The organism is Aromatoleum toluvorans (assembly GCF_012910905.1).
GTDB classification, from domain to species: Bacteria; Pseudomonadota; Gammaproteobacteria; order Burkholderiales; family Rhodocyclaceae; genus Aromatoleum; species Aromatoleum toluvorans.
In genome coordinates, this window is record NZ_WTVN01000009.1 from 56,023 (window position 1) to 111,617 (window position 55,595).

Annotated in this window: 58 protein-coding genes (2 of these 58 only partly in view); 21 read left to right on the forward strand and 37 right to left on the reverse strand. The window is 67.2% G+C overall.

What is annotated here, in order from left to right; translation table 11 throughout:
* Positions 1-989 carry the 5' portion of a hypothetical protein gene (locus tag GPA22_RS08040; protein WP_169255576.1) on the reverse strand. It extends 538 nt beyond the left edge of the window, so only the first 989 of its 1,527 coding nucleotides appear in the window; its start codon is at positions 987-989; the stop codon falls past the left edge of the window.
* A 196-nt stretch (positions 990-1,185) separates the two neighbouring features.
* On the opposite strand from GPA22_RS08040, the gene rpsP reads away from it, so the two are divergent.
* The 4 genes from rpsP to rplS all read left to right on the forward strand — a co-directional run bounded on the left by rpsP (position 1,186) and on the right by rplS (position 3,222).
* On the forward strand, positions 1,186-1,437 hold the full coding sequence (rpsP, locus tag GPA22_RS08045) for a 30S ribosomal protein S16 (RefSeq protein ID WP_018988869.1): 252 nt from the start codon (positions 1,186-1,188) through the stop codon (positions 1,435-1,437).
* 22 nt (positions 1,438-1,459) lie between these two features.
* Positions 1,460-1,966 (forward strand): ribosome maturation factor RimM, encoded by a 507-nt coding sequence (rimM, locus tag GPA22_RS08050; RefSeq protein ID WP_169255577.1) that lies wholly within the window; start codon positions 1,460-1,462, stop codon positions 1,964-1,966.
* Positions 1,967-1,973: 7 nt separating this feature from the next.
* Positions 1,974-2,762: a tRNA (guanosine(37)-N1)-methyltransferase TrmD gene (gene trmD / locus GPA22_RS08055; protein WP_169255578.1), complete on the forward strand. Its 789-nt coding sequence runs from the start codon at positions 1,974-1,976 to the stop codon at positions 2,760-2,762.
* An 82-nt stretch (positions 2,763-2,844) separates the two neighbouring features.
* Positions 2,845-3,222: a 50S ribosomal protein L19 gene (gene rplS / locus GPA22_RS08060; RefSeq protein WP_169255579.1), complete on the forward strand. Its 378-nt coding sequence runs from the start codon at positions 2,845-2,847 to the stop codon at positions 3,220-3,222.
* 124 nt (positions 3,223-3,346) lie between these two features.
* Here rplS and GPA22_RS08065 read toward each other — a convergent pair whose 3' ends face one another.
* The 11 genes from GPA22_RS08065 to GPA22_RS08115 all read right to left on the reverse strand — a co-directional run bounded on the left by GPA22_RS08065 (position 3,347) and on the right by GPA22_RS08115 (position 11,884).
* Entirely contained in the window at positions 3,347-3,529 is a 183-nt protein-coding gene (locus GPA22_RS08065; protein WP_169255640.1) for an NF038104 family lipoprotein, read from the reverse strand.
* Positions 3,530-3,753: 224 nt separating this feature from the next.
* Positions 3,754-4,413: an ABC-type transport auxiliary lipoprotein family protein gene (locus tag GPA22_RS08070; protein WP_169255580.1), complete on the reverse strand. Its 660-nt coding sequence runs from the start codon at positions 4,411-4,413 to the stop codon at positions 3,754-3,756.
* Positions 4,410-5,348, reverse strand: coding sequence for an MlaD family protein (locus GPA22_RS08075; RefSeq protein ID WP_169255581.1), 939 nt, complete (start codon positions 5,346-5,348; stop codon positions 4,410-4,412). The genes GPA22_RS08070 and GPA22_RS08075 overlap by 4 nt, the downstream gene beginning before the upstream one ends.
* Positions 5,349-6,158: an ATP-binding cassette domain-containing protein gene (locus GPA22_RS08080; protein ID WP_169255582.1), complete on the reverse strand. Its 810-nt coding sequence runs from the start codon at positions 6,156-6,158 to the stop codon at positions 5,349-5,351.
* A complete protein-coding gene (locus GPA22_RS08085; RefSeq protein ID WP_169255583.1) occupies positions 6,155-7,297 on the reverse strand; it encodes an MlaE family lipid ABC transporter permease subunit in 1,143 nt (380 codons plus the stop codon). Before GPA22_RS08085 ends, GPA22_RS08080 begins: the two co-directional genes overlap by 4 nt.
* Before the next feature lie 42 nt (positions 7,298-7,339).
* On the reverse strand, positions 7,340-7,825 hold the full coding sequence (locus tag GPA22_RS08090) for a YajQ family cyclic di-GMP-binding protein (RefSeq protein ID WP_169255584.1): 486 nt from the start codon (positions 7,823-7,825) through the stop codon (positions 7,340-7,342).
* 21 nt (positions 7,826-7,846) lie between these two features.
* Complete coding sequence (ppnP, locus tag GPA22_RS08095; protein WP_169255585.1) at positions 7,847-8,170, reverse strand: pyrimidine/purine nucleoside phosphorylase; 324 nt, start codon at positions 8,168-8,170, stop codon at positions 7,847-7,849.
* A 14-nt stretch (positions 8,171-8,184) separates the two neighbouring features.
* Positions 8,185-8,415 (reverse strand): DUF2788 domain-containing protein, encoded by a 231-nt coding sequence (locus GPA22_RS08100; RefSeq protein ID WP_169255586.1) that lies wholly within the window; start codon positions 8,413-8,415, stop codon positions 8,185-8,187.
* Positions 8,416-8,427: 12 nt separating this feature from the next.
* Positions 8,428-9,657 carry an argininosuccinate synthase gene (locus GPA22_RS08105; protein ID WP_169255587.1) on the reverse strand — a complete coding sequence of 410 codons (1,230 nt, stop codon included), beginning with the start codon at positions 9,655-9,657 and terminating at the stop codon, positions 8,428-8,430.
* Positions 9,658-9,777: 120 nt separating this feature from the next.
* On the reverse strand, positions 9,778-10,701 hold the full coding sequence (gene argF, locus GPA22_RS08110; protein WP_169255588.1) for an ornithine carbamoyltransferase: 924 nt from the start codon (positions 10,699-10,701) through the stop codon (positions 9,778-9,780).
* 10 nt (positions 10,702-10,711) lie between these two features.
* Positions 10,712-11,884: an aspartate aminotransferase family protein gene (locus GPA22_RS08115; protein WP_169255589.1), complete on the reverse strand. Its 1,173-nt coding sequence runs from the start codon at positions 11,882-11,884 to the stop codon at positions 10,712-10,714.
* 314 nt (positions 11,885-12,198) lie between these two features.
* Between GPA22_RS08115 and GPA22_RS08120 the strand changes: the two genes are divergently transcribed.
* Entirely contained in the window at positions 12,199-12,495 is a 297-nt protein-coding gene (locus tag GPA22_RS08120; RefSeq protein ID WP_169255590.1) for a DUF3579 domain-containing protein, read from the forward strand.
* 88 nt (positions 12,496-12,583) lie between these two features.
* Here GPA22_RS08120 and rpsT read toward each other — a convergent pair whose 3' ends face one another.
* Positions 12,584-12,850, reverse strand: a complete 267-nt coding sequence (rpsT, locus tag GPA22_RS08125; protein ID WP_169206293.1) for a 30S ribosomal protein S20 — start codon at positions 12,848-12,850, stop codon at positions 12,584-12,586.
* 126 nt (positions 12,851-12,976) lie between these two features.
* Between rpsT and murJ the strand changes: the two genes are divergently transcribed.
* Together murJ and GPA22_RS08135 are read left to right on the forward strand one after the other, a co-directional pair.
* Positions 12,977-14,515 (forward strand): murein biosynthesis integral membrane protein MurJ, encoded by a 1,539-nt coding sequence (murJ, locus tag GPA22_RS08130; RefSeq protein ID WP_169255591.1) that lies wholly within the window; start codon positions 12,977-12,979, stop codon positions 14,513-14,515.
* A 68-nt stretch (positions 14,516-14,583) separates the two neighbouring features.
* Positions 14,584-15,213, forward strand: a complete 630-nt coding sequence (locus GPA22_RS08135) for a YbhB/YbcL family Raf kinase inhibitor-like protein (protein WP_169255592.1) — start codon at positions 14,584-14,586, stop codon at positions 15,211-15,213.
* 25 nt (positions 15,214-15,238) lie between these two features.
* Here GPA22_RS08135 and ggt read toward each other — a convergent pair whose 3' ends face one another.
* From ggt to GPA22_RS08175, 8 genes are all read right to left on the reverse strand, one after another.
* On the reverse strand, positions 15,239-16,984 hold the full coding sequence (gene ggt / locus GPA22_RS08140) for a gamma-glutamyltransferase (protein WP_169255593.1): 1,746 nt from the start codon (positions 16,982-16,984) through the stop codon (positions 15,239-15,241).
* A gap of 105 nt (positions 16,985-17,089) precedes the next feature.
* A complete protein-coding gene (locus tag GPA22_RS08145) occupies positions 17,090-18,346 on the reverse strand; it encodes a 6-phosphofructokinase (RefSeq protein WP_169255594.1) in 1,257 nt (418 codons plus the stop codon).
* Positions 18,347-18,429: 83 nt separating this feature from the next.
* Positions 18,430-19,083 carry an adenylate kinase gene (gene adk, locus GPA22_RS08150; protein ID WP_169255595.1) on the reverse strand — a complete coding sequence of 218 codons (654 nt, stop codon included), beginning with the start codon at positions 19,081-19,083 and terminating at the stop codon, positions 18,430-18,432.
* A gap of 70 nt (positions 19,084-19,153) precedes the next feature.
* A complete protein-coding gene (kdsB, locus tag GPA22_RS08155) occupies positions 19,154-19,930 on the reverse strand; it encodes a 3-deoxy-manno-octulosonate cytidylyltransferase (protein WP_169255596.1) in 777 nt (258 codons plus the stop codon).
* Between the two features lie 2 nt (positions 19,931-19,932).
* The gene (locus tag GPA22_RS08160; protein WP_169255597.1) at positions 19,933-20,124 is read right to left on the reverse strand and encodes a Trm112 family protein; all 192 of its coding nucleotides are present in this window, start codon (positions 20,122-20,124) and stop codon (positions 19,933-19,935) included.
* Positions 20,105-21,118: a tetraacyldisaccharide 4'-kinase gene (lpxK, locus tag GPA22_RS08165; protein WP_169255598.1), complete on the reverse strand. Its 1,014-nt coding sequence runs from the start codon at positions 21,116-21,118 to the stop codon at positions 20,105-20,107. The genes GPA22_RS08160 and lpxK overlap by 20 nt, the downstream gene beginning before the upstream one ends.
* Before the next feature lie 50 nt (positions 21,119-21,168).
* Positions 21,169-21,588 (reverse strand): ExbD/TolR family protein, encoded by a 420-nt coding sequence (locus GPA22_RS08170; RefSeq protein WP_169255599.1) that lies wholly within the window; start codon positions 21,586-21,588, stop codon positions 21,169-21,171.
* 15 nt (positions 21,589-21,603) lie between these two features.
* On the reverse strand, positions 21,604-22,212 hold the full coding sequence (locus GPA22_RS08175) for a MotA/TolQ/ExbB proton channel family protein (protein WP_169255600.1): 609 nt from the start codon (positions 22,210-22,212) through the stop codon (positions 21,604-21,606).
* A 303-nt stretch (positions 22,213-22,515) separates the two neighbouring features.
* Between GPA22_RS08175 and xseA the strand changes: the two genes are divergently transcribed.
* From xseA to tal, 12 genes are all read left to right on the forward strand, one after another.
* Complete coding sequence (gene xseA, locus GPA22_RS08180) at positions 22,516-23,892, forward strand: exodeoxyribonuclease VII large subunit (protein ID WP_169255601.1); 1,377 nt, start codon at positions 22,516-22,518, stop codon at positions 23,890-23,892.
* 140 nt (positions 23,893-24,032) lie between these two features.
* Positions 24,033-24,620: a superoxide dismutase gene (locus GPA22_RS08185; RefSeq protein WP_169255602.1), complete on the forward strand. Its 588-nt coding sequence runs from the start codon at positions 24,033-24,035 to the stop codon at positions 24,618-24,620.
* Between the two features lie 175 nt (positions 24,621-24,795).
* Positions 24,796-25,806, forward strand: coding sequence for a sulfate ABC transporter substrate-binding protein (locus GPA22_RS08190; protein WP_169255603.1), 1,011 nt, complete (start codon positions 24,796-24,798; stop codon positions 25,804-25,806).
* A 33-nt stretch (positions 25,807-25,839) separates the two neighbouring features.
* A complete protein-coding gene (locus GPA22_RS08195; RefSeq protein WP_169255604.1) occupies positions 25,840-26,523 on the forward strand; it encodes an RBBP9/YdeN family alpha/beta hydrolase in 684 nt (227 codons plus the stop codon).
* A gap of 136 nt (positions 26,524-26,659) precedes the next feature.
* Positions 26,660-27,889: an MFS transporter gene (locus GPA22_RS08200; protein WP_169255605.1), complete on the forward strand. Its 1,230-nt coding sequence runs from the start codon at positions 26,660-26,662 to the stop codon at positions 27,887-27,889.
* Positions 27,890-27,998: 109 nt separating this feature from the next.
* Positions 27,999-28,847, forward strand: a complete 849-nt coding sequence (gene cysT / locus GPA22_RS08205; protein ID WP_169255606.1) for a sulfate ABC transporter permease subunit CysT — start codon at positions 27,999-28,001, stop codon at positions 28,845-28,847.
* Positions 28,847-29,767, forward strand: a complete 921-nt coding sequence (cysW, locus tag GPA22_RS08210; protein WP_169255607.1) for a sulfate ABC transporter permease subunit CysW — start codon at positions 28,847-28,849, stop codon at positions 29,765-29,767. Before cysT ends, cysW begins: the two co-directional genes overlap by 1 nt.
* Positions 29,764-30,873 (forward strand): sulfate/molybdate ABC transporter ATP-binding protein, encoded by a 1,110-nt coding sequence (locus GPA22_RS08215; protein WP_169255608.1) that lies wholly within the window; start codon positions 29,764-29,766, stop codon positions 30,871-30,873. Before cysW ends, GPA22_RS08215 begins: the two co-directional genes overlap by 4 nt.
* Complete coding sequence (locus tag GPA22_RS08220) at positions 30,870-31,814, forward strand: CysB family HTH-type transcriptional regulator (RefSeq protein WP_169255609.1); 945 nt, start codon at positions 30,870-30,872, stop codon at positions 31,812-31,814. The genes GPA22_RS08215 and GPA22_RS08220 overlap by 4 nt, the downstream gene beginning before the upstream one ends.
* A 62-nt stretch (positions 31,815-31,876) precedes the next feature.
* The gene (cysK, locus tag GPA22_RS08225) at positions 31,877-32,854 is read left to right on the forward strand and encodes a cysteine synthase A (RefSeq protein WP_169255610.1); all 978 of its coding nucleotides are present in this window, start codon (positions 31,877-31,879) and stop codon (positions 32,852-32,854) included.
* A gap of 98 nt (positions 32,855-32,952) precedes the next feature.
* Positions 32,953-33,645 (forward strand): pseudouridine synthase, encoded by a 693-nt coding sequence (locus GPA22_RS08230; protein ID WP_425483957.1) that lies wholly within the window; start codon positions 32,953-32,955, stop codon positions 33,643-33,645.
* Positions 33,646-33,757: 112 nt separating this feature from the next.
* Entirely contained in the window at positions 33,758-34,834 is a 1,077-nt protein-coding gene (gene tal / locus GPA22_RS08235) for a transaldolase (protein ID WP_169255611.1), read from the forward strand.
* Positions 34,835-34,912: 78 nt separating this feature from the next.
* Here tal and GPA22_RS08240 read toward each other — a convergent pair whose 3' ends face one another.
* The 12 genes from GPA22_RS08240 to GPA22_RS08295 form a co-directional block, all read right to left on the reverse strand.
* Positions 34,913-36,820, reverse strand: coding sequence for a chemotaxis protein CheA (locus GPA22_RS08240; protein ID WP_211169008.1), 1,908 nt, complete (start codon positions 36,818-36,820; stop codon positions 34,913-34,915).
* A 58-nt stretch (positions 36,821-36,878) separates the two neighbouring features.
* Entirely contained in the window at positions 36,879-37,763 is an 885-nt protein-coding gene (gene cheZ, locus GPA22_RS08245; protein ID WP_169255612.1) for a protein phosphatase CheZ, read from the reverse strand.
* Positions 37,764-37,798: 35 nt separating this feature from the next.
* Positions 37,799-38,200: a chemotaxis response regulator CheY gene (gene cheY, locus GPA22_RS08250; protein ID WP_169255613.1), complete on the reverse strand. Its 402-nt coding sequence runs from the start codon at positions 38,198-38,200 to the stop codon at positions 37,799-37,801.
* 30 nt (positions 38,201-38,230) lie between these two features.
* Positions 38,231-39,187: a chemotaxis protein gene (locus GPA22_RS08255; protein ID WP_169255614.1), complete on the reverse strand. Its 957-nt coding sequence runs from the start codon at positions 39,185-39,187 to the stop codon at positions 38,231-38,233.
* Between the two features lie 12 nt (positions 39,188-39,199).
* On the reverse strand, positions 39,200-40,168 hold the full coding sequence (locus tag GPA22_RS08260) for a chemotaxis protein (RefSeq protein ID WP_169255615.1): 969 nt from the start codon (positions 40,166-40,168) through the stop codon (positions 39,200-39,202).
* 144 nt (positions 40,169-40,312) lie between these two features.
* Positions 40,313-40,948, reverse strand: coding sequence for a chemotaxis protein CheB (locus GPA22_RS08265; protein ID WP_169255616.1), 636 nt, complete (start codon positions 40,946-40,948; stop codon positions 40,313-40,315).
* A complete protein-coding gene (locus GPA22_RS08270) occupies positions 40,932-41,795 on the reverse strand; it encodes a CheR family methyltransferase (protein WP_169255643.1) in 864 nt (287 codons plus the stop codon). The genes GPA22_RS08265 and GPA22_RS08270 overlap by 17 nt, the downstream gene beginning before the upstream one ends.
* Positions 41,796-41,903: 108 nt before the next feature.
* A complete protein-coding gene (gene motB, locus GPA22_RS08275; RefSeq protein WP_169255617.1) occupies positions 41,904-42,944 on the reverse strand; it encodes a flagellar motor protein MotB in 1,041 nt (346 codons plus the stop codon).
* A 66-nt stretch (positions 42,945-43,010) separates the two neighbouring features.
* On the reverse strand, positions 43,011-43,865 hold the full coding sequence (gene motA / locus GPA22_RS08280; protein ID WP_169255618.1) for a flagellar motor stator protein MotA: 855 nt from the start codon (positions 43,863-43,865) through the stop codon (positions 43,011-43,013).
* Between the two features lie 153 nt (positions 43,866-44,018).
* Positions 44,019-44,618, reverse strand: a complete 600-nt coding sequence (gene flhC, locus GPA22_RS08285) for a flagellar transcriptional regulator FlhC (protein WP_169255619.1) — start codon at positions 44,616-44,618, stop codon at positions 44,019-44,021.
* 109 nt (positions 44,619-44,727) lie between these two features.
* Positions 44,728-45,042: a flagellar transcriptional regulator FlhD gene (gene flhD / locus GPA22_RS08290; RefSeq protein ID WP_169255620.1), complete on the reverse strand. Its 315-nt coding sequence runs from the start codon at positions 45,040-45,042 to the stop codon at positions 44,728-44,730.
* Between the two features lie 190 nt (positions 45,043-45,232).
* Positions 45,233-47,260, reverse strand: coding sequence for a GGDEF domain-containing response regulator (locus tag GPA22_RS08295; protein ID WP_169255621.1), 2,028 nt, complete (start codon positions 47,258-47,260; stop codon positions 45,233-45,235).
* Positions 47,261-47,441: 181 nt separating this feature from the next.
* Here GPA22_RS08295 and GPA22_RS08300 point away from each other — a divergent pair, with 181 nt between their 5' ends.
* Positions 47,442-47,993, forward strand: a complete 552-nt coding sequence (locus tag GPA22_RS08300; protein ID WP_169255622.1) for an NUDIX hydrolase — start codon at positions 47,442-47,444, stop codon at positions 47,991-47,993.
* Between the two features lie 10 nt (positions 47,994-48,003).
* On the forward strand, positions 48,004-49,296 hold the full coding sequence (gene guaD / locus GPA22_RS08305; protein WP_169255623.1) for a guanine deaminase: 1,293 nt from the start codon (positions 48,004-48,006) through the stop codon (positions 49,294-49,296).
* Between the two features lie 104 nt (positions 49,297-49,400).
* Here guaD and GPA22_RS08310 read toward each other — a convergent pair whose 3' ends face one another.
* From GPA22_RS08310 to GPA22_RS08325, 4 genes are all read right to left on the reverse strand, one after another.
* Positions 49,401-51,389, reverse strand: coding sequence for an acetoacetate--CoA ligase (locus tag GPA22_RS08310; RefSeq protein ID WP_169255624.1), 1,989 nt, complete (start codon positions 51,387-51,389; stop codon positions 49,401-49,403).
* 19 nt (positions 51,390-51,408) lie between these two features.
* Positions 51,409-52,083 carry a glutathione S-transferase family protein gene (locus GPA22_RS08315; RefSeq protein ID WP_169255625.1) on the reverse strand — a complete coding sequence of 225 codons (675 nt, stop codon included), beginning with the start codon at positions 52,081-52,083 and terminating at the stop codon, positions 51,409-51,411.
* Positions 52,084-52,098: 15 nt separating this feature from the next.
* Positions 52,099-53,787, reverse strand: a complete 1,689-nt coding sequence (locus GPA22_RS08320; RefSeq protein WP_169255626.1) for an AMP-binding protein — start codon at positions 53,785-53,787, stop codon at positions 52,099-52,101.
* A gap of 188 nt (positions 53,788-53,975) precedes the next feature.
* Positions 53,976-55,595 carry the 3' portion of an acetyl/propionyl/methylcrotonyl-CoA carboxylase subunit alpha gene (locus tag GPA22_RS08325; protein ID WP_169255627.1) on the reverse strand. 387 nt of this gene lie beyond the right edge of the window, so only the last 1,620 of its 2,007 coding nucleotides appear in the window; the start codon falls outside the window, past its right edge; the stop codon is at positions 53,976-53,978.

Below are 55,595 nucleotides of genomic sequence, written 5' to 3' on the forward strand. Positions count from 1 at the left end.
GCGCGGCGCGCCTGCCCGCGATTCGGCGGCAAGGCCCAGCGGTCACGCATGCGCTTCAGCAGCGAAACCGCCTCCACCGACGTCAAGCCCACCGGCAGCCCGGAAGCATCCGGCTCGAGCAGCTCGCCGTCGCGCTCCAGCCCCACTGCCTCGGCCTCGGCGATGCGCTCCTTGAGCCAGTCGAGCTGCCCCACCAGCGCGCGCGAGGCGCCATAGCCGGAAAAATGCACGAGGCCGGCGGTCGCGGGCGGAGCGCTGCGGATCGTCGCGATCGGCGGCACGTCCTCGGAAGGATCGATCCAGAAGGAAGAGGCCGCGGGCTGCAGCGCCTCGCGCGACAAGATCGCTTCATCCGCGATGCCTTCAAGGAAATCATTCGCCCAGGCCAGTTCCCGCGCCGTCAGGCTCTCCGGCTGCAGCACCGACAGCGCGAGCAGGCGCTTCAGGCTGTGCAGCGCATCGGACGCGGGCGTATCGGGGCGCGCCGCCATCAGCGCATCGAACCCGCCCCCCGCCTCCACGGCGCCATATGCTGCCAGCCACAGCCCGGGCGGCGTGACCGAACCGCCCATCGCCGCAACGACAAAGGCCTCGCGCACCAGACCCAGCGCGCGTGCCGACAACACCAACGGGTCTGCGCGACGCGCCGGGCGCCAGCGCTCGCGCGTCGCCTCCGCGACCTCGCGCAGCTTGTCTGCAAGCTCGAGGAGCGCCTCGACGAGTTCCCCCGCCACCGCATGCAACTCATGCGACAGCGGCAATGCCGCAGTGAGCAGCCGCGGCTTCAGGCGCCCGCACACATCGAGTACCCGCATTTCCAGTTCGTCGATGCATTGCGCAAGCGACGCCCCGCCTGCGACCGGCTCGGGCAGCCGGCCCACATGCACCCGCAGCGCGCTCAACTCGGCGTGCGGATCGTCGGCCGGTTCGCTCGCCAGCCACGCCATCACGGGGGCCAACTGCTCGGAGACCGTTTCGGGGGCTGGCATCGGGGAAACTTCCGCTAGGGTACTTGCCCCCATTCTATTCAAGATTCACCCTCTTGAGCGGAGAGTCGCGCTGCGCGGGGCTTGCGGCGGCATCCCCGCTGTCGCCATTCGCGACAAATCCGAATCAGTACTTGTCGCGAATGGGCGCTTGCCTTACAATCGCCTGCTTTTCGCATCCACTTATCAGGACACCCAAATGGTCGTCATTCGCCTTGCCCGTGGTGGCGCCAAGAAGCGCCCGTTCTACAACATCGTCGCTGCCGATTCGCGCAACCGTCGCGATGGCCGCTTCATCGAGCGCGTTGGTTTCTACAACCCGATGGCCGCCGAGTCCGAGAAGGGCCTCGTGATCAACGCCGAGCGTCTGGCCTACTGGAAGCAGAACGGCGCCCAGCTGTCGCCGACGGTCGAGCGCTTGGCCAAGCAGGCTGCGAAAGCCGCCGCCTGATCCAGCCCGACTCTTCGCGGTCATGATGGTACTGGGGCGCATTGTCGCCCCTTTTGGCGTCAAGGGCTGGGTCAAGGTGCATCCCTTCGGGGACGACCCGCTCTCCTGGCGTGAAATGCCTCAGTGGTGGCTTGCCGACACGGCCGACGCCGCCGACGAGGCATGGCAGCCGGTGAAGCTCGCCGGTTTCCGCGAGCACGGCGCGGGCCTCATCGCCTCGTTCGAAGGCGTGACGGACCGCAACGGCGCGGAAGCGCTGCAGGGACGCTACATCGCCGCGCCGCGCGAGGCGATGCCCGGCACCGAAGAAGACGAGTATTACTGGGGCGATCTCGTGGGCCTCGCGGTCGTGAATCAATCGGGCGAAGTGCTCGGCACGGTCGAAGCGATGATGTCCACGGGCGCCCACGACGTATTGCAGGTTCGCGACGGCGACGAGGAACGGCTGATACCCTTCGTCGTCGCCTACGTGCTGGACGTGGATCTGCCGACGCGGACGATCCGGGTCGACTGGCAGAAGGATTGGTGAAGACAGGGTGAACGCACCAGCCGCCGCAAGGCGCTTCGACGTCATCACCCTGTTTCCCGAGATGTTCGCGGCGCTGACCGCCAGCGGCATCACGCGGCGCGCGCTGGATCGCGGTCTCTACGACATCGCGTTCCACAGCCCGCGGGATTTCGTGGACGATCCGCACCGCACGGTGGACGACCGCCCCTACGGCGGCGGCCCCGGAATGGTGATGATGGCCGAGCCGCTCGAAAAGGCGATCGGCCGCGCAAAGGCGGCGCAGCAGGCGCTGCTGGGCGCTGCAGGACGCGTGATCTACCTGTCGCCGCAAGGCCGGCCGCTGGATCACGCGAAAGTGCTGGAACTGAAGGAGCTGCCCGCGCTCACCCTGCTGTGCGGGCGCTATGAAGGGGTCGATCAGCGGCTCATCGAACGCTGCGTCGACGAGGAAATCTCGCTCGGCGACTTCGTGCTGTCGGGCGGCGAACTGCCGGCGATGGTGCTGCTCGATGCGATCGTGCGCCAGCTGCCCGGTGCGCTGAACGACGCCGTCTCGGCGATCGAGGACTCGTTCGTGGACGGGCTGCTGGACTGCCCGCACTACACGAGGCCGGAAGTATATGAAGGGGAGCCGGTACCGGCGGTACTGCTCTCCGGCAATCACGCCGCGATCCGTCGCTGGCGGCTGAAGCAGGCGCTGGGCACGACCTGGCGCCGGCGCCCGGACTTGCTGGACGGGCGCAAGATGACGAAGGAAGAATTGTCACTGCTTGAGGAAATCAGGCAGGAGCAAGCCGGGGCCGACGGCAAAGCCTGAAGCCCGAATACAAACCGCGCGCATCAGGCATGTCCTGCTCTGCCGCAAGGCCAAGTGCCAGTGAATCGACAGGAGTCGCACAATGAACCTGATTCAGCAGCTCGAACAGGAAGAAATCGCCCGCCTGAACAAGACCATCCCCGAGTTCGCCCCCGGCGACACGGTCGTGGTGCAGGTGAAGGTCAAGGAAGGCACGCGCGAGCGTCTCCAGGCCTACGAAGGCGTGGTGATCGCGAAGCGCAACCGTGGCCTGAACTCCAACTTCATCGTGCGCAAGATCTCGTCGGGCGAAGGCGTGGAACGTACGTTCCAGACCTACTCCCCGCTGGTCGACAGCATCGAAGTCAAGCGCCGCGGTGACGTGCGTCGCGCCAAGCTGTACTACCTGCGCGAGCGCTCGGGCAAGTCCGCGCGTATCAAGGAAAAGCTCAACTACAAGGCCGCCGCGAAGCAGGACTGATCGCGCGATTCAGCCGGCAGCAAATGGAACGGGCCCCGCGGGGCCCGTTTTTTTGTTCCCGGGCCGCCGAAGCTTGCACCCCGGCGCCGCGGGACGGCCATCAGCCCGGACGGAATGTTCCCCCCTACTTTTTTCCGTCCTCGTCATCGTCGGGGATCACCGCATCGACGCCGGCACCGACCACCTTCGCGCCGACCTTGACCGTCGTCGCGACGACCGTCACCGCAGCATCGGCCACGGCAAACACCGCGCACCCGTTCAGCATCACCACCATCGCCGCAGCGAGCAACACGCTCCGCATGTTCATCGACATCCTGTTATTTCCCCATTCCGGCCGCTGACCTCGCGCCCGCAGCACATCCACCTCGATGGCGTCACGGGGCGATTATTCGCCCTGGTGCACGCATCGTCTGTATCCGCTCGTATCCTGCGCCTGCCGACCCGAACGACGCCCGCGGCAGCATACCATCCCGGCCCGCCGTCCGGCCGCGCGACAGGCAATGCGCATACTCCCTGCCCTGGCTCACCGTTTCAGTTCGACCGCCGTACCCGTCCGATTTCGTCCACCGCCCATTCGCTCACCTCGCCCGCCAGCCTGGTCGAGGCAGCACCAAACGCGGTTACCACCTGCGGCACCTCCTTTCCCGGCGCGGATTCGCGGATTTCGAACAGCCGGCTGGCGACGATGCGGCGTTCGTCACGCTGAACGAGGCGCGCATCGAGCCGGATGACCACCTCCGGCACCCCGTTGCGATACTCGCTCTGGAACGCGCGCAAGTCGCTGGCGATCTCGAAATCGGCCTGCACGCGCGTCTCGTCGTTGCTCAGCGCCGCAATCCGTCCGTCGCCACGGAGTGCGTCGAGCAGCCGATCGCGCACGAGCAGCGGCGCGGGCTCGCTCCAGCTGACCCCCTTGTACACGCTCACGAGGTTATCCTGCGGCACCACCACGATGCGCTGTCCGGCGAGATGCTGCCCGCTCGACGGCCGGAGCACCCGGAGCGACACCGGCAGCCTCGCGCCATCGGCCGCGACCTTGACAGAGACAGGCGCGGACGGCAGCAAATAGGTATCGACCGGATCGGGCCTGGGCAGGACCGAGCAGGCCGATGCGAGCAGCACCGTGACGATCATGGACGCCTGACGTGCCAGCGACCACAGGGGGCGCCAGGCGGGGCGGATGAGGCTCATGGCTTGAACTCCCTGACGGGTTCATTGCCCAGCAGATAGTCTGCGGGCCGGTTTTCGAGCTGACGGCTAACCACGCGCAGGGACGCGAGCGTGTCCTGCAGTTCGGCCAGCGTCGGACCGATCTCGGCCGCGCCGCGCATGCTGGACGCAAGCTGCCCGCGGTTCTCGTTGATCAACGTATCGACCTTCTGCATCGCGCGCTCGAAGGCCTCCATCGCCCCTTGGGCGCTTTGCAGCGTTTGTGCGCCGCGCTCGTCGATGACCCGGCTGGTCGCCTTCGCGAGCTTCGCCGCCTCGCCCAAGGCCGCATCGGCTTGCGCGCTCGCACGCGCGAGCTCCTTGAGCGCGCGCCCCATGTCCTCGCGCTGGGCTGCAAGTGCGCCGGTGGCCTCCTCCAGGTTGCGCAGCATCCGCCCGAAGCTGGCGACATTCTCAGCCGAGAACAGATCGCGCGCCTGCATCGATATCTGGTTGACGTTGAGCATCACGTCCTCGCCGTCGGCCAGCATCTTGCTGAGCGGAGACGGCGTCGCAACGATCACCGGCACCTGGCCGTCCTTGCCCTCGAGCGGGGCACTCCCCGCCTCGTCGCCGCTACTCAGGCGGATGATGGACATGCCCGTGATGCCGGCGGGCACGAGGCGCGCGCGGGTGTCGCTGCGTACCGGCGCCTGGGCGTCGACGCGCACGCGGGCGAACACCCGTCGCGGGTCCTGCGGATCGAGCCGGAGGCTCGACACGTCGCCGATCTTGATGCCGTTGAACTCGACGGTGCTGCCCTTGGACAGCCCGGTGACGGCCTCCTGGAAGACGACGTCGTAGATCCGGAACTGCTTGTCGTCGGTCTTGCCGAGCCACAGCGCGAACATCAACACCGCCCCGACCACCAGGAAGGTGAAGAAGCCGATCAGCACGTGATGCGCACGTGTTTCCATTCAGGGTTGCTCCCGTTGACCAAGGCTCCGGGGCGCGCCCGGATGCGGCGGAATTGCCTGCGCCGCGGCACGCCCGCGCGGGCCGTGGAAATATTCCCGGATCCAGCCGTCGTCGATGCCGGCCACGACGTCGAGGCGGTCATTGACGAGCACGCGCTTCTGCGCGAGCACGGCGACCCGGTCGGTAATCGTGTGGATCGTGTCGAGATCGTGCGTAACCAGGAACACGGTCAGCCCCAACGCGTCGCGCAGGGTCAGGATCAGTTGGTCGAAGGCGGCTGCACCGATCGGATCGAGTCCCGCCGTGGGCTCGTCGAGGAACAGGATGTCGGGGTCGAGCGCCAGCGCACGGGCCAGGGCGGCACGCTTGATCATGCCTCCCGACAGATCCGACGGGTACTTGTCGCCGGCGTTGGCGGGCAGGCCCGCGAGCGCGATCTTGAGCGCCGCCAGGCGCGCCGCCTCGGCGGCACCCAGGCCGGCATGCTCGCTCAGCGGCAACGCGACGTTCTCGGTCACGGTCAGCGACGAGAACAGCGCGCCTTTCTGGAAAAGCACACCGAAGCGCCGCTCGATCCGGGCGCGCCGTGCCGCGGGCAAGGCGAGCAGGTCCTCGCCGAAGACGCTCACGCTTCCGGCAGCAGGCTTGTTCAGCCCGACGATCGTGCGCAACAGGACCGACTTGCCGGTCCCCGAGCCCCCGACGACGCTCAGGATCTCGCCCTGGCGCACATCGAGATCGAGACCGTCATGCACGACCTGGGGGCCGAACTGATTGCGCACGCTGCGGACCTCGATGATGTTCGTCACCACCCCATCTCCATGCAGAACATGGCTGCCACGGCATCCACGACGATCACGATGAAGATCGACTGGACCACGGCCGAGGTCGTGTGTTCGCCGACGGACTGCGCGCTGCCGGAGACCTTGAAGCCTTCCAGGCAGCCGATCACCGCGATCAGGTAGGCAAAGATCGGCGCCTTCGCCATGCCGATGGCAAACTGTCGCACACCTACGTGGCTTTCGACGATCGACAGGAACATCGTCGGCGAGATATCGAGCGTCGCGGCGCACACCAGCATGCCGCCGGCGATGCCGGCGATCATCGCGACGAAGCTCAGCATCGGCAAGGCCAGCAGCAGCGCCGCAACGCGCGGGACCACGAGCAGTTCCACGGGATTGAGCCCGCTCACGCGGATCGCGTCGATCTCCTCGTTCGCGCGCATCGAGCCGATCTGCGCCGTGAAGGCGCTGGCCGTGCGGCCGGCAACGATGATCGCCGTGAGCAGCGGACCGAACTCGCGCAGGAAGGAAAAGGCGATCAGGTCGACCGTAAAGATGCTCGCACCGAACTCGGCCAGCACCGTTGCGCCGAGGAAGGCCACCACCGCCCCGACGAGGAAGGTGAGCAAGGCGACGATCGGAACGGCATCGAGCGCCGTGCTTTCGAGGTGCGCGGCGAGCGACGTGATGCGCCAGCGTCGGGGCCTGAGCAGCACGAAAAACGCTGTTTCCAGCGTGATGCCGATGAAACCGGCAATGTCGACGACGTGCCGGTAGAACGCGAGCATGGCGATGCCGGCATGCTCCATGATGTCGCCGAAGGCATAGCCCCGCTTGCCGGCGGCGGGCGTCACCGACGCATCGAGAATGACCGACACCGCCTTCAACAACGCCCGCCGCTCGGGCGGCAGCGGGCTCGCATCGGACGCCAGCGTGGCCAGCCGCTCGCCCCCCAGCAGATCGTGCAGCAGGCTGACCCCGGCCGTGTCGAGCGCCCCGAGGTTGTCAAGGTCGAGGTCGGTGGCGTCGCCGACCTGCCCGCGCAGGCGCGTGACGCCCGGAAGCAGGACCGTGTAGTTGGCGACGGTCCAGTCGCCGCTCAGGCGCAGCCGATTTCCGTCGAGGGTAATGGCAGCGGGTGCCGCCGCAATCGCAGGCTTGCTCACGTCGCGTCAAGTCCTGGAATCGGCGGCGGCCTCCGGGGATCTTCAGTCGCGGAAGTTGCCGAACTGCAGGGGGAAGTCGGTGATGTCCTTCTTCACCAGCGCGATCGCGTCCTGCAGGACGTCGCGCTTGGCACCGGAGACGCGCACGACGTCGCCCTGGATCGCCGCCTGGACTTTCATCTTGCTGTCCTTGAGCAGCTTGACGATCTTCTTCGCGAGATCCTGCTCCACGCCGACCCGGACCTTCACTTCCTGCTTGACCTTGTTGCCCGAGATCTTCTGCACGTCGCCGTAATCGAGGCAGCGCACGTCCACCTTCTTCTTGGTCATCTCGGGCAGCAGGATGGTCTTCATCTGGTCGAGCTGGAAATCGGTGTCGCCGAACATCGTGATCAGCTTTTCACCGAGCTCCAGATTGGCGCTGGTGCCCTTGAAGTCGTGGCGCCCGGCGATCTTGGTGTTGGCGACGTCGACGGCGTTCTTCAGCGACGGCTGATCGACCTCGGACATGATGTCGAAAGACGGCATCTACGGCTCCCTGCGCAACGATCAGCCGTAGTGGCAGATGTAGTGGTACGGCTCGCCGGCGACTTCGATGTCGAAGCTGGAGTTGCCCGGGACGTTGAAGGATTGCCCCGCCCCCCAGGTTTTCCACTCGGTCTCGCCCTTCAGGCGCACGCGGCAGCTGCCGCCCACGCCTTCCATGATTTCGGGGGCGCCGGTGTTGAAGGTCAGCGTGGCCGGCAGGATGACGCCGACCGACTTGCGGGTGCCGTCGGCAAACGTGATGGCGTGGCTGACGCACTTGCCGTCGAAATAGACACTCGCCTTGGTGCTCACGGCAACGCCGTCGATCTTCTCGGTAACGCTCATGAAATGATGTTTCCTTATTCGATACCCATGAATTTCTGGATGAAGCTCTTGGCAACGAAGCCGACGAAACCCAGTCCGAGGGCGACGAACAGCCAGATCGTGCCATAACGGCCGGCCTTGGACTGTTTCGCAAGGTTGCCGATGATGAACAGCATGTACACGATCAGCGCGGTGACGAGGATCCGGAGCGACCAGTCCTCGAATTCCGCTACCGTCAGCCCGAAAATGATCGGGTCACCCCCCATCCGTCCAGCTCCTTAACCGCGCTTGTTCCGGGCGTTCGCGGCGATGCGCATGCGCAGCGCGTTGAGGCGGATGAAACCGTGTGCGTCCTTCTGGTTGTAGGCGCCCTGGTCGTCCTCGAAGGTCGCGATCGTCGGATCGAAGAGCGAATCGGTCTTCGAGTCGCGCGCGACGACGATGACATTGCCCTTGTACAGCTTGAGGCGCACCCAGCCGTTGACGGTCTGCTGCGTGTGGTCGATCAGTGCCTGCATGGCCTGACGCTCGGGGCTCCACCAGTAGCCGTTGTAGATCAGGCTGGCGTAGCGGGCGAGCAGGTCGTCCTTGAGGTGGGCGACTTCGCGGTCGAGCGTGATCGACTCGATGGCGCGGTGCCCGCGCAGCAGGATCGTTCCGCCCGGGGTTTCGTAGCAGCCGCGCGACTTCATGCCGACGTAGCGGTTCTCCACGAGATCCAGACGGCCGATGCCGTGCTTGCCGCCGAGCTTGTTGAGTTCGGCCAGCAGTTCGTGCGCCTTCATGCGCTTGCCGTTGATCGCGACGAGGTCGCCCTTCTCGAACTCGAGGTCGACATATTCGGCGGCGTCCGGTGCCGCTTCGGGCGACACGGTCCAGCGCCACATCGACTCTTCCGCTTCGGCCGCCGGGTTCTCGAGGTGGCGCCCCTCGAAGGAGATGTGCAGCAGGTTCGCGTCCATCGAGTAGGGCGAGCCGCCCTGCTTGTGCTTCATCTCGATGGGGATGCCGTGCTTTTCCGCGTAGGCGAGGAGCTTCTCGCGCGACAGGAGATCCCACTCGCGCCACGGGGCGATGACTTTCACGCCGGGCATCAGCGCGTAGTAGCCGAGCTCGAAGCGCACCTGGTCGTTGCCCTTGCCGGTCGCGCCGTGCGACACGGCGTCGGCGCCGCTGGCGCGCGCGATCTCGATCTGGCGCTTGGCGATCAGCGGACGGGCGATCGACGTACCCAGCAGGTATTCGCCTTCGTAGATGGTGTTGCAGCGGAACATCGGGAAGACGAAGTCGCGCACGAACTCTTCGCGCAGGTCGTCGATGAAGATGTTCTCCGGCTTGATGCCGAACTTCAGTGCCTTCTGGCGCGCGGGCTCGAGTTCCTCGCCCTGGCCGAGATCGGCCGTGAAGGTGACCACTTCGCACTTGTAGGTGTCCTGCAGCCACTTGAGGATGACTGAGGTATCGAGTCCGCCCGAATAGGCGAGGACAACTTTCTTGACGTCGCTCATGTGGATTTCCGCTCTTTCCTTACCGCTTGACTGAAGGCCGTGCTGCCACGGCCGCTTTTGCTACTGTGGGCCGGCAAGCCTCGGGGCGCGCCGGACACCGCAATCCTTCGACCTCGCCGGCTAGGCCTCGACCTTGCCGAACACGAGGTATTCCATCAGGGCCTTCTGCACATGCAGCCGGTTCTCGGCCTCGTCCCACACCACGGACTGCGGGCCGTCGATCACCTCCGCCGTGACCTCCTCGCCCCGATGCGCGGGCAGGCAATGCATGAAGAGCGCGCCGGGATTGGCGACCGCCATCATGTCGGCATCCACGCACCAGTCGGCAAAGGCCTTCATGCGCGCCTCGTTCTCGGCTTCGTATCCCATCGAGGTCCACACGTCCGTGGTCACGAGATCGGCACCGCGGCACGCCTCCATCGGGTCCGCGAACACTTCGAAGTGTCCGGTGCCGGCAAGGCCGGCACTCGCGAGATCGATCGCATAGCCCGGGGGTGTCGACACGCGAACCTTGAAATCGAGCACCTCGGCCGCCTGCAGCCAGGTGTAGGACATGTTGTTCGCATCGCCGACCCACGCGACCGTCTTGCCCTGGATCGAACCGCGATGCTCGATGAAAGTGTAGATGTCGGCGAGGATCTGGCAGGGGTGATACTCGTTGGTCAGACCGTTGATCACCGGCACGCGCGAATTGGCGGCGAAACGCTCGATGATGTCCTGCTGGAAGGTGCGGATCATCACGACGTCGCTCATGCGCGAGATGACCTGCGCGGCGTCCTCGACCGGCTCGCCGCGGCCGAGCTGCGAGTCGCGCGTGTTCAGGTAGATCGCCGACCCGCCGAGCTGCTGCATCCCGGCTTCGAAGGACAGGCGGGTGCGCGTGCTGGCCTTTTCGAAGATCATCACCAGCGTACGGTCGAACATCGGGTGATACGGCTCGTAGCGCTTGAACTTGTCCTTGATCCAGCGCACGCGCCCGAACAGATGCTCGTACTCCTCGCGCGTAAGGTCCTTGAACTGCAGGTAGTGCCGCGGCTTGGTCATACCGGGCTCCTCATTGCGAAAGGAACTTGCGCACGAGCGGCGCCAGCTGCGACACGAGGGTCTGGGCGTCCTGCTCGGTGAACACCAGCGCCGGAAGCAGGCGGATGACGCGCTCGGCCGTGACGTTGATCAGCAGGCCGGCGTCGAGCGCCTGGCGCACGAGGTCGCCGCAGGGGCGGTCGAGTTCGATGCCGACCATCAGGCCGCGGCCGCGGATGTCGACGACGCCGTTCACGCCGGCCAGCGCCTCGCGCATGCCGTTACGGATCGCATCGCCGACGCGGACCGCGCTCTCCATCAGCCCCTTCTCCTCGATCTCGGCGAGCGTCGTGAGGCCGGCGGCGCAGGCGAGCGGGTTGCCGCCGAAGGTGGAGCCGTGGTTTCCCGGCCCGAACAGGCCCGCCGCGCGCCCCGAGGTCACGCAGGCACCGATCGGAACACCCGAGCCGAGGCCTTTGGCCAGGGTCATCACGTCGGGCTTGATGCCCGACTGCTGGAAACCGAACCAGTGCCCGGTGCGGCCGATACCGCACTGCACTTCGTCGCAGATCAGCAGCCAGCCGCGCTCGTCGCACAACGCGCGCAGCTCGCGCTGGAAGGCGTCGTCGGCGATGTTGATGCCGCCCTCGCCCTGCACCATCTCCAGCATGACGGCGACGACATTGTGGTGGTGCTCGCCCACCGCGCGGATCGCGCCGATGTCCTTGTACGGCACGCGCACGAAACCGGTCACGAGCGGCTCGAATCCCGCCTGCGTCTTGCGGTTGCCGGTGGCGGAGAGGGTGGCCAGGGTGCGTCCATGGAAGGCGTTTTCCATGACGATGATTTCGGGGTGTTCGATGTGCTGCTTGTGGCCGTAGAAACGCGCCAGCTTGATCGCTGCCTCGTTGGCCTCGCAACCCGAATTGCAGAAGAACACCTCGTCCATGCCGGACAGGGCGGCGATCCGGTCGCCCAGTTCTTCCTGGCGCGGAATGCGGTAGAGATTGGACGTGTGGAGCACGCTCCCGGCCTGTTCCGCGATGCTGCGGACGAGGCGCGGATGGTTGTGGCCGAGCGTGGACACGGCAATACCGGAGAGCGCATCGAGATAGCGCTTGCCGGTCTCATCGAAGAGCCAGACGCCCTCCCCATGCGTGAAAGCGACGGGCAGTCTGGCGTAGGTATTCATGAGATGCGACATGGGCGACCCCGTTCAGGATGTGGCAAAAACGCGCACGGCGGCACATGCCGCCGTGAAAGGTTGAAAGGTGATGTTAAGCGAAAACCGCAGGCGTTGTATAGGTTCCAGGGCCGTTCAGGGGCGGCCGTCGGCCGCTGCGCGCAGCACCGACCTGCCCCGCCCGAGATCCGCATTCCGGAATCGTCTGCCGCATGACGGGAAAAAGGGTGTGAATTTCTGCTAGAATGCGCCCCGTCTTTCGCGGTGCCAGCAGTTCCGGCTCCAGCCGGCGCACCATCCCCGGAAACTTTCCGCAGCCGCCGAAACCTCGCCTTATGAGCCAATCGATCGAAAGCTTCGTCATCGTCGGAGTCACGCGCGAAGGGAAGACCTTCCGACCGAGCGACTGGGCTGATCGACTGTGCGGAATCATGTCGGCATTCGGCGCCGACAACCGCATGATGTACTCGCCCTACGTACGCCCGGGATGCTCGCTCAAGGGGCACAAGGTGGTGCTGGTGGATGCCCGGCTGTATGAGGTCGAACCGCTCGCCTACAAATTCCTGATCAATTTCGCGAAGGACAACGATCTCATCCTCGACAAGATCGAAGACGAGCACATGAAGATCTGATCGGGGAAGCGAGCGACACGGCGCCCCGCCTCACGAAACAAAAACGGCGACCGAAGTCGCCGTTTTCTTTTTCCCAAGAACCGGGAGATCAGGCAGCCATCGCCTTGATCGCGGCCGACAGGCGGCTCTTGTGGCGAGCGGCCTTGTTCTTGTGGATGATCCTCTTGTCGGCGATGCTGTCGATGGTGCTCATCGAGGTGCGGAACACCGCCTGAGCCGCAGCCTTGTCGCCACCGACGACGGCCTTTTGCACAGCCTTGATCGCGGTACGCAGACGAGAACGGAGGCTGCCATTGTGAGCGCGGGCCACGACCGCCTGACGGGCGCGCTTGCGGGCTTGTGCCGAATTGGCCATATGTATGTTCTTCCGTTGAAGTGGTTCTAGAAAACGCGCGAGTCTACCGCGTTGCCTGACCCCGCGCAAGTGCATTGGCGCCCGCCAGCGGCTATCATCGCGTCTTTTGCCACGACACCCCGCCCGATGAACCTGTTGCGCGCACTCGCCACTGTCAGCAGCATGACCCTGCTGTCGCGGATCCTCGGTTTCGTCCGCGATTTCGTCATCGCGCGCGCATTCGGCGCCGGCGTGGCGACCGATGCCTTCTTCGTCGCCTTCCGCCTGCCCAACCTGCTGCGCCGGATGTTCGCCGAAGGCGCATTCTCGCAGGCCTTCGTGCCGATCCTGGCGGAATACAAGAACCGCCAGGGACCGGAGGAAACGCACCGGCTGGTCAATCGCGTGGCGACGGCGCTCTCGCTGGCCGTGACCGCGGTGACCGCGCTGGGGATCGTCGCTGCCCCCCTGATCATATGGGTATCGGCACCCGGGTTTGCCGCGGAACCCGACAAGTTCGCGCTGACGGTGCAGCTGACCCGCATCACCTTTCCCTACATCCTGTTCATGGCGCTGGTGGCGCTCGCCGGCGGCGTGCTGAACACCTGGAGCCGCTTCGCGATCCCCGCCTTCACGCCGGTGCTGCTGAACCTTTCCTTCATCGGCATGGCGCTGTTCGCCGCGCCGTGGTTCGATCCGCCGGTCCTCGCGCTGGCCTGGGCCGTCTTCCTCGGCGGCATCCTGCAGCTGGCGCTGCAGTTGCGACCGCTCGCACGCATCGGATTGCTGCCGCGGTTCGAGCTCAAGCTGTCCGATCCCGGCGTGCGCCGCATCGCGAAACTGATGCTGCCGGCGATGCTGGGCGTCTCGGTGAGCCAGATCTCGCTGATCATCAACACGATCTTTGCATCCTTCCTGGAAAGCGGCAGCGTGTCATGGCTGTATTACGCCGACCGGCTGATGGAGTTCCCCGCGGGCCTGCTCGGCGCGGCGCTCGGGACGATCCTGCTGCCGAGCCTCTCGAAGCTGCACGCCGACGAACAGCCGGAGGCGTTCTCGTCGCTGCTCGACTGGGGCCTGCGCCTGACCCTGATGCTCACGCTCCCTGCCGCCCTGGCCCTCGCCCTGCTCGCGGTTCCCCTCTTGTCGACGCTGTTCCAGCACGGCGCATTCACGGCCGCGGATGTCCAGCAGACGCGCCTCGCGCTGGTCGCCTACAGCGTCGGCCTGAGCGGCCTGATCCTCGTGAAGATCCTCGCACCGGGCTTCTATGCGCGGCAGGACATCCGCACGCCGGTGAAGATCGCGCTGATCACGCTCGTCGCGACGCAGCTGATGAACCTCGCGTTCATCGTGCCGCTCAGGCACGCCGGCCTCGCGCTGTCGATCGGGCTCGCGTCGCTGCTCAACGCGGCGCTGCTGTACCGGGGACTGCGCCGGCGCGGCGTCTACCGGCCGCAGCCGCGCTGGGGACTCTTCACGCTGCGCCTGCTGGTCGCGCTGGTGGCGCTGGGGGCCGTACTGTGGTTCAGCATGGGCGACGAGGCATGGTGGCTCGCCCAGACGGCGACGATGCGCCTGCTGCGGCTGTCCGCGGTCGTGCTGGGAGGCATCGCGGCGTACTTCCTCACGCTGTTCGCCCTGGGAATCCGGCTGCGGGATTTCCGCCGCCGCGCGGCGAGTTGAGGCCGGCAGCCATGGCGCTACAATGAAACATCTGCTTGTCCCGATCGACATGAAAGGAGTCCATTGGCATGAAACTCTCCAGCCAAAGCTTCGCTGACGGTGCACGGATCCCCGGCGAGTTCTCGTTCTGCGTTCCTGCCGCCGAGGGGCATGTACGCCTGGGCGGCAACCGCAATCCTCATCTGGCATGGAACGGCGTACCGGCTGGAACGCGCTCCCTGGCGCTGATCTGCCACGACCCCGACGTGCCGAGCAAGGGTGACGACGTCAATGTCGAGGGGCGCGTGGTGCCGACGAGCCTGCCACGCGTCGATTTCTTCCACTGGGTCATCGTCGACCTGCCGGCGGACCTGCGGGAAATCGCGGCCGGAAGCTTTTCCAGTGAAGTGACGCCGCGCGGCAAACCCGGGCCGAAAGGCCCCCTGGGCACCCATCAGGGGATCAACGACTACACCGCGTGGTTCGCGGGCGACGAGACGATGCGCGGCAACTACCACGGCTACGACGGCCCCTGCCCGCCGTGGAATGACGAATTGGTGCATCGCTACGTGTTCACGCTGTATGCGCTGGACGTCGAATGCTGCGGCCTCGACGGCCAGTTCAGCGGCGCCCAGGTGCGCAACGCGATCGCCGGCCACGTGCTGGCCGAGGCGAAGCTGACCGGCACCTATACGCTGAACCCGGCGCTGCCGGGCTGAGCGCTGCGCGCAAGCCCGACGGTCTTCAATATCCGGCGGCGGTCCCTTCCCTGCGCGGGTCCGCCGCCCCGATCCATTTCCCGTTCTGCCTGACGATCACGCCGAGCCCGCTGGTGAGGTCGCGCATCACGGGTTCGTGACCGAAGGCGGCGAGGCTCGCCGCCAGGGCCCGCGCGTCCGGGCGGTCCTCGACCTCGGTGGGGCCGTTGCGGCTCCCGACGTGCGGCCGCGCGAGCAAGGCGTCGGGCGGCAGCTTCCAGTCGATCAGGCCGACAAGGTTTTCCGCGACGTAGTTGATGATCTGGCTGCCGCCCGGAGAGCCGGTGACCGCGAAGAGCTGCCCGTTGGAATCGAACACGAGGGTCGGCGACATCGAGCTGCGCGGGCGCTTGCCGGGCCCGACGCGATTCGGGTGGGGACCGCGCTCGTCGGCGGGAGCGAAGGAGAAATCCGTGAGCTGGTTGTTGAGCAGGAAGCCTCGCACCATCCGCCGGCTGCCGAAGGCATCTTCGATGGAGGCGGTGAGCGACACGGCGTTGCCCGCCGCATCGACAATGGAGATGTGGGAGGTCGCCGGCTGCTCGACGCTCACCGAGCGCGGCGTCGCGCCCTTGCCGGGATTGCCCGGCAGGGCGCGGTCGAGGCTGTCGTCGAGGCGGATCTGCTGCGCGCGGCCGGCCAGGTAATCGCGTGCGAGCAGCTGTGCCGGAGCGACGGTCATGGCCGCGGGGTCGCCATACCACGCATCGCGATCGGCGAACGCGAGCCGCCCCGCCTCGCTGAACAGATGGGCGGAGAATGCCGAATCGGGTGCGATCCCGGACAGGCGGAAGCGTTCCAGGATGCCGAGCAGCGCGAGCACGGTGGCGGCACCCGAGCTGGGCGGCGGCATGCCGCAGACGCGATAGCTGCGGTATGTGCCACACAAAGGGGTACGCTCGATGGCGCGGTAGCCGGCAAGATCGCGCAGGGACAGCCCGCCTGGATTCGGGGTGGCAGTGACCGCGGCGGCGATGTCCCGCGCGATCGGGCCTTCGTAGAACGCGTCGGCGCCCTGCTCCGCGACCGTACGCAACACCTCGGCGAGCAAGGGATTGCGCAGCGTGGCGCCCTCCGCCAGCGGACGGCCGTCGGCGTCGAAGAAGAGCTGCCGCGCGGCCGGGTCGCGACTCAGGAAGCGATCCTTCGCGATCAGCGCGTGCAGACGTTGCGAGACGGGGAAACCGTCGGTGGCGAAGCGGATCGCGGGTTCGAACAGGCGTTTCCACGGCAGCCGGCCATGTCGGGCATGGACGTCGGCGAACATGCGCAGCAGCCCGGGGACACCGACCGAACGCCCGCCCACGACGGCGTCGTAGAAGGCCATTTTGTCGCCGCCCGGCGTGAGGAAGAGATGTTCGTCCACGCCGGCGGGCGCCGTCTCGCGCCCGTCCCACGCGCTCGTCCGGCCCCTGCGCGCGTCATGGTGGACCAGGAAGCCGCCGCCGCCGATGCCGGAGGACTGCGGCTCGACGACGTTGAGCACCAGTGCGGCGGCGATCGCGGCGTCGACCGCGCTGCCGCCGGCATGCAGGAGCTCCAGCCCTGCCGCAGTCGCATGCGGGTTGGCCGTGACGACCATCGCCTTCGATGCCGTGACCGCCGGCTTGAGGCTGAACCCGGAGGCCGCTTCCGGTTGTGCCGGCACCTGCGCAAGTACCGCCTGCGGTGGCGGCAGCCCCCAGAGCACCCCGGACAAGAGCAGCGCAAACCCCGTTCGCGATATGTGCATGACACCCTCCGCATGCCGCCGGCCCGCGGCCTGGAAGCAGTAACAGGAACGATACGCGTCGACGCGGTTCGCCGCGCCGCCCGAATATAGCCGTAGCGCCCCGTTTCAGGGGACGTACGACGCGAGCTTGCGCGGGACCGCGGGCAGTTTCAGCCGCCGGTAGTCCGGCACGCCGCGGGCAAATGCGGGATAGACCTCGCCTTCGATCAGGGGCCGCAGGTAACGCCTTGCCGCGTCGGTGACGTGGAGGCCATCGGCACGGATGAAATGGGCGGGAACCCGGCGTTCGAGGTTGGCGATCGCGGCGGCGTCGGCGAATTCGAGATCCCAGCGATAGGGTTCGTCGGAGAGGCGGCGAATTGCGGGCATCACGCAGTCGCGCCCGGCGATTGCCGCCTCGACCGCGGCGCGCCCCACGGCGCTCGCGTGGGCGTGATCCACGGCGGAAACGAGGTGCCCCGCGGCGCGTTGCAGGTAATCCGGAATGGCCCAGTGGTGCTTGTGGCCGAGACGCGCGTGGATCAGCCGCGCGATGCACTGGCCGGCACCGCCGAGCTGCACGTGTCCCTTGCGGTCGTGGTCCTGTTCCATCACGAGCGTGCCGTTCGCACGGCGGATCCCCTCCGAGACGGTCACGGCACAGTAGCCGAGGCGCTTCACGGTGGCGTCGACTGCGGCGAGGAAGGCGTCCTCGTCGAACGGGATTTCGGGCATCAGGATGATGTGCGGCGGCTCGTCCGCCGTCTGCGCCGCGAGCGCGGTTGCGGCGGCGATCCAGCCGGCGTTGCGCCCCATCACCTCGAGCACGAAGACGCGCCCGGAGCGGCTGGCCATCGACGCGACGTCGATGCCGGCCTCCAGCATCGCCACCGCCGCGTACTTGGCGGCGGAGCCGAAGCCGGGCGAGCAGTCGGTGCCTTCGAGATCGTTGTCCACCGTCTTGGGCACGCCCACGCACGCCAGCGGATAACCCCGCGCACGCGCCGCGGCCGAGAGCTTGGCCACGGCGTCCATCGAGCCGTTTCCGCCGTTGTAGAGGAAACCGCCGATACCGTGGGCCGCGAAGACCGCGAACAGGCGGTCGTACTGGGCCGGGTTCCGCTCGGGCGGATCGAGGTCGAAGCGGCACGAGCCGAAGGCGCCGCCCGGCATGTGCGCGAGCGCGTCGACCTCCTCGGCGCCGAGCACGGCGGTGTCGATCAGGTCCTCGCCGAGCACGCCGAGAATGCCGTTGCGGGCCGCAAACAGCGTCCCGACGGCGTCGTCACGTTCGCGCGCCGCGGCAATGACCGCCGCTGCCGTGGCGTTGATGACTGCGGTGACGCCGCCCGACTGGGCGTAGAGAAGATTGGTCCTGGCCATCGCGCTCCCGTGTAATGCAAAAGCAAACGCGGCGAGGAACGGGATGAACCCGCCGCTCGCCGCGCCTGTGCCGGAGATGCTGCTTACTTCAGCGCTTCGAAGGCGCGTGCGGTGATCGCATCAACCGCGCCGAGTCCGGCGATCTTGCGGACCTTCGGTGCCGTCGCCGCGCCGGAAGCAGCCCACTTGGTGTAGTAGTCGACCAGCGGCTTGGTCTGGGCATGATAGACCTCGAGGCGCTTCTTCACCGTTTCCTCGCGGTCGTCGTCGCGCTGGATCAGGTCCTCGCCGGTCACGTCGTCCTTGCCGGCGACCTTGGGCGGGTTGTACTTGACGTGGTAGGTGCGGCCCGAGGCGACATGCACGCGGCGGCCGCTCATGCGCTCGACGATCTCGCTGTCGGGGACGTCGATTTCGAGGACGAAGTCGATCGGCACGCCGGCATCCTTCATCGCATCAGCCTGCGGGATCGTGCGCGGGAAGCCGTCGAACATGTAGCCGGACTTGCAGTCGTCCTGCTGCAGGCGATCCTTCACCAGGCCGATGATGATGTCGTCGGAAACCAGGCCGCCCGCATCCATCACCTTCTTGGCCTCGATACCCAGCGGGGTGCCGGCCTTGACCGCGGCACGCAGCATGTCGCCGGTGGAAATCTGCGGAATGCCGAACTTTTCCTTGATGAAATTCGCCTGAGTACCCTTGCCTGCGCCCGGGGGCCCCAACAGAATCAAACGCATGAATCCTCTCCTCCCTGTCATGCGGCGTCTATCGGGCCGCATGGTTCCCAAAAAAAATGAACCCTGAAACTTACTCGACTCGACTCGCGCGGTCAAACACCGCCCTCACCCGTTCGAGGTCCTCGGGGGTATCGACGCCCGCTGCCGGCGCGCGCTCGACCGCAAGCACCCGGATGCGGTAGCCATGCCACAGCGCGCGCAACTGTTCGAGCGCTTCCCAGTTTTCCAGCGGCGATGGGGCGAGGCCCGCGTAGCGGCGCAGGAACTCGACGCGGTAGGCGTAGATGCCGACGTGACGCTGCACGGGCAGCCCCGCCGGGATGAGGTCGCGGGACTTCGCGAAGTCGTCGCGCGCCCAGGGAATCGGTGCGCGCGAAAAATACAGCGCCAGATCGCGCGCATCGCACACGACCTTGACGACGTTCGGATTGAAGAGCTCGGCGGCATCGTGCAGCGGATGCGCCGCCGTGGCGATCGCGGCGTCGGGTGAGTCGGCAAGCGCGCGGGCGACGTCCGCGATCAGGGCCGGGTCGATCAGCGGCTCGTCGCCCTGCACGTTGACGACGATCTCGTCGTCGCCCCAGCCGAGCGCGGCGACGACTTCGGCCAGGCGGTCGGTGCCGCTGGGGTGGTCGGCGCGCGTCATAAGTACGTCGCCGCCAGCCGCCTTCACGGCCTCGACGACGCGCGCGTCGTCGGTCGCGACCCACGCGGACAGCGGCCCTGCCTTGCGCGCCTGTTCGAGCACGCGCACGACCATCGGCCGGCCGCCGATATCGGCGAGCGGCTTGCCCGGCAGGCGCGTCGATGCGTAGCGCGCCGGGATGACGACGTGGAAGCCCGCCATGCTCAGCGGCGCAGCGCGTCGACTTCTTCTGCGGACAGCTGGCGCGCCTCTTCCTCGAGCATCACCGGGATGCCGTCGCGGATCGGGAAGCCGAGACGGTCGGCCTTGCACACCAGCTCCTGCCTGTCCTTGACGAAGTCGAGGGGGCCCTTGCAGATCGGGCACACGAGGATTTCAAGCAGTCGGGCGTCCATGCGACAGTTTCTCCAGGATATGTTCGGCGGCGCCCGCCGGGATCTGTGCCCTGACCGGGAACTCCCAAGTATTGGCGGGCGCGAAAGCTGAGCATTTTACCGCATCCTTGCTGGTCAGGATTTTCGGCTCGCCGGGCGCGAAGGCGAGGTCGGCGGCGGTGAAGGGGTGATGATCGGGGAAGGGATGCGGCACGACGTCCAGCCCCATCGCGCGCAGCTGCGCGAAGAACCGCTCGGGGCGGCCGATGCCCGCGATCGCGTGCACGCGGCGCCCCCGGAACGCGTCGGGGAGGCAGCGTTCGCGGGCGTCGTGGAGGGAAACCAGGGCGTCGCCCTCGAGGCGCATCGGAAACACCGGCGTATCGCCGAGCGCCCCGTGCACATCGGCCGACAGCGGCCCGTGCGCGATCACGGCGTCCACCTCGCGCAGGCGCGAGACCGGTTCGCGCAGCGGCCCGGCCGGCAGGAGCCAGCGGTTGCCGAGGGTGCGCTCATCGACCACGACGAGTTCGACGTCGCGCGCCAGGCGGTAATGCTGCAGCCCGTCGTCCGACACCAGCACGTTGCACGCGGGATGCGCGGCGAGCAGTGCGCGCGCGGCGGCCGGGCGGTCGGCGCCGACCGCGACCGGGCAGCCCGTGAGCCGCGCGAGCAGGACCGGCTCGTCACCGAAGACCGCGGGATCGCCATCCGCGGGCACGAGGGCGACGCCTTCGATCTGCCCGCCGTAACCCCGGCTGACGACGCCCGGCGTCCATCCCGCCGCACGCAGTTCGCGCACGAGCCAGTCGACCACCGGCGTCTTGCCGCTCCCGCCGACCGCGATATTGCCGACGACGATGACGGGAACGGGGAGACGTTCGACCCTGCCCGGGTCACGGCGGTAACGGCTGCGACGCGCCGCCGCGAGCGCGCCGAAGAGCACCGACACCGGCTGGAGCAGGCACGCCGCGAGCGAGCGGCTGCGCCACCATGCGGGACTGCCGCGCGCCATCGTTCAGGTGCGCGGCTGCGGCACCCCGGACGCCGCGGCGGCGCGGCGCCTCACGGGGCGGACTGGGTGGCGAAGGTGATGTGCGGCAGGCCCGCGCGCTGCGCCGCCTGCATCACGTCGATGACGCGCTGGTGCGCGGCCTTGGCGTCGGCGGTGATGACGACGACCGGCTCCTTGCCGCCCGAAGGCACTGCCTTGCCGAGCGCCGCAGCGATGGCGTTGATGTCCTTGTCGCCGACCGGCTGGCGATTGACCAGCACGTCGCCGGCCGCACTCACCGCGACGACGATCTCGTTCGGCGTCACTTCCGCGGACGGGGTTTCCGCGGTCGGGAGATTGATCTCCAGCCCCGAGACCTTGGAATAGGTCGTCGTCAGGACCAGGAAGATGATGAGCACCAGCAGGACATCGATCAGTGGAATCAGATTGATGTCCGGGGCTTCGTGCTTGCGTCCGCGCTGAAAATTCATCCGCTGCATTCCAGCTCAGTGGCGACGCTCGCCGTGGACGACCTCGACCAGCTTGATCGCCTGCTGCTCCATGTCGACGACGAAACCGTCGACCGCGGCGCGGTAGTGGCGCCAGAAGATGATCGACGGGATCGCGATGATCAGGCCCAGGCCGGTGGCGTAGAGGGCCGTGGAGATGCCCTGCGCGAGCTGTTGCGGGTTGGTCGTGGCGGCGCCCTGGGCGGCGAAGATGTCGATCATGCCGACGATGGTGCCGAACAGGCCCATCAGCGGGGCGATCGACGCGATGGTGCCGAGCGTGTTGAGGAAACGCTCGAGCTCGTGGGCGACGGCGCGCCCGGTCTCTTCGATCGACTCCTTCATGACCTCGCGCGTGCTGCCGACGTTGCGCAGCCCCGCGGCGAGGACGCGGCCGAGCGGGGAATGGGCGGCGACATGGTTGGCCATCTCGTTCGAGGCGCCCTTCTGGCGCAGGTCGGCGAGCACCTTGTCGAGCAGGCCGTCCGGCACGATGCGCGAGCGGCGCAGGGTCACGCCGCGTTCGATGATCAGGGCGACGGCGACAATGGAAACCAGCAGGAGGGGCCAGACGGGCCAGCCCGCGGACTGGATGAGCGCGAACACGCAAGGAACTCCGGAATTGCGAAAAAAAAGAACTCTAAACTCGACTCGCGGACAGGGCAAGGCGCACGCGTTTGTCATGGCAGCAGCAAGAATCCACAAAACCTGTGGATAAGTTTGTGGATTTTTCGGGAATTACGCGCCAAATCGCTGTCCCGACAAGTGTTTCCTTGCTCCGCTGAAAAATTGTGCAACACTTTTATTGTTTAAAAACAGATACTTAAAAATTCGCTCATCTGATTGTGGATTTCACTAAGACACCGTTGACAGAACGGTCTGCTTGTGGATTCCGCTACAATCCGCCCCATGCAGAACTCCACGTCCCTCCCCTACGACGATTCCGGCGCCCCCCGCGGCGCGGGCCGTGCCATCAGCGTCTCGGAACTCAACCGGATGGCGCGCGAAGCGCTCGAATCACGCATCCCGCTGCTGTGGGTGAGCGGCGAAATCTCCAACCTCACGCGCGCGCCGTCGGGCCACCTGTATTTCACGCTGAAGGATTCGCAGGCGCAGGTTCGCTGCACGATGTGGCGCAATCGCTCCCAGTTGCTGCCGTTTCGCCCGGAGAACGGCATGCGCGTGGACGCGCGCGCGCTCGTGACGCTGTACGAGGCGCGGGGCGACTTCCAGCTCAACGTGGAGGCCCTGCGGCAGACGGGACAGGGCGACCTGTTCGAAGCCTTCCTGCGCCTGAAGGAGAAGCTCGCGACGGAGGGGCTCTTCGATCCGGCGGCCAAGCGCGCGTTGCCGCATTATCCGCGCCGCCTCGGCGTCGTGACCTCCCCTGCCGCCGCCGCGTGGAAGGATGTACTGGCGACCTTGCAGCGGCGCGCACCGCACCTGGAAGTCGTGCTGTATCCGGCTCCGGTGCAGGGCGCGGATGCCGGTGCCCGGCTCGCCGACGCCGTGCGGAGCGCGGATGCCCGCGCCGCGGCGGACGGCATCGACCTGCTGCTGGTGGTGCGCGGCGGCGGCAGCATCGAGGACCTGTGGGCCTTCAACGACGAGTCGCTGGCGCGCGCGATCCGCGCCTGCCCGGTGCCCGTGGTGAGCGGCGTCGGCCATGAAACGGACTTCACGATCGCCGATTTCGCCGCCGACGTGCGCGCGGCGACGCCGACCGGAGCGGCTGAACTCGCCAGTGCCGGCTATCACGCGGCCCGCGCACGGCTCGGCGAGATCGGTCGCAGCCTCTCGGCCGGCATGGATCGGCGCGTGCACGGGCTTGCGCAGCGCCTTGACCGCGCGGCGCTGCGGCTGGTGCATCCGCGCGAGCGGCTGGGGCTCGCACGCGAGCGCAGCGAGCGCCTCGGCGTACGCCTGCATGCAGCGATGTCGCGGCGGCTCGAACGGCTGCGCGCATCTCAACAGGTCCTCCGGCTACGCCTCGTTGCGCGCCGGCCGGATCTGCAACGCGAGATGGAGCGGTGCGTGCGTGCCGGGCGGCGGCTGGCGCAGGCAGGGGAGCAGATCGTGCAGCGCCGGGCCGAGCGGCTGGCGACGATCGCCGCCCATCTGCAGCACCTCGCGCCGCAGGCGGTGCTCGCGCGCGGTTACAGCATCACGCGCGACGCGGACGGCCGCATCCTGCGCGCCGCGGGCGACGCGACGATCGGCGGCGAAGTTTCGGTGGAGCTCGCAATCGGCCGGTTGCGTGCTATCGTGAATAGCACAGAAGCATGACGAGCGAGACTCCGCCCCCGCATCGGGGCCGGCCCGCGGCAGGCTTCGTGTCCGCAGGTTTGCAAGCGCACGCAAAACCCGACTAGAATAGTCAGGCTTTAACCCCCGACAACCCTGAAACCGAACAGGAAGGAGAACAAATGGAACATACCCTGCCCCCCCTGCCCTACGCCAAGGACGCCCTGGCTCCGCACATCTCGGCCGAGACCATGGAGTTCCACTATGGCAAGCACCACCAGGCCTATGTCACCAACCTGAACAACCTGATCAAGGGCACCGAGTACGAGAACCTCGACCTCGAGTCGATCGTGAAGAAGGCCCCGGCCGGCGGCGTGTATAACAACTCCGCCCAGGTGTGGAACCACACCTTCTTCTGGAACGGCATGAAGCCGAACGGCGGCGGCGAGCCGACGGGCGCGCTGGCCGATGCGATCAAGGCCAAGTGGGGTTCGTTCGAGGACTTCAAGAAGGCCTTCACGACCTCGGCCGTGGGCAACTTCGGGTCCGGCTGGACCTGGCTGGTGAAGAAGGCCGACGGTAGCGTCGACATCGTCAACATGGGCGCCGCCGGCACCCCTCTGACGACCGGCGACAAGGCACTGCTCTGTATCGACGTGTGGGAACACGCCTACTACATCGACTACCGCAACCGTCGCCCGGACTTCGTCGCGGCCTTCCTGAGCAGCCTCGCGAACTGGGATTTCGCCGCGAAGAACTTCGCCGGCTGATCCGCACCGTCATCTGCCTGATCGGCCCGTCGCGGGCCGAGTGCGTGGCCTCCTCCCTCCGACGGGTGGAGGCCACGTCGTTTTGGAATATACATTCCAGTTTTTCTTCGTTCAGGTAATAAGCGAGGACCGGTAGATTTTCTCCATCGAATTGCACCCCAGGGAGAAAATCATCATGAGTTCCAGCCTGATCCGCGGCAGCCTGCTCGCCTTCACCTTCGCCGCCAGCTTCGCCGGCGCGGCGCATGCCGAAACAACCCTGCTCAACGTGTCCTACGACCCGACGCGCGAGCTCTACCAGGATTTCAACCCGCAGTTCGCGAAGTACTGGAAGGACAAGACCGGTCAGGACGTAACCATCAAGCAGTCGCACGGCGGCTCGGGCAAGCAGGCGCGCGCGGTGATCGACGGCCTGGAGGCGGACGTCGTGACGCTGGCGCTGGCCTACGATGTCGACGCGATCGCCGCGAAGACGGGCAAGTTTCCGGCCGACTGGCAGAAACGCCTCGCAAACAACAGCTCGCCCTACACCTCGACGATCGTGTTCCTGGTGCGCAAGGGCAACCCGAAGGGCATCAAGGACTGGGGCGACCTCGTGAAGCCGGGCGTCGAGGTGATCACGCCCAACCCGAAGACTTCGGGCGGGGCGCGCTGGAACTACCTCGCGGCCTGGGGCTACGCGCTGCAGCAGCCGGGCGGCAACGAGGCGAAGGCCAAGGCGTTCATCACCGACCTGTTCAAGCACGTGCCGGTGCTCGATTCGGGCGCGCGCGGGGCGACGAACACGTTCGTGCAGCGCGGCATCGGCGACGTGCTGCTGGCGTGGGAGAACGAGGCCTTCCTGTCGGTGAATGAGCTCGGCCCGGACAAGTTCGAGGTCGTCGTGCCGTCGGTGACGATCGTCGCCGAACCGCCGGTGACCGTGGTGGATGCCGTCGCGACCAAGCGCGGCACCGCCGAGGTCGCCAAGGCTTACCTCGATTACCTGTATTCGCCGGCCGGGCAGAAGATCGCGGCCAGGCACTACTGCCGTCCGGCGAAGCCGGAACTGGCCGATCCGACGGACGTGGCGCGCTTTCCCAAGGTGAAGACCTTCACGATCGACGGCCTTTTCGGCGGGTGGGCGAAGACGCAGAAGGCGCACTTCGACGACGGCGGCGTGTTCGACCAGATCTTCACGAAGTAGTCGCGGCTCGACGGATACCTCGGGAGGAGTGCGATGCGACACACGACGCTGATCGTTCCGGGCTTTCACGGCAGCGGGCCCCAGCATTGGCAGAGCTGGCTGCAGGCGCAGCTTGCCGATGCACGGCGCGTGCGCGGCATCGACTGGGAGGCGCCGGTGCTGGCCCGCTGGGCAGCCGCGGTGCGGCGCGAGATCGACGAGGCGCCGCACGCAGTGTGGATCGTTGCGCACAGCTTCGGTTGTCTCGCGAGCGTGGTTGCGGCGGCCGACCGGCCGGAACGGGTGGCCGGCGCCCTGCTCGTCGCGCCCGCCGATCCGGCGCGCTTCGGTCCGCTCGGGTTGTACGACGAGCACGCCGGGCCGGCGGAGGAGCTGGGGGCGTGGCTGCCCCGGGAGCAACTGGGCTTTCCCTGCGCGGTGCTCGCGAGCACCAACGATCCCTGGGTGCGCCTGACCGTTGCGGCGTATTGGGCGGATCGCTGGGGCAGCCGCTTCATCAACGTCGGCGCGGCCGGGCACATCAACATCGAATCGGGTTTCGGCGCCTGGCCCTATTGCCTGGAATTGCTGCAGGGCATGCAGCAGGCGCATGAGGATCTGCCCCTCGGCGCGATCGGCGCAGACAGGCCTTCGCACCGGGGGCGTCGCAGCGCGCTGGCGCGGTTAAGGCATCGGACGCGCGTGTCGCTCGACTTCCAGCCGACCGACCCGGCCTGAGCTCCCTTCCGCGTCCTGTGACGACCGCCTTGGCGGCTGGGGGCGCAGGCCCGCACGAAGGACGTGATGCGCGATGACAGCGTGGCGTTGCGACAAGGCGGTAGAATTTTCGCCCCATCGCGAACTTCCTTTTCCCATGCAGTTCCCCAGCCTGCGCCACCTCTTCGGCCACCCCCGCTTCATCAAGTTCTGGATCGCGCGCGTTGTCGGCACGATCGCCAACCAGATGCTCATGGTGGCCGTCGGCTGGCAGATGTACGACCTGACCGGAAGCGCCTGGGACCTCGGCCTGGTGGGCCTGTTCCAGTTCGTGCCGGCACTGCTCCTGACCCTGCCGGCGGGCCACGTGGCCGACCGGCTTCGGCGCAACCGCATCTTTGCCGCCTGCATGCTGCTGCAGGCGATGGTCGCGGTCCTGTTGCTGACCGCCACGATGCAGGGATTCGCCAGCCGCGAGCTGATCCTGGGTATTTCGGTGGCGCTGGGCGTCGCACGCGCCTTCCAGATGCCCGCCCAGCAGGCCATCATCCCCTTGCTGGTCCCGCCGGGACTCCTGAGCCAGGCGATCGCCCTCGCCGCAAGCGGCATGCAGACGGCCATCATCGCGGGCCCGGCCCTCGGGGGCGCGCTCTACGTCGCCGGCGCCGCGCACGTGTATGTCGCCAGCACCGCGCTGCTGGTGCTGGCCTGCGCCCTGATGGCGGCGGTCCGTTACGACCACCAACCGGCCACCGGCGGCATCACGCTCGAGTCGGCCCTCGCCGGGGTGACTTTCCTGTGGCGCAACAAGCCCCTCCTCGGCGCCATCTCCCTCGACCTCTTCGCCGTGCTGCTGGGTGGCGCCACCGCGCTGCTGCCCATGTTCGCGCGCGACATCCTGCATACCGGGCCGGAAGGCCTCGGCCTGCTGCGGGCCGCCCCGGCCGCGGGTGCCCTGGCCATCTCGCTCGTGCTGTTGCGCTGGCCGATCCGCCGCCGTTCGGGCCCGCTATTGCTCGCCTCCGTGGCCGTTTTCGGGTTGGCGACGATGGTGTTCGGTCTTTCCAGCCACTTTGGCCTCTCGCTGGCGGCCCTGGCCGTCACCGGCGCAGCGGACAACATCAGCGTCGTCATCCGCCAGTCGCTGGTGCAGCTGGACACGCCCGACGAGATCCGCGGCCGCGTGTCCGCCGTCAATTCGATCTTCATCGGCGCGTCGAACCAGCTGGGCGAATTCGAGTCCGGCGCCACCGCGGCATGGTTCGGCCCGGTTATGTCCGTCGTGCTCGGCGGCGTCGGCACCCTGCTGGTGGCCGCTGCGTGGATACGGCTCTTTCCCGGTCTTGCCCGGCGCGATCATCTGGTACGGGAACCCGCTCGGGCCTGATGCCCCTTTGCTTTAGCAGGATTTCGAATAACCAGCCCGTTTTTTATTATTTAACGGGAACAAGGAGGCCCGCATAGACTTCATTCAACAAATGCATATGGAGCGCCGAATGAGCGCCAGCCGGACTTTCCGGGTGCTGCCGGGCTTTCGCCTCACGCTCGGCTACACCCTCGCCTACCTCTCGCTGATCGTGCTGCTGCCGCTCGGCGCCGTGTTCCTCAAGACTGCGACCCTCAGCCTCGCGGAGTTCTGGACAGTGGTCAGCGCCCCGCGCGTCGTCGCCACCTACAAGCTCTCCTTCGGCATGTCGCTCGCCGCTGCCGCGATCAATGCGGTGTTCGGCCTGATGCTCGCCTGGGCGCTGGTGCGCTACGCATTTCCGGGCAAGCACCTGATCGACGCGCTGATCGACCTTCCCTTCGCGCTCCCCACGGCCGTCGCCGGCATCGCGCTCACCGCCCTCTACGCAAAAAACGGCTGGCTCGGGCAATACCTCGAACCGCAGGGCATCCAGGTCGCGTTCAGGCCGCTGGGCGTGCTCATCGCGCTGGTCTTCATCGGCCTGCCCTTCGTCGTGCGCACCGTGCAGCCCATCCTCGAAGACCTCGATACCGAACTGGAAGAGGCCGCCGCGAGCCTCGGCGCGCACCGCTGGCAGACTTTCCGCCACGTGATCCTGCCGGTTCTGCTCCCGGCACTGCTGACCGGCTTCGCGCTGGCCTTCGCGCGCGCGGTCGGCGAGTATGGCTCGGTCATCTTCATCGCCGGCAACATCCCGATGGTGTCCGAGATCACGCCGCTGATGATCATCACCAAGCTCGAACAATACGACTACACCGGTGCCACCGCGATCGCGGTCGTGATGCTGGTGGTGTCGTTCGCGCTGCTGCTGCTCATCAACAGCCTGCAGGCGTGGACCGCCTCATCCGGCAAAACCGGTACCGGGAGGGACCGCTGATGGCCGCCGCAACGACACTCGCCTGGACCGGCGCCGCGCGGGCCGACGCCGCCACCCGCTTCGAGGCGCAGGCCGCGACGCGCGAGGCACCGTGGGTGAAGTGGCTGATCCTCGGCATCTCGCTCGCGTTCTTCGCGGTGTTCCTGCTGCTGCCGCTCGTCGCGGTGTTCGTCGAGGCGCTGCGCAAGGGCTGGGAGACCTACTGGAGCGCGCTCGCGCACGACGACGCGCTGTCGGCGATCGGTCTGACGCTCACCGCCGCAGCGATCGCTGTGCCGCTCAACCTCGTGTTCGGCGTCGCCGCGGCGTGGGCGATCGCCAAGTTCGAATTCCGCGGCAAGCATTTCCTCATCACGCTGATCGACCTGCCCTTCTCGGTGTCGCCGGTGATCGCCGGCCTCATCTACGTGCTGATCTTCGGCGCACAGGGCTGGCTCGGACCGTGGCTCGCGGAACACGACATCAGGATCATCTTCGCGGTGCCGGGCATCGTGCTTGCGACGGTGTTCGTGACCTTCCCCTTCGTCGCGCGCGAGCTGATCCCGCTGATGCAGGCGCAGGGCCGCGAGGAGGAGGAAGCGGCGCTCGTGCTGGGCGCCAGCGGCTGGCAGACCTTCCGGCACGTGACGCTGCCCAACATCAAGTGGGGCCTGCTCTACGGCGTGATCCTGTGCAATGCCCGCGCGATGGGCGAGTTCGGCGCGGTGTCGGTCGTTTCCGGCCACATCCGCGGCCAGACCAACACGCTGCCGCTGCACGTCGAGATCCTCTACAACGAGTACCAGTTCGCCGCCGCGTTCGCGGTGGCCTCCCTGCTGGCGCTGCTCGCGCTCGTGACCCTCACGGTCAAGACCTGGGTCGAGCATCGCGCCGGCAGCGGGACCCCATCCAGCAAAGCCCAACAGGACGCCGCATCATGAGTATCCAGGTCCGAAACATCCGCAAGGCCTTCGGCGATTTCGTCGCGCTCGACGACGTCTCGCTCGACTTCCCCACCGGCGAACTCGTCGCCCTGCTCGGCCCCTCGGGCTGCGGCAAGACGACGCTGCTGCGCATCATCGCCGGGCTCGAACAGGCCGACGCCGGACAGGTGCTGCTCGACGGCGAGGACGCCTCCGGTACCCATGTGCGCGAGCGCCAGGTCGGCTTCGTGTTCCAGCACTACGCGCTGTTCCGCCACATGAGCGTGTTCGACAACGTCGCCTTCGGCATGCGCATGAAGCCGCGCGGCGAGCGCCCGTCGGAGCGGCAGATCCGCGACAAGGTGCATGAGCTGCTCGCGCTGGTGCAGCTCGACTGGCTCGCCGACCGCTTCCCGACGCAACTCTCGGGCGGCCAGCGCCAGCGCATCGCGCTCGCCCGCGCGCTCGCGGTGGAACCGCGCGTGCTGCTCCTCGACGAGCCCTTCGGCGCACTCGACGCCAAGGTGCGCAAGGAGCTGCGCCGCTGGCTGCGGAAACTGCACGACGAGTTGCACATCACCTCGATCTTCGTCACGCACGACCAGGAAGAGGCGCTGGAGGTCGCCGATCGCGTCGTGCTGATGGACCACGGCCATGTCGAGCAGACCGGCACGCCCGAAGAGGTCTACCGTCACCCCGCGACCCCCTTCGTGTATGGCTTCCTCGGCGCGGTGAACTTCTTCCATGGCCGCGTCGATGGCAGCGCCCTGCGCGTCGGTGACGACGTGCTGCCGCACGCGTCGCAGGAGTTCGACGCCGGCGCCGAAGTCATCGCCTTCGCCCGTCCGCACGAACTCGATCTCGTGCCGGATGAGCAGGGCGACGCCGGCGAGATCGGCGTCGGCGCACGCATCGCGCGCATCCTGGCCTTCGGCGTCACCGCCCGCATCGAGCTCGACGGGCTGAACGGCCTCGGTGGCAAGAGCAGCGGCCAGCATTTCGAAGTCGAACTGACGCAGCAGCGCGTCGCCGAACTGAATCTCGCCGAAGGCCAGCGCGTGCGCCTGCTACCCTCGCGCCTGAAGGTCTTCGAGCGCAACGGCACCACGGGAGCAAGCGCATGAATTTCCAGCAGCTGCGCATCATCCGCGAAACGGTGCGGCGCAATTTCAACCTCACCGAAGTCGCCAACGCGCTGTTCACGTCGCAGTCGGGCGTCTCCAAGCACATCAAGGACCTCGAGGACGAACTCGGCGTCGAGCTCTTCGTGCGCAAGGGCAAGCGCCTGCTCGGCCTCACCGACCCAGGCAAGGAACTCGTCGTGATGGTCGAGCGCATGCTGCTCGATGCCGGCAACATCAAGCGTCTCGCCGAGCAGTACAGCAACCGCGAGGAAGGCCGCCTGACGGTCGTGACCACGCACACGCAGGCGCGTTACGCACTGCCCAGGGTCGTGACCGAGTTCAAGAAAGCCTTCCCGAAGGTGCATCTCAAGCTGCACCAGGGCAGCCCCGAGGAGATCGTGTCGATGCTGCTCGACAGCCAGGCCGACATCGGCATCGCGACCGAAGCGCTCGCGGACGTCGCCGAACTCGCCTCCTTCCCCTACTACTCGTGGCACCACTCCGTGATCGTGCCGGCCGGCCATCCACTGGAGTCGGCACCGCCGCTGACGCTGGAGGCGATCGCCGAATACCCCCTGATCACCTACCACGAAGGGTTCACCGGACGCTCCATGATCGACCGCGCGTTCGCTGCCGGAGGCCTCGCGCCGGACGTCGCGATGTCGGCGATGGACGCGGATGTCATCAAGACCTACGTCGAACTCGGACTGGGTGTCGGCATCGTCGCATCGATGGCCTTCCAGCCCGGCCGCGAAGGCGAATTGCGCCAGCTCGACAGCAGCCACCTCTTCCCCGCGAACACGACCCGCATCGCGGTGCGCCGCGGCCACTACCTGCGCGGCTTCGCCTACCGCTTCATCGAGATGTGCTCGCCGACGCTCGGCGAGGCAGCCGTGCGCAACAGCATCGCCCCGGCGGGCAATGGCCACGCCGAGGAATGAAGCAGCACGCCGGCAGGCAGCGCCTGCTATTCTCCAGTTTCCGCACCATGGAGCTCAGAAAAATGTCGAATTGGTACTCTGATAACGCCGAATCCATCGGCAAGACGCCGCTGGTGAAACTGAATCGCATCACCGACGGCGCCCCCGCGATCGTGCTGGGCAAGATCGAGGGCCGCAATCCCGCGTATTCCGTGAAGTGCCGCATCGGCGCGGCGATGATCTGGGACGCCGAGAAGCGCGGCCTGCTCGGCCCCGGCAAGGAGATCGTCGAACCGACCAGCGGCAACACCGGCATCGCGCTGGCCTTCGTCGCGGCGGCCCGGGGCATCCCCATCACTCTGACGATGCCCGACACGATGAGCGTCGAACGGCGCAAGCTGCTCGTCGCCTATGGCGCGAAGCTCGTCCTGACCGAAGGCGCCAAGGGCATGAACGGTGCGATCGCGAAGGCGGAGGAGATCGCGGCGTCCGATCCGGGCAAGTACGTGCTGCTGCAGCAGTTCACCAACCCCGCGAACCCAGCGATCCACGAGGCGACGACCGGCCCCGAGATCTGGAACGACACCGACGGCAAGATCGACATCCTCGTGTCGGGCGTCGGCACCGGCGGCACCATCACCGGCGTGTCGCGCTACATCAAGAACACCCAGGGCAAGGCGATCCAGACCGTCGCCGTCGAGCCGGCGGCGAGCCCGGTGATCACGCAGACGCGCGCGGGCGAACCGTTGAAGCCTTCGCCGCACAAGATCCAGGGCCTCGGTGCGGGTTTCATCCCCAAGGTGCTGGACCTGTCGCTGATCGACGCGGTCGAGACCGTCAGCAACGAGGACGCCATCCTCTACGCGCGCCGCCTGGCACGCGAGGAAGGCATCCTGTCGGGCATCTCCTGCGGCGCCGCCGCGGCGGTCGCGGCGCGCCTCGCGAAGCGGCCCGAGAACGCGGGCAAGACCATCGTCGCGATCCTGCCGGACTCGGGCGAACGCTACCTCAGCTCGATCCTGTTCGAAGGCCTTTTCGACGCGAACGGCGCGGCGCTTTGAGCAGCGCGATCCGGACGGACGACGCGGGGGCAGCCGCCCCCGCGGCGCGTGCGCCCGAAACCCTGCCCATCCTGTACCGCGACGATTTCCTCGTCGCCGTGCACAAGCCCTCGGGGCTGCTCGTGCACCGCTCGGTCCTCGACGTACACGAGGAACGCTTCGCGGTGCAGATCCTGCGCGACCAGATCGGCCGCCACGTGCATCCCGTGCATCGGCTCGACAAGGGCACCTCGGGCGTGCTGCTGTTCGCGCTCGACCGCGAAACCGCGGCACTGGTCTCCGCCGCCTTCGAGCAGCAGGCGGTGCGCAAGACCTACCTCGCCGTCGTGCGCGGCCACCCACCGCTCGAAGGCGTCATCGACCATCCGCTGACACGCCGTTTCGATGACGCCGAACGCCGCCCCGACACTGCCGCGAATGCCCCCGCGCAGGACGCCGTCACCCGTTTCCACCGCCTGGCGACGACCGAACTGCCGTACCAGGTCGACCGCTACCCGACGAGCCGCTACGCGCTCGTCGAACTCGCGCCGGAAACGGGCCGTCGCCACCAGATCCGGCGCCACCTCAAGCACATCTCCCACCCCATCATCGGCGACGCCACGTTCGGCAAGGGGCGGCACAACCGGCTGTTCGCCAAGCTCTTCGGCGTCTCGCGGCTACTCCTCGCCTGTACCCGCATGCAGCTCGTGCATCCGCACACCGGCGCGCCCCTGGATCTGAACGCGCCGCCGGCGGACGACTTCGCGCACGTCCTTGCCGCACTCGGCTGGACGCAGGCCGCCGCGAGGTAGCAGCCGCCCGACACGCCCGGCAACATCCTCGCGTGACCGGCGTCTTTCTGCCGTCACCGATTCGTTGCACAATGGACTTTCACCCATACAACCACGACACCGGCTCCAGCTCATGAATCCCCTGCTCCAGGTCCGCGCCCGGGGCCAGCAAGTCTGGCTCGACAACCTCTCCCGCACCCTCCTCAACGAAGGCCAGCTCGCGAAGATGATCGCCGAGGACGGCGTCGACGGCGTCACGACGAACCCCGCGATCTTCCACAAGGCCATCGCCGGCGGGCGCTATTACGAGGACGACCTGGCGGCGCTCAGACAGCAGGCGCTCGACGCCGAAGCGCGCTACGAAGGCCTGGTGATCCCCGACGTGCAGCGCGCCTGCGACCTGCTGCGGCCGACCTGGGAGCGCAGCGGCGGCAACGCCGGATACGTCAGCCTCGAAGTGTCGCCCGCCCTCGCGCACGACGCCGCCGGCACGGTCGCCGCCGGCGTGCGGCTGAAGCAGGCCGTCGCGCGCGACAACCTGCTGATCAAGGTGCCCGCGACGCCGGCGGGGCTGGACGCGATCGAACAGCTGGTCGGGCGTGGCGTGAGCGTGAATGTGACGCTGATGTTCTCCCTCGCCCATGTCGACGCCGTCGCCGACGCCTACCTGCGCGGCCTGCAGAGGCTTCGTCAGGCGGGCGGCGACGTGCGGGCGGTGATGTCGGTCGCGAGCCTGTTCCTGTCGCGCGTAGACACCCTCATCGACAAGCAGCTCGACGAACTCGGCGGCGACGCGCTGGCGCTGCGCGGCAAGGCCGCCGTCGCGATGGCGAAGCTCGCCTACCAGAAATATCGGGAACGCTTCCACGGCGCGGCGTTCGCCGACCTGCGCGCGCTGGGCGCCCGCCCGCAGTACATGCTGTGGGCGAGCACCGGCACCAAGAACCCGGCCTACAGCGACCTGCTCTACGTCGAGCCGCTGATCGGCGCGGAAACCGTGAATACCCTGCCCGACGCGACCCTCGCGGCGCTGCGCGACCACGGCAAGGTTGGCGCGACGCTCGCCGACGACGCGGCCGCGGCCCGGTCCGCCTTCGACGCGCTTGCGGCGCTGGGCATCGACATGACGGCAGCCGGCGAACGCCTGCAGCGCGAGGGCCTGGCGCAGTTCGAGGACGCCTTCGCGCAGCTGCTGCAGCTCACCGCCTGACGCGCGCGCGACGCAAGACAAAGCCCGGCGGAGGTCGTCCCTCCCGCCGGGCTTTTCGTTTGCCGGACCGGCCGGCGCTCAGGCGGTCGCGGCCTGCTTCGCCATCATCGTCATGCGGCTCAGCCAGCGCTGGTCGCCCGCACTGCCGAGCAGCTCCTTCATGTCGAGGATCAGCACGATCTGGCCGTTCGACAGCGTCGTCACCCCGGCCACGCCCTTCGGGCGGAAGTCGTCGAGCGACTTGATCACCGCATCCTCGCGGCCGGCGAACGTATCGATGCCGAGGATGAAGGACATCTCCGCGGTCTGCATCAGCACGCCGTAACACGGCGCGCGCTCCAGCGGCCAGCCTAGCAGCCCCGCCAGCGGCAGGATCGGCAGGACCTCGCCGCGCACGACCATCGTCGCGCGCCCGCCGACCTCCTGCACCTCCTTCGCCTCGATCGGCAGGATCTCGCGCACCATCGACAGCGGCACCGCGAACGGCTGATCGCCCAGACGCACCAGCAGCACCGGCAGGATCGCCAGCGTCAGCGGCAGGCTGATCACGAAGGTCGTGCCCTTGCCGAGCTGCGACTGGATCTCGATGTTGCCGTTGAGCTTCTGGATGTTGGTGCGCACGACGTCCATGCCGACGCCGCGGCCCGACACGTCCGACACCTGCGCCGCCATCGAGAAGCCCGGCAGGAAGACCAGGTTAAAGCTCTGGCGCTCGTCCATCGCGTTGGACTCTTCGTCGGTGATGAGCCCCTTCTCGACCGCCTTCGCGCGCAGGCGCTCGGCGTTCATGCCGCGGCCGTCGTCGGCGACGAGGATCACGATGTGATCGCCCTCCTGGCGCGCCTCGAGGCGCACGATGGACTTTTCCGGCTTGCCGCTCGCGACCCGCCCCGCCACATCCTCGACGCCGTGGTCGACCGCGTTGCGGATCAGGTGGATGATCGGATCGGCGAGGTCCTCGATCATCGTCTTGTCGATCTCGGTTTCCTCACCCGCGAGCACCAGTTCGACGTCCTTGCCCATGTTGCGCGCGAGGTCGCGCGCGATGCGCGGATACTTCTGGAACAGGCGGCCGATCGGCTGCATGCGCGTCTTCATGACCGCGTTCTGCAGGTCGGACACCAGCAGGTCGAGCTGGCTGACGGCGAGATCCAGCGAGTGCAGCGTCTCGGTGTCGTTGCGCCCGGAGAGGATGTCGCTGCGCAGCGCGTTCAGGCGGTTCTTGGTGAGGCCGATCTCGCCCGACAGGTTGAGCACCTGGTCGAGGCGCGTCGTGTCGACGCGGATCGAGTTGTCGCGCTGCTTCTCGCCATCGCGCCGCCCGGTGCTGACTTGCGAACCGGGCTTGTCGGACGCACGCCGCCCCACCGCATTCCGGATGACCTCCTCGGCCGGCCGCGCCGGCGCAGCAGCAGGCACGACGGCCGCCAGCGGCGGCGCTTCGCGCACGGGCGGGATCACGCGCGCGACCCCCGTCACGATGCCGTGCAGCAGTTCCCAATCGGGGGTGCCGCCGGCCTGGCCCCGCGACGCCGCGCCTGCCGGCGCCGCAACCGCGGGCGGCTCGGATGCAGCCCCGCCGCCACCGATCAGCTCGCCGGCAATGGCCTGCCTGAGGCGCGCGATCAAATCCGCGTCCGCCGCCCCCGGCTGCATGGCCTGCTCCAGGCTCGCGAACATCTCGCGCACCGTCCCGGTCGCCTCGAGGATCACATCCATGATCTCCGGCGTAACCGCGATTTCGCCGTTGCGCAGGTTGTCGAACAGGTTCTCGGTCAGGTGGCACAGCGTGACCAGCTCGGTCGCGTTGAGGAAGCCGGCGCCGCCCTTGATCGTGTGGAAGCCGCGAAAAATTTCATTGAGGAGGCCGCGATCGTCGGGCGCGCGCTCCAGATCCACAAGCTTGTTGTCGACCCCGGAGAGCAGGTCTCCCGCCTCGATCAGGAAATCCTGAAGGAGATCTTCCATTCCGGCGAAGTCACTCATCACGTTCTCGCTTTGTCGTTACCGGCAGGCGATGCCCTGCATCCGCGCCGCCTTCTTCTCAGAACCCGAGGCTGTCGAGCAGGTCGTCGACCTGTTCCTGTGTCGTGACCACGTCGTCGCGCCCTTCGGCGCTGACCACCGGGCCGTTCAGCAGGCCGCTGTGCCGCTCGCCGCGCTTGTCCGCCGGCGTCACCTCCAGCAGCACCTGCAGCAGCTCGGTCTCCAGCTTCTGCGCCAGGTCGACGACCTTCTTGATCACCTGCCCGGTAAGGTCCTGGAAGTCCTGCGCCATCATGATTTCCATCAGCTGCGCATTCGTCGCCCGGCTGCCCTCGGAAACCTCACCCAGGAAGGTGCGCGTGTCGCCCGACAGGGCCTTGAATTCCTCGACGGAGAGCTGGTTGGCGAACAGCTTGTCCCAGCGCGCCTGCAGGCCGGCGGCACCCGACTGGAGCCGCCCCTGGATCGGCTGGGCGATGTCGGTGGCGTTGAGCACGCGGCTCGCCGCCTGCTCGGTCATCTGCGCGATGTAGGTGAGCCGCTGGCGGGCGTCCGGGATGGCCTGCACCGCATCCTGCAAGCCGTCGTTGGTGCCGAGCTCGCGCAGCGTGTCATGGACCTGTCGTGTCATCTGCCCGATCCGCGTGAACACCGCGTCACAACTGTGCTCGGGCTGCGCGCCCCCCTCCGCGCCCGCTTCCGCGTCGGCGCCCGAGGCTTCCGCCGCTTCCGTTGCGGCGAAACCTGCATCGAACTCCGCCGCGACGGAATCGAACAAGGCCTGCAGTTCGTCATCGTCGCCACCGGAATCGCGCGCCGGCGCCGCGGCACGGACGGGCGCCACGGCAGGCGCAGGCTGCGCCTGGCTGTTCGCGATGCTGTCGAACAAGGCCTGCAGCTCGTCCGAATCGCCGAGTTCGTCCTGTTTCAACTTCTTCACCATTTATCGGCCTCCCTGATCGTGCCTCGTCCCGCCCGTCAGGCGGTGGCCTTCTTGCCCATCTTTTCGAAGATCTTTTCCAGCTTTTCCGACATCGTCGCCGCCGTGAACGGCTTGACGATGTAGCCGCTGGCCCCGGCCTGCGCCGCGGCGATGATGTTTTCCTTCTTCGCCTCCGCGGTCACCATCAGCACCGGCAGGTGGCGCAGGTGCGGGGTCTGGCGGATCGTCTGCAGCAGCGTCAGCCCGTCCATGTTGGGCATGTTCCAGTCCGTCACGACGAAGTCGAACGGCGCGCTGTTGAGCTTCTGCAGGGCGACGGCGCCATCCTCGGCCTCCTCGACGTTCGTGAAGCCCAGCTCCTTGAGCAGGTTGCGCACGATGCGGCGCATGGTCGAGAAATCGTCGACGACGAGAAACTTCATCTTGGGGTCGGACATTCTTGTATCTCCGTAATCTTGCGGCCCGGGTCAGCCTTGATGACCCCGGGTCAGCAGCGGCCGCAGGGTGTCTGCGAGCGCGTCGGCGTCGAATTTTGCCACGTACGCATCCACGCCGACCCGCTTTCCCATCGCCCGGTTCGCCTCGGACGACAGCGAGGAATGCATCACCACCGGGATGCCGTCGAAGCGGCTGTCGGCCTTGATGTTGCGCGTCAGCACGTAGCCGTCCATCTCCGGCATCTCCGCATCGACGAGGATCAGGTCGAGTTCGTCGCTCAACGGGCGGCCCGTCTGCTGCGCGTGGCCGGCCATTCCCTGCAGACGCGTCCAGGCCTCCAGGCCATTGATGGCATGCTTGTGCTTGACCCCGAGCTTGTCGAGCACCTCGGCGATCTTGCGCCGCGCGACGCCCGAGTCGTCGACATAGAACACGTCGTAGTTCTGGCCGTCCGGGATCGGCGTGATGTTGCCGACCACCGCATCGCCGAAGGTGGTCGCGAGCACCGTCTCGACGTCCACGATCGACACGAGCTTGCCGTCGGGCAGTTCGGTGATCGCGGTGATGTAGTTATGCACCGAGCTCGACACGTTGTCCGGCGCGCGCACCTTGTCCCACTCGACGCGGATGATGCGATCGACGCCGGACACGAGGAATCCCAGCGTGCGCTTGCTGTATTCGGTGACCATCATCGAGGCGCCGAGCGGTTCGCCGGGGCGCGCGAGACCGAGGATCTTCGCCAGCGACAGCACCGGGATGACGTTGCCGCGCAGCGAGATCAGCCCCTCCACGCCCGCCGGCATGTTGGGCGCGCGCGTGATGAACGGCGCAACCGACACCTCGCGGACCTTGAACACGTTGATGCCGAAGGTTTCCGTGGTGCCGAGGGAGAACAGCAGGATCTCCATGCGGTTCGAGCCGGCGAGGCTGGTGCGGCCATCGACGACGTTGAGCAGGCCGTTTTCTTCGGGCTGGTAACTGGACATGACTGGAATTCCTCAGGACGCGCGAGACTGCTGCTCCACCCGATGGAGCAGACGGCGCAGCGTCTCGGCGAGACGCTGAGGTTCGAACTTGGGAACATACTCGTCGACGCCGACCGAGGCGCCGAGCTGCTGGTTGGACATGCCCGACAGCGACGAATGCATGATCACCGGGATGCCCGCGAAGCGCGGATCGGACTTGATCGACTTGGTCAGCATGTAGCCGTCCATCTCCGGCATCTCGACATCGGTGAGCACCAGGCTCACCACGTCACTGGTCTTGCGCCCGGTGGCTTCGGCAAAGCGCGCGGCCTTCTGCAGCTCGTCCCACGCCATGCGGCCGTTAACCGCACCGACGAAGGGCACGCCGAGGACCTCGAGCGTGCGTTCGATCTGGCGGCGCGCAACCGAGGAGTCGTCGGCGAAATACACCGTGTGCCTGCTGTCCTCGATCGGCTCGATGCCCTTGAAGAGATACTGGTCGTCCTGGCTGGTCGTCTCCGCCAGCACCTTCTCGACGTCGAGCATCATCACCAGCTTGTTGTCCTTCAGCTCGGTGACCGCGGTGACGAGCCCGCCCATGTTGGCGGTGAGCATCTCCGGCGGCACGCGCATCTGCGACCAGTCGAGGCGCAGGATGGTATCGACGGCCTCGACCAGGAAGCCCTGCGTGTGGCCGTTGTACTCGGTCACGATCATGATGTCGCGCCTGGCGTCGCCCCCGACGCCGACATAGCGGCCCAGATCCACGACCGGCACCAGCACGCCGCGCAGGCTGACCATGCCCTGCACCGACGACGGCATTTCCGGCGCCGCGGTGATCTCCGGCGTGCGCATCACCTCGCGCACCTTGAACACGTTGATGCCGAAGGTCTCCCGGCGGCCGGTGCGCTGATCGACGCCGAGCGTGAACAGCAGGATCTCCAGCTTGTTCGTGCCGGCCAGCCGCGAGCGGGCCTCGATATTCTTGAACAGTTCGGACATTTCACTCTCCGCGATTCGCGGCAATATGACCGGCGCGGCATCCCCGCGCCGTGATTTCACTCAAGATAACGTCAGTGCCCTGGAATACTTGAGGCGCCGCACCGGAGAATTTGCCCGGCGTTGCACGGGAATCGGATTTTCGCACTATGGCGGCGAGCCGGGTGAACCGCGGCTGCCCCCGGACATGACCTGACGCAGCACCTGCTGCGCAATGCCGTCGAGCGGTACCACCTCGCACGCCGCACCGATGACGGCCGCCTCGCGCGGCATCCCGTACACGACACACGAACGCGCATCCTGGGCGATGGTCCACGCCCCGGCCTGGCGCATCTCGAGCAAGCCCCGCGCGCCATCCTTGCCCATGCCGGTGAGCAGGACACCGACCGCCGCCGGCCCTGCCAGCTCCGCGGCCGCCGCGAAAAGGACATCCACCGAGGGGCGGTGGCGATTGACCGGCTCCCCGCGCGACAGCGCGCACGCATACCCGCCCGCCGCGGCACGCCGGATCAGGAGATGCGAATGGCCCGGCGCGATGTAGGCGGTGCCGGGCACGACCGCCTCGCCATGTTCCGCCTCCTTCACCCGCAGCGCGCAGAGTCCGTCCAGGCGGCGTGCGAACGCGCCGGTGAACATCTCCGGCATGTGCTGGACGATCAGGATCGGCGGCGCGTTCGCCGGCATGCCCAGCAGCACCTGCTTGATCGCGTCGGTTCCGCCGGTGGAGGCGCCGATGAAGATGACGCGGCCGCCGGCCGGGTACGGTCTAGCGGCTGTCTGCATCGACGCGCTGATACACCGTCCGCCCCAGCGAGCGGAACAGGTCGCCCGCATGCAGGAAGCTCTCCGAATGGCCGGCAAACAGGGCGCCGTCCTTGCGCAGCAAGGGGGCAAAGCGCCGGAGGATGCCGTACTGCGTCGTCTTGTCGAAATAGATCATGACGTTGCGACAGAAGATCGCATCCAGCGGCCCCTGCACCGGCCATACCGGGTCGAGCAGGTTGATGCGGCGGAAGGTCAGCAGGCGCTTGAGCTCCGGCCGCACGCGCACCTCGTCCGGCGCCAGTCCGGCCCCGCGCTCGAAATAGCGCCGCTGCAGGTCCGGCGACACGCGCGCGACCCGATCGTCCCGATAGACGCCGCGCTCGGCGTGCGCGAGGACGCTGGTGTCGATGTCGCTGGCGACGATCTGGACGGGAGGGTTGAGCGTATCGAAGGCCTCACAGGCCGTGATCGCCAGCGAATACGGCTCCTCGCCCGTGGAAGCGGCGTTGCACCAGATGCGCAGCGTGCGTCTTTCAGCGATGCGGCGCAGGCGTTCGGACAGGATGTCGAAATGATGCGCCTCGCGGAAGAACGAGGTGAGGTTGGTCGTCAGTGAATTGACGAAAGCCTCCCATTCGCCGCGGTCGCGCTCGAGACGGCCGATGTACTGCGCGAAGCTGCGGTCCCCGCATGCACGCAGGCGCCGGGCGAGCCGGCTGTACACCATGTCCTGCTTGGCCGGCGACAGGACGATTCCCGCGTGATCGTAGATCAGCTTGCGGATGCGTTCGAAGTCGGCCGGCGTGAGCTCGAATTCGCGCTCGCCGGCCATCGACATGGCCGACGCGGCTGCGGCGGCGGCCATCGCCGCGAGGCTCGCCGCGGGCTTGCGCGAAGAGGGATCATCGAAAGGCATCTTCACCCCGCCTCACCGGCCGTTTCCACGCGGCACATCCTTGCGCGGCGCATCGCATCAGGACGGATTTCCGGCCGGCGCCGGGGCCGGCGGCAGGTGGCGCACCGCGCCCGGCGGCGCCGGGGCCTGGGTCCCGTTTTCGATGTTCTCGCGCAGCGCCTCGCCGTCGAGCGGCGAGCCCGAGCCGATATCCAGCGCACCGGCCTGGTTGCGCACGGCCTCCTCGGTCTTCTTGTTCATCACGATGATGCTGATGCGCCGGTTCATCGGATGAAACAGGTCGTCCTTGCGGAACGGAGCCATGTCGGCCAGCCCCACGACGCGGATCACCTTGCCGGCCTCCAGCCCGCCGGCGACGAGTTCGCGGCGCGAAGCGTTGGCGCGGTTGCTCGACAGCTCCCAGTTGGAGAAGCCGCGTTCGCCGCCGGCGTATTGCGCCGCGTCGGTATGGCCCGACAGGCTCAAGCGGTTGGAGACGTCATTGAGCGCACGGCCGATCGCGCGCAACAGCTCGCGCGTGTGCGGCAGGAGTTCGTCGCTCGCGGTGTTGAACATCGGGCGATTCTGCGCATCCACGATCTGGATGCGCAGGCCTTCCGACGTGATGTCGAGGAGGATCTGGTTGCGGAAGGGCCGCAGCTTGGGATCGGCTTCGACGAGCGCCTCGATGCGCCCCTTCAGGTCTTCGAGCCGCGCACGTTCGCGGGTGGCCTCGACGCCTTCGTCCTTGCCTTCGACGCGATACACTTCGCGCCCCTTGGCCGCGTCGAGGTTGATGGAGCGGCGTCCCTCGACTTCACCGCGCTTGCGCTGGCCAAGCGAACGGGTGAGATCCTCGCCGCCCCCCTGGATGATGCTGGAGCTGTCGCCGGAACCCGATCCGCCTTGCATCGACACCTTCAGCGGATTCTGGAAATAATCGGCGATGCCCTCGAGATCGCCTTGCGCGGTGGAGCCCAGGAGCCACATCAGCAGGAAGAACGCCATCATCGCCGTGACGAAGTCGGCGTAGGCGATCTTCCAGGCGCCGCCGTGTGCCGCGGCGGCGACCTTGTTGATGCGCTTGACGACGATCGGCTGCTGGCTGTCGTCGCTCATGGGGGCGTCGCCCTCCCCTTCCGGTCAGCACCGGGCGCTTGCGTGGCGGCGGGAGTCATCGCGTCCTCACCCCTTGCGGCTCTTGATGTCCTGCTCGAGCTCGGCGAAGGTCGGACGCTCGCCCGAGTACAGCGCCTTGCGTCCGAATTCGACGGAAACCTGGGGGGCATAGCCGTTCATGCTGGCGAGCAGGACCAGCTTGATGCATTCGAACATCTTGCCGCTTTCCTCGACCCGCTGTTCGAGCTGGCTCGCGATCGGCTGCACGAAACCGTAGGAAAGCAGGATACCCAGGAAGGTGCCGACCAGCGCACCGCCGATCATCTTGCCGAGCACGGCCGGCGGCTGGCCGACCGAGCCCATCACGTTCACGACGCCCATCACCGCGACGACGATACCGAAGGCCGGCAGCGCGTCGCCGAGCTTGGCCACGACGTGCGGCGCGATATGCGCTTCCTGGTGGTGCGTGTCGATTTCCTTGTCCATCAGCCCTTCGATCTCGAAGGCATTGAGGTTGCCGCCGACCATCATGCGCAGGTAGTCGGTGAGGAACTCGACCGCATGATGATGCGCCATGATGGTCGGGTACTTGCTGAAGATCGGGCTGGCGTCGGGATTGTCGACGTCGTTCTCGATCGACATGAGGCCTTCCTTGCGCACCTTGGCCAGCACCTCGTAGAGCAGTCCGAGGAGATCGAGGTAGAGGGCCTTGGTGTAGGGCGAGCCCTTGAACACGCCGGGAATCCCGCCCAGCACCGCCTTGAGCGCCTTCGGCCCGTTGCTGCCGACGAAGCCGCCGATCATCAGGCCGAGAATAGCGAGATATTCCATCGGCATCCATAGCGCCATCAGGCTGCCATGGACAGCGTATGTACCGACGGACGCGGCAAGGACGATCAGATAACCAATAATCAGGAACACCGGGAAGCCCCCGTCGATTCGGGAAGCGCGGCGGCATGGCCGCGCGCCAGAAGATTTACTGCAATTTTAACGTCACTCGGGAGCGAAACTTGAACGCGGAAATGAAAAGGCCGCCGGCATCTGCGGCGGCCTTGCAACGACGCGCGAAGCGGATCAGTCGGCGGTGGCGAGCGCCTTGGCCTTGCCGCGCTTCGCGGTCACGGCGCGTTTCGTTCCGGTCGCACGCGCGGCCTCGGTGGCACGCTTGGTCTTGCCGGCGCGCGACGGCATGTTGCACAGGCCGCACACGAATTCGTGCGTCGGGTCGTAGGCGTGCGCAACGAAGTGGCCGCCGCAGGTAGTGCAGGAGGCCATGTGCAGCAGGTCGGCGTCGAAGAAGCGCACCAGGGTCCACGCCCGCGTCAGGCTCAGCGCCGGCTCGATCACTTCGGCCTCGATGTGGTCGAGGTAGAGATGGTAGGCCTTCAGGATCGCATCCAGCCCCTTGAGGCCGGTGTGCTGCTGGAAGAAATTGAAGAAGTTCATGAACAGCGAGGCATGCACGTTGGGCTGCCAGGTCATGAACCAGTCGGTCGAAAACGGCAGCATGCCCTTCGGGGGGGACATGCCACGGATTTCCTTGTAGATCTTGAGCAGGCGCTCGCGGCTGAGCCTGGTTTCGGCTTCCAGCATCTGCATGCGCGCACCGAGGCGCACCATTTCGGCAGCACGCTGGATGTCTTCGGCTTCTTCGATAATGCTCTTGTTCTTCATGTTGCTCTCCTTGACGCCCCGACCCCGGGGCGCTTCGCCGCGGCACGACAGGGTGGGCGGTATCCCCTCCGCCCGTTCGCCCCTGCAGTCGCCCAGCGCCTCGTGGGCGCTATCCCGCCAACCGCTTCACCGGCTTGCCCGCTGCGAGAATCGCCGCGTGCAGGCTGGAACTTGTCTCGTCCCGCCCCTTGCCCGCCAGCAGGCCGGCAAGCAGGGCATCGTCGAACCGGAACAGCAGCATCTGGCTGCTGGCCATTTTCACCAGCTTCGCGCTGGAAAGCCCTTCGATGAGGTCTGCCACGTCCTTGTCGACGCCGAGGCGGAACATCGCGGTTTCCCGGTCGCTGCGCAGCATCTGCTGGGCGAGCATCAGGTACGCGAGATTCAGCTCCTTGATTTCCGCCTGAAAATCAGGACGTTTCATTTCCGCTCCCTATCAGGGACAAGCGCCTTAAAGTTAAAGTGAATTGTGAGCAATTGCAAGCGCATACGGTGAAACCCCTGTTGCGGCTACGCCACACGTAATAACCGCAATCTGTATAAGGTCTTGTATTCAAAGGGGAAGCACGGGGATCACGCGTCATGCCACGGAAGTCGCCCCGCGGGGCGCAGGCTCACTCCGCGGCGACCGGCTCGTTGCGGGAATCGCCGGTTTTCTGCACGGTCGCGACGCAGTTGCGACCCTTCTGCTTGGCCAGATAGGCACCGAGATCGGCCTGCTTGATCAGCGCATCGACGTCCTGCATCCAGCTCTCGCGCATCGCGACACCGATGCTCGCGCTGATCACCACCTTCGCATCGCCCACCTGCAGCGAAAGGCTGTCGAGCGCGTTGCGCAGACGCTCGGCGCATACGAGCGCACGCGCGAGATCGGTTTCCGGGCAGATCGCGAGGAATTCATCGCCCCCGGTGCGGCAGATCACGTCCTGGCCACGCAACGCGCTGCGCAGCGCATCGGCGGCGCTGCGCAGGACTTCGTCGCCGACGTCGTGGCCGCGGGTGTCGTTGATCTGCTTGAAGTTGTCGAGGTCGATGATCATGCACGACAAGGGCCGCCCCCAGCGCTGCGCGGCCGACCATTCCTGCTGGATGCGGTCGATCGCGTAGCGACGGTTGGGAAAGCCCGTCAGCGCGTCGGTCAGCGCGGCTTCATGCAGGCGCCGGTTGGTGACGGCCAGCTGCGAGGCGAAATGGCGGATCTCTTCGTGCTCGCGCTCGACTTCCTGTTGCAGGCGCACCACGCGCTGACCGGCTCGCAGGCGGGCGGCCAGGATACGGGGACGCAAGGGCTTGGCGATGAAATCGTCGGCACCGGCCTCGAAGGCTTCGACCAGGTGCTCGTCGTCGTCGCTGTGCGTCAGCAGGATCATGTAGATCGTCTGGCCGATGCGCGTCTGGCGGAGCGCGCGCACGAGGTCCGGGCCGTTGAGCTCGGGCATGTTCCAGTCGAGGATCATGATCTGCGGCTGCAGTTCGAGGGCGCGCTCCATGCCTTCGCGGCCGTTGCCGGCTTCGTGGACTTCGTAATGCGCCTGCTCGAGCACGGCACGCAGGCTGCCACGCGTGCGTGGTTCGTCGTCGACGATCAGGGCACGCGGACTGTTCGCCGGTGCCTCCTCCACGGCCGGACCGTCGGGCTCCGGGTGGTTCGGCTGCTTTGCAGGGATTTGCTCTTTGCTCCCGGCCTGCGCCACGGGACCGGGATTTCCGGCCGCAATGCTGATGGGCCCGGACTCGGCGAGGTTGGCGAAATTCGGCGGCGCGGGCGGGTCGAGCTGCAACATGCTGCACCATTCGACCCACAGGCCTGCGATGCGCTGGCAGTCGGTGACGAGGCATTCGCGCTCGACGCCCAGCGAGCTTTCCGCGAAGAGCGCGGCGGCGAGCCGGGGCCGGGCGGATTCCTCCGCGACGCAGATCTCGGCAACGCGGCTCGCCGCAGCAAGGGTGTGGAGCAGGCGGCGCGCCCGCGACCCTTCGGGCGCGGGAACTGTCGCGGGCGCATCGACCTGGGCTACGGCATCGAGGAAGACCTTGGGCAGCCCCCAGTCTTCGAGCATTGCACTTGTCAGCTCGCAGTGATTTATCGCGAACTGCGCACCTTCCAGCTCGAGCAGCGGTGCAGCGCCGGGTTTGCGCGTGGACTCAAGCACGAGGTCGTATTCGGCAGGATAGAGCGTCGCAAGGGCGAGTTCCCCGACATGGGCGAGCAGCCCCACGGCAAAGAGTTCGTCGGCGGCCCCGGCACGGGTCCGCTCCGCCAGGACCTGGGCCGCCAGCGCGCTCGCGAGGGAGGAACTCCAGAACCGGTTGTAGTCGAATGCACGACAGGCCCCGCGCCGGTAATGCGAGAGCAGCGAGAAACCCAGCACCATGGTCCGCACCGCGGGCAGCCCCAGCACCATGAGTGCCTCGTGCACGGAGGCAACGGGGCGGCGCTCGAATGCGACGAGTCCGTTGGCGGCCTTGATGACCCGTCCGACGAATGCCGGGTCGGCACTGATCACCCGCGCCAGCTCGGCGATCGTGACGTCCTGCTGACGCGTGAGGCGGATCACCGCAAGCGCCACCCCTTTCGGCGACGGAAGGTCGCCCGAGGCGCGAAGCTGCTCGAAGCGGGTCGAATCCAGCGGCGGAGACATCGGCGGCAGTGTCGGGGGAATCTGGAGAATGTGCCGCGATGCGGGGCGCAAAAACGGCGTTTTGGTTGGGGCGAACTGTACCGCGCCGGACGCTAGGCTGTCACGGGCAACGAATCGTGAAGGCATCGCGACGGGGTGTTACGGGATAAAATCTGACCTTACGAACAGGTCGGCGAACACGATGAAATATTGCTCAGACTGCGGCGCGAACGTCACGCTGCGCATACCGCCCGGTGACACCCTGCCGCGCCACGTGTGCGTGAGCTGCGGGACGATCCACTACCAGAATCCGAAGATCGTCGTCGGCGCAATTCCCGAATGGGGCGAGCGCATCCTGCTGTGCCGCCGCGCGATCGAACCGCGCCACGGCTTCTGGACCTTGCCGGCGGGCTTCATGGAGAACGCCGAGAGCACCGCCGAGGCCGCCGCGCGCGAGACGCTGGAAGAGGCGTGCGCACGCATCGAGGTCGGCGCGCTCTTCACGCTGATCAGCGTGCCGCACATCAACCAGGTGCATATCGTGTACCGCGCGCGCCTGCTGGATCTGGATTTCGGCCCCGGCGAGGAGTCGCTGGAGGTGGCGCTGTTCGAGGAGCAGGACATCCCCTGGGACGACATCGCGTTCCGCACGATCGCGCTGACGCTGCGCCACTATTTCGAGGATCGGCGCCGCGGCAGCTTCGGCACCCACAACGCGAGCATCCCGGCCCCGCCGGCCGTGACGATTCCCTGAGGACCACGCGATGCGTGCGATCCGCGGCGAACTCCTGCACTTTCTCGGCGACCCGGCCGAGCGCGGCGCGGATGCGGTGGAACACTTCCCCGACGGGCTGCTGATCGTGCGCGAGGGGTTGGTCGCGGAGGCCGGCCCCGCCGCGGCGCTGCTCGCGAAGCTGCCCGCCGACGCACGCATCGACGACCGCCGCGGCCGGCTGATCCTGCCCGGCTTCGTCGATACGCACATCCATTGCGCGCAGACGGACATCATCGCGAGCCCGGGCGGACAGCTGCTCGAATGGCTCGATCGCTATACCTGGCCGGTCGAGCGGCGCTTCGCCGATCCCGCCCATGCGACGGAAGTCGCGGAATTCTTCTGCGACGAGCTGCTGCGGAACGGGACGACCACGGCCGCGGTGTATCCGACCGTGCATCGTGCGTCGGTCGAGGCGCTGTTCGAGGCGGCGTTGCGGCGGCGCATGCGCGTCATCTCCGGCAAGGTGCTGATGGACCGCAACTGCCCGGCCTTCCTGTGCGAGAGCTGCGAAGGCGGCCACGCCGAATCGGTAGCGCTGATCGAGCGCTGGCACGGGCGCGGCCGCCTGCTGTACGCCGTGACGCCGCGCTTCGCGGCAACCTCGACACCGCAGCAGATGCGGCTCGCGGGGCAGCTGTTCGCCGATCACGCCGGGATCTACCTGCAGTCGCACCTCGCGGAGAACCGCGCCGAGGTCGCGTGGATCCGCGAGCTGTATCCCGATGCGCGCAGCTATCTGGACGTCTATGAGCGCTACGGGCAGCTCGGTCCGCGCAGCGTATTCGCGCACTGCGTGTGGCTCGACGACGCCGACCGCCGGCGCATGGCGGCGACCGGGGCAGCGATGAGCTTCTGCCCGACGTCGAACCTGTTCCTCGGCTCGGGGCTGTTCGACCTCGCGCAGGCCGATGCGGCCGGGGTGCGCGTCGGCATCGGCACGGACGTCGGGGCGGGGACGAGCTTTTCGATGCTGCGGACGCTCGCCGAGGCATACAAGGTGCTGCAGTTGAACGGCCAGTCGCTGGCGGCCGAGCGGGCCTTCTATCTCGCGACCCTGGGAGGCGCGCGCAGCCTGTATCTCGACGACCGGATCGGCAGCTTTGCGCCCGGGCGCGAGGCCGATTTCGTCGTCCTCGACCCGACGGCGACGCCCCTGCTCGCGCGGCGCAGCGCCGCGTGCGGGACGCTCGCGGAACGGCTGTTCGTGCTGATGATGCTGGGCGACGATCGTGCCGTCGCCGAGACCTGGGTGATGGGCGAGCCGGCGTGGCGCCGGCCGTGACATGGGGAATTCGTCGGGCGGAAAAGCGCAGCGCCTTCCGCCGAATGTAAAGCTCCCCATCCGGCGGATAACGCCTCTGGCTCATCCGCCCTACCCCCTATCGATTACGACGACAACTCGCGACGATTCTCGAACAGCGCGAGCGCCTCGGGGTTCGCGAGCGCTTCGATGTTCTTCACTGGCCGGTGATGCACGACGTTGCGCACCGCGAGTTCGACAAGCTTGCCGCTCTTGGTGCGCGGAATGTCGCCGACCTGCACGATCTTCGCGGGCACGTGGCGCGGCGTGGCGTTGTCGCGGATGGCCTGCCTGATGCGGGCGACGAGGGCGTCGTCGAGCGCGAGGCCTTCGCGCAGGCGCACGAAGAGGACGACGCGCACGTCGGTCGGATCCTGCGGCGGCCAGTCCTGGCCGATCACGATGGATTCGACCACCTCGGGCAGTTTCTCGACCTGGCGGTAGATCTCGGCCGTGCCGATGCGCACGCCGCCGGGGTTGAGCGTCGCGTCCGAACGCCCGTGGATGACGAGGCCGCCGTGGGCCGTGATCTCGCAGAAGTCGCCGTGACACCACACGTTGGGAAAGCGCTCGAAGTAGGCGGCGCGGTACTTCGTACCGTCGGGGTCGTTCCAGAAGCCGATCGGCATCGACGGGAAGGGTTTGGTGCACACCAGCTCGCCCTTTTCCCCGGCGACCGGGCGGCCTTCGTCGTCCCACACCTCGACCGCCATGCCGAGGCCGCGACACTGGATCTCGCCGCGCCACACCGGCAGGGTCGGGCTGCCGAGGACGAAGCAGGAGACGATGTCGGTGCCGCCGGAGATCGACGCGAGCTGGACGTCGGCCTTGATCGATTCGTACACGAAGTCGAAGCCCTGCGGCGCGAGCGGGCTGCCGGTGGAAAGCACGGCGCGCAGCGCGGAGAGGTCGTAGGAACGAGCCGGACGGAGTTCGCTCTTGCCGAGGGTCTCGATGTACTTGGCGGAGGTGCCGAAATGGGTGATGCGTTCCTGCTCGGCGTAGTCCCACAGGACCTTGCCGTCGTCCACGAAGGGGTTGCCGTCGTAGAGCATCAGCGTCGCGCCGGCGGCGAGGCCGGAAACGAGCCAGTTCCACATCATCCAGCCGCAGGTCGTGAAGTAGAACAGGCGGTCGCCTTCGCGCACGTCGGCGTGCAGCTTGTGTTCCTTGAGGTGCTGCAGCAGCGTGCCGCCGGCGCCATGCACGATGCACTTGGGCACGCCGGTCGTACCGGACGAGTACATCACGTAGAGCGGATGGTTGAACGGCAGGCGCTCGTAGTGCGGTTGGGTTTCGCCCGCGTGCGGCGCGAGGAAATCGGCGTACGCGACGGCGTCGCGAATTCCGGAAAGGTCCGGCGTCGCGTCCCCGGCAAGGTAGGGTACGACGACGAAGCGCTCGACGCTGGGCAGTTGCGGCGCGAGTTCGGCGAGCTTGCCGAGGACGTCGATCGGCTTGCCGTTGTACCAGTAACCGTCGCAGGCGATCAGCACCTTGGGTTCGGTCTGGCCGAAGCGGTCGAGCACGCCCTGCACGCCGAAGTCGGGCGAAGCCGACGTGAAGGCGGCGCCGAGGCTCGCCGCCGCGAGCATCGCGACGAGGGTCTCGGGCAGGTTGGGCATCCAGGCGGCGACGCGGTCGTGCTCGCGCACGCCGGCGGCCCGCAGCGCGGCGGCGAAGCGGGCGACTTCGGCGCGGAGTTCCGCACGGGTCATCGTGCGCTTGACCTTGTCCTCACCCCAGAAGACGAGCGCCTGTTGATTGCTGCTGTCGCACAGCAGGTTCTCGGCGAAGTTGAGGCGCGCGTCGGGGAACCAGGCGGCGCCCGGCATGCGCTCGCCGTCGATGAGCTCGCGCGCGCCGCGCTCGCCGATCACGCCGCCGAAGTCCCAGACTTCACGCCAGAAATCGGTCGAATGGCGCACCGACCAGTCGTGCAAGGCGTCGTAGTCGGCAAGCTGCAAGCCCGAGGCGTTGCGGATGCGTGCGGTGAAGGCGGCCAGGCCGGTCGCGGCGATCTGTTCGGGCCGCGGGGTCCACAGCGGGCGATCGTCGAATTCCTTGTTCGTCATTTATTGTGTGTCTCCTCGTTCAGAACGGGCCGGTCGCAAAGGCGACCGAGTGCGGCAGCACGCCCTGCTCCACCGCGGCGCGCTGTTGCGCTGCGAGCGCCCGCCGATAGCCTTCGCGTTCCTGCAGACGCTGCCAGTAGGCGAGCACGGCAGGCTTGAAGCGTTCCTTGAGTCCGATGTCGTCGGCCAGCATCAGCGCGTAGCCGACCGACACATCGGCCGCCGTGAAGCGCCCGGCGCAGATGAACTCCTGCTTTTCCAGCAGCGGTTCGAGCGTGCGCAGGCGCGACAGGAACCAGCGTGCGTAGTCCTCGGCGACCTGCGGCTGGCGGCGCTCCTCCGGTTCGAAGCGGGAGTAGCGCAGGACCAGCGTCTGCGGGAAAGTCAGCGTCGCCTCGCCGAAGTGCAGGAAGTTGAGGTAGGCGCCGAAATCGGGCTCGTCGGTTTCGACATTGAGCGCGCCTGGCGAGTGCCGGGCGGCGAGGTAGTGGCAGATCGCCGCGGACTCGGTCATGCGCGTCGCGCCGTCGTAGAACGCGGGGATCGTGCCGAGGGGATTGACCTCCAGGTACTGCGGCGCGTCGAGGCGCGGCGGGAATGGCAGCACCTTCAGTTCGTAGGGCAGGCCGAGTTCCTCCAGCATCCACAGCGGCCGGAACGAGCGCGCATTGATGCAGTGGTACAGGGTGATCATGTCCCCTCCCCTCGCTCAGGCGGTCTTCGCTTCGGCCAGCCCCAGTTCCTGCTTCATGCGTTCGCGGATCTGGAATTTCTGGATCTTGCCGGTGACGGTCATCGGGAATGCATCGACGAAGCGGATGTAGCGCGGGACCTTGTAGTGTGCGATCTGGCCCTGGCAGAAGTCGCGCACCTCGGTTTCGGTGAGCGTCTGGCCTTCGCGCACGATGACCCAGGCGCACAGCTCTTCGCCGTATTTCTGGTCCGGCACGCCGACGACCTGCACGTCGAGGATCTTGGGATGGCGGTAGAGGAACTCCTCGATCTCGCGCGGGTAGAGGTTTTCCCCGCCGCGGATGACCATGTCCTTGATGCGGCCGACGATGTTGCAGAAGCCTTCGTCGTCGATCGTCGCGAGGTCGCCGGTATGCATCCAGCCGCCGGCGTCGATCGCTTCGCGGGTTTTCGCTTCGTCTTCCCAGTAGCCGAGCATCACCGAGTAGCCGCGCGTGCACAGCTCACCCGGCGTGCCGCGCGGGACGATGCGGCCTTCGTTGTCGACGATCTTCACTTCGAGGTGCGGCTGGACGCGGCCGACGGTGGAGACGCGGCGATCGAGCGGGTCGTCGGTGCCGCTCTGGAAGCTCACCGGCGAAGTCTCGGTCATGCCGTAGGCGATCGTCACTTCGCGCATGTTCATCTTGTCGATGACGCGCTTCATCACTTCGATCGGGCACGGGCTGCCGGCCATGATGCCGGTGCGCAGGCGCGACAGGTCGAATTCGGCGAAGCGCGGATGGTCGAGCATCGCGATGAACATCGTCGGCACGCCGTAGTTTGCGGTGCAGCGCTCCTCGGCGAGGGTTTCGAGCACGGCCAGCGGCTCGAAGGCTTCGGCCGGGTAGATCATCGTGGCGCCGTGCGTGAGGCAACCGAGGTTGCCCATCACCATGCCGAAGCAGTGATAGAGCGGCACCGGGATGCATAGGCGGTCGCCTTCGACGAGGCGGATCGCTTCGCCGACGAAGAAGCCGTTGTTGAGGATGTTGTGGTGCGACAGCGTCGCGCCCTTGGGCTGGCCGGTGGTGCCGGACGTGAACTGGATGTTGATGGGGTCGTCGAACTGCAGTTCGTCGCCGAGGGTTTCGAGGGCGTCGAGTTCGTCGCCGGAGGGGGCGTGCAGCAGGTCGTCGAAATTGAGCATGCCGTGCGTCCTGTCGGCGCCCATGCGGATGACGATTTCGAGCGACGGGAGCTTGGCGGATTTCAGCTGGCCGGCTTCGGACTGCGCGAGTTCGGGCGCAAGGTCGCCGAGCATTTCGAGGTAGTTGCTGGTCTTGAAGGCGGGCGACATCACCAGCGCACGGCAGCCGACCTTGTTCAGCGCGTACTCGAGCTCGGCGCGGCGGTAGGCGGGGTTGATGTTCACCAGCACGAGGCCCGCCTTCGCGGTCGCAAACTGGGTCAGCGCCCATTCGGTGTTGTTCTGCGACCAGATGCCGACACGCTCGCCGCGCTTGAGGCCGAGGCGCATCAGGCTGCACGCGAGGGCATCGACGCGTTGCTTGAGCGCTGCGTAGGTGAGGCGCACGTTCTGGTGACGCACGACGAGGGCTTCGCGCGCGGCGTGGCGGGCGCAGGCCTCGTCGAAGAAGCGGCCGATGGTCTGGCCGATGAGGCGCTTTTCGGACGCGCCATGGACGTAGCTCAACGGGGTCATGGTGTCTCTCTCCACTCTTCCTTATTTGAATTCATGGCGTAGCGGCGGGCTCGCATCCGGCCCTAAGATATCGGCGCGGTCGCTCCCTCCCCTTCAAGGGGAGGGTTGGGGTGGGGATGGGTTAAACGGGAGCCACAGAAACCCATCCCCCTCCTAACCTCCCCCTTGAAGGGGGAGGAACAAGGCGTTCAGCCCTTCGTCGGCTCGAACTCGACGAGCTCCGCGCCGTCCGCGACCTGATCGCCGACCGCGAAGCGGAAGGCCTTCAGCGTCCCGGACGCGGGCGCGGTGATGGTGTGCTCCATCTTCATCGCCTCCAGGATCAGGAGCGGCGCACCCTTCTCGACCTGGGTGCCGGCTTCCGCCAGCAGCGCGATCACCTTGCCCGGCATCGGCGCAAGCAGCCCACCTTCGGCACCGCCGCCCTCGCCGGTGTAGTGCAGGGGGTCGACGTTGGCGAACTGCCAGCTGCGGCCGTGCAGGAAGACATGACGCATGCGGCCCGCGGTGATCATCGTCGCGTCCATGCGCGTCCCATCAAATTCGACACGCATGTGGCCACGGTCATCGAGACGACCGCGTGCTTCGGTGCTGCGACCATCGACGGCGAGCGTGTAGCGGTTACCGCTGCGGTAGGCGACCTGAACGCTCTTCTGCATCTCGCCGAAGCGGAAGATCAGTTCGCGCTTCGCGGTGGCATTCAGGCGCCAGCCGTCACGTGCATGCCATGGTGAGCCCGGATCGGAGCCGCCCTCCGCCTCGTCTTCGGCGCATGCGGCTTCGCGACGCAGCTCGCCGAGGGCCGCGACGAACCAGGCCTCGGCCGGCGGCTCCTCGCCTTCGGGGAAGAGGTAGGCCTTTTCGCGCTCGATGAGGCCGGTATCGAGATCGGCGTTCGAGAAAGCCGGGCAGTTCGTCAGGCGCGACAGGAACTCGATGTTGTTGGCGACGCCGACGACGCGGTAGTCCGCGAGCGCCTGCAGCATGCGCGCGAGCGCCTGGTCGCGGTTCTCGTCCCACACGATCAGCTTCGCGATCATCGGGTCGTAGAAGGGGCTGATCTCGTCACCCTCCTCGACGCCGGTGTCGACGCGCACGTGCAGGCCCTCCGCCGGGGGAGCCAGGTGCAGCAACTTGCCGGTCGAAGGCAGGAAGCCCTTCGCCGGGTCCTCGGCGTAGATGCGTGCTTCGAGCGCGTGGCCGCGGATCTGGAGCTGTTCCTGCGCGAGCGGCAGCGGTTCGCCGGAGGCGACGCGCAGTTGCCATTCGACGAGGTCCAGCCCGGTGATCATCTCGGTGACAGGGTGCTCGACCTGCAGGCGCGTGTTCATCTCCATGAAGTAGAACGAGCCGTCCTGGTTCGCGATGAACTCGACGGTGCCGGCGCCGACATAGCCGACCGCTTTCGCTGCCTCGACCGCGGCCTTGCCCATCGCGGCGCGGCGTTCGGGCGTCATACCGGGCGCGGGCGCTTCTTCGAGCACCTTCTGGTGGCGGCGCTGCACCGAGCAGTCGCGCTCGAAGAGGTACACGCAGTTGCCGTGCGTGTCGCCGAAGACCTGGATTTCGATGTGGCGCGGGCGGGTGATGTACTTCTCGACCAGCACGTGCTCGTCGCCGAAGGAGGACGCGGCTTCGCGCTTGCACGAGGCGAGCGCGGCGATGAAGTCGTCCGACTTCTCCACCAGACGCATGCCCTTGCCGCCGCCGCCGGCCGCGGCCTTGATCAGCACCGGGTAGCCGATCTTGTCGGCCTGCTCGTGCAGGTAGGCGGGCTCCTGGTTGTCGCCGTGGTAACCGGGCGTGAG

What these genes read in the sequence shown, in the direction of transcription:
- rpsP (WP_018988869.1), top strand. Translation starts at nt 1,186, where the DNA reads ATGGTCGTCATTCGCCTTGCCCGTGGTGGCGCCAAGAAGCGCCCGTTC.
- rimM (WP_169255577.1), top strand. Translation starts at nt 1,460, where the DNA reads ATGATGGTACTGGGGCGCATTGTCGCCCCTTTTGGCGTCAAGGGCTGG.
- rplS (WP_169255579.1), top strand. Translation starts at nt 2,845, where the DNA reads ATGAACCTGATTCAGCAGCTCGAACAGGAAGAAATCGCCCGCCTGAAC.
- GPA22_RS08065 (WP_169255640.1), bottom strand. Translation starts at nt 3,529, where the DNA reads ATGAACATGCGGAGCGTGTTGCTCGCTGCGGCGATGGTGGTGATGCTG.
- GPA22_RS08070 (WP_169255580.1), bottom strand. Translation starts at nt 4,413, where the DNA reads ATGAGCCTCATCCGCCCCGCCTGGCGCCCCCTGTGGTCGCTGGCACGT.
- GPA22_RS08075 (WP_169255581.1), bottom strand. Translation starts at nt 5,348, where the DNA reads ATGGAAACACGTGCGCATCACGTGCTGATCGGCTTCTTCACCTTCCTG.
- GPA22_RS08090 (WP_169255584.1), bottom strand. Translation starts at nt 7,825, where the DNA reads ATGCCGTCTTTCGACATCATGTCCGAGGTCGATCAGCCGTCGCTGAAG.
- ppnP (WP_169255585.1), bottom strand. Translation starts at nt 8,170, where the DNA reads ATGAGCGTTACCGAGAAGATCGACGGCGTTGCCGTGAGCACCAAGGCG.
- GPA22_RS08100 (WP_169255586.1), bottom strand. Translation starts at nt 8,415, where the DNA reads ATGGGGGGTGACCCGATCATTTTCGGGCTGACGGTAGCGGAATTCGAG.
- GPA22_RS08105 (WP_169255587.1), bottom strand. Translation starts at nt 9,657, where the DNA reads ATGAGCGACGTCAAGAAAGTTGTCCTCGCCTATTCGGGCGGACTCGAT.
- argF (WP_169255588.1), bottom strand. Translation starts at nt 10,701, where the DNA reads ATGACCAAGCCGCGGCACTACCTGCAGTTCAAGGACCTTACGCGCGAG.
- GPA22_RS08115 (WP_169255589.1), bottom strand. Translation starts at nt 11,884, where the DNA reads ATGTCGCATCTCATGAATACCTACGCCAGACTGCCCGTCGCTTTCACG.
- GPA22_RS08120 (WP_169255590.1), top strand. Translation starts at nt 12,199, where the DNA reads ATGAGCCAATCGATCGAAAGCTTCGTCATCGTCGGAGTCACGCGCGAA.
- rpsT (WP_169206293.1), bottom strand. Translation starts at nt 12,850, where the DNA reads ATGGCCAATTCGGCACAAGCCCGCAAGCGCGCCCGTCAGGCGGTCGTG.
- murJ (WP_169255591.1), top strand. Translation starts at nt 12,977, where the DNA reads ATGAACCTGTTGCGCGCACTCGCCACTGTCAGCAGCATGACCCTGCTG.
- GPA22_RS08135 (WP_169255592.1), top strand. Translation starts at nt 14,584, where the DNA reads ATGAAACTCTCCAGCCAAAGCTTCGCTGACGGTGCACGGATCCCCGGC.
- ggt (WP_169255593.1), bottom strand. Translation starts at nt 16,984, where the DNA reads ATGCACATATCGCGAACGGGGTTTGCGCTGCTCTTGTCCGGGGTGCTC.
- GPA22_RS08145 (WP_169255594.1), bottom strand. Translation starts at nt 18,346, where the DNA reads ATGGCCAGGACCAATCTTCTCTACGCCCAGTCGGGCGGCGTCACCGCA.
- adk (WP_169255595.1), bottom strand. Translation starts at nt 19,083, where the DNA reads ATGCGTTTGATTCTGTTGGGGCCCCCGGGCGCAGGCAAGGGTACTCAG.
- kdsB (WP_169255596.1), bottom strand. Translation starts at nt 19,930, where the DNA reads ATGGCGGGCTTCCACGTCGTCATCCCGGCGCGCTACGCATCGACGCGC.
- GPA22_RS08160 (WP_169255597.1), bottom strand. Translation starts at nt 20,124, where the DNA reads ATGGACGCCCGACTGCTTGAAATCCTCGTGTGCCCGATCTGCAAGGGC.
- lpxK (WP_169255598.1), bottom strand. Translation starts at nt 21,118, where the DNA reads ATGGCGCGCGGCAGTCCCGCATGGTGGCGCAGCCGCTCGCTCGCGGCG.
- GPA22_RS08170 (WP_169255599.1), bottom strand. Translation starts at nt 21,588, where the DNA reads ATGAATTTTCAGCGCGGACGCAAGCACGAAGCCCCGGACATCAATCTG.
- xseA (WP_169255601.1), top strand. Translation starts at nt 22,516, where the DNA reads ATGCAGAACTCCACGTCCCTCCCCTACGACGATTCCGGCGCCCCCCGC.
- GPA22_RS08185 (WP_169255602.1), top strand. Translation starts at nt 24,033, where the DNA reads ATGGAACATACCCTGCCCCCCCTGCCCTACGCCAAGGACGCCCTGGCT.
- GPA22_RS08190 (WP_169255603.1), top strand. Translation starts at nt 24,796, where the DNA reads ATGAGTTCCAGCCTGATCCGCGGCAGCCTGCTCGCCTTCACCTTCGCC.
- GPA22_RS08195 (WP_169255604.1), top strand. Translation starts at nt 25,840, where the DNA reads ATGCGACACACGACGCTGATCGTTCCGGGCTTTCACGGCAGCGGGCCC.
- GPA22_RS08200 (WP_169255605.1), top strand. Translation starts at nt 26,660, where the DNA reads ATGCAGTTCCCCAGCCTGCGCCACCTCTTCGGCCACCCCCGCTTCATC.
- cysT (WP_169255606.1), top strand. Translation starts at nt 27,999, where the DNA reads ATGAGCGCCAGCCGGACTTTCCGGGTGCTGCCGGGCTTTCGCCTCACG.
- cysW (WP_169255607.1), top strand. Translation starts at nt 28,847, where the DNA reads ATGGCCGCCGCAACGACACTCGCCTGGACCGGCGCCGCGCGGGCCGAC.
- GPA22_RS08215 (WP_169255608.1), top strand. Translation starts at nt 29,764, where the DNA reads ATGAGTATCCAGGTCCGAAACATCCGCAAGGCCTTCGGCGATTTCGTC.
- GPA22_RS08220 (WP_169255609.1), top strand. Translation starts at nt 30,870, where the DNA reads ATGAATTTCCAGCAGCTGCGCATCATCCGCGAAACGGTGCGGCGCAAT.
- cysK (WP_169255610.1), top strand. Translation starts at nt 31,877, where the DNA reads ATGTCGAATTGGTACTCTGATAACGCCGAATCCATCGGCAAGACGCCG.
- tal (WP_169255611.1), top strand. Translation starts at nt 33,758, where the DNA reads ATGAATCCCCTGCTCCAGGTCCGCGCCCGGGGCCAGCAAGTCTGGCTC.
- GPA22_RS08240 (WP_211169008.1), bottom strand. Translation starts at nt 36,820, where the DNA reads ATGAGTGACTTCGCCGGAATGGAAGATCTCCTTCAGGATTTCCTGATC.
- cheZ (WP_169255612.1), bottom strand. Translation starts at nt 37,763, where the DNA reads ATGGTGAAGAAGTTGAAACAGGACGAACTCGGCGATTCGGACGAGCTG.
- cheY (WP_169255613.1), bottom strand. Translation starts at nt 38,200, where the DNA reads ATGTCCGACCCCAAGATGAAGTTTCTCGTCGTCGACGATTTCTCGACC.
- GPA22_RS08255 (WP_169255614.1), bottom strand. Translation starts at nt 39,187, where the DNA reads ATGTCCAGTTACCAGCCCGAAGAAAACGGCCTGCTCAACGTCGTCGAT.
- GPA22_RS08260 (WP_169255615.1), bottom strand. Translation starts at nt 40,168, where the DNA reads ATGTCCGAACTGTTCAAGAATATCGAGGCCCGCTCGCGGCTGGCCGGC.
- GPA22_RS08265 (WP_169255616.1), bottom strand. Translation starts at nt 40,948, where the DNA reads ATGCAGACAGCCGCTAGACCGTACCCGGCCGGCGGCCGCGTCATCTTC.
- GPA22_RS08270 (WP_169255643.1), bottom strand. Translation starts at nt 41,795, where the DNA reads ATGGCCGCCGCCGCAGCCGCGTCGGCCATGTCGATGGCCGGCGAGCGC.
- motB (WP_169255617.1), bottom strand. Translation starts at nt 42,944, where the DNA reads ATGAGCGACGACAGCCAGCAGCCGATCGTCGTCAAGCGCATCAACAAG.
- flhC (WP_169255619.1), bottom strand. Translation starts at nt 44,618, where the DNA reads ATGAAGAACAAGAGCATTATCGAAGAAGCCGAAGACATCCAGCGTGCT.
- flhD (WP_169255620.1), bottom strand. Translation starts at nt 45,042, where the DNA reads ATGAAACGTCCTGATTTTCAGGCGGAAATCAAGGAGCTGAATCTCGCG.
- GPA22_RS08295 (WP_169255621.1), bottom strand. Translation starts at nt 47,260, where the DNA reads ATGTCTCCGCCGCTGGATTCGACCCGCTTCGAGCAGCTTCGCGCCTCG.
- GPA22_RS08300 (WP_169255622.1), top strand. Translation starts at nt 47,442, where the DNA reads ATGAAATATTGCTCAGACTGCGGCGCGAACGTCACGCTGCGCATACCG.
- guaD (WP_169255623.1), top strand. Translation starts at nt 48,004, where the DNA reads ATGCGTGCGATCCGCGGCGAACTCCTGCACTTTCTCGGCGACCCGGCC.
- GPA22_RS08310 (WP_169255624.1), bottom strand. Translation starts at nt 51,389, where the DNA reads ATGACGAACAAGGAATTCGACGATCGCCCGCTGTGGACCCCGCGGCCC.
- GPA22_RS08315 (WP_169255625.1), bottom strand. Translation starts at nt 52,083, where the DNA reads ATGATCACCCTGTACCACTGCATCAATGCGCGCTCGTTCCGGCCGCTG.
- GPA22_RS08320 (WP_169255626.1), bottom strand. Translation starts at nt 53,787, where the DNA reads ATGACCCCGTTGAGCTACGTCCATGGCGCGTCCGAAAAGCGCCTCATC.